At 55.9% G+C, this 57671-nt stretch carries 50 protein-coding genes, 2 tRNA genes and 1 rRNA gene (1 of these 53 running past the window's edge); 23 read left to right on the forward strand and 30 right to left on the reverse strand.

All coding sequences use genetic code 11. The features are described 5' to 3' along the window. The first annotated feature begins 3 nt into the window (after positions 1-3). The 3 genes from rrf to KW829_RS22290 all read left to right on the forward strand — a co-directional run bounded on the left by rrf (position 4) and on the right by KW829_RS22290 (position 381). Positions 4-119, forward strand: a 5S ribosomal RNA gene (gene rrf / locus KW829_RS22280). 56 nt (positions 120-175) lie between these two features. Continuing rightward, positions 176-252, forward strand: a tRNA-Asp gene (locus tag KW829_RS22285). Positions 253-305: 53 nt separating this feature from the next. Then, positions 306-381 (forward strand) — tRNA-Trp (locus KW829_RS22290). A gap of 97 nt (positions 382-478) precedes the next feature. Here KW829_RS22290 and hdfR read toward each other — a convergent pair. After that, entirely contained in the window at positions 479-1300 is an 822-nt protein-coding gene (gene hdfR, locus KW829_RS22295; protein WP_089599716.1) for an HTH-type transcriptional regulator HdfR, read from the reverse strand. Positions 1301-1418: 118 nt separating this feature from the next. Here hdfR and KW829_RS22300 point away from each other — a divergent pair, with 118 nt between their 5' ends. Next, positions 1419-1757, forward strand: a complete 339-nt coding sequence (locus KW829_RS22300; RefSeq protein ID WP_008501577.1) for a DUF413 domain-containing protein — start codon at positions 1419-1421, stop codon at positions 1755-1757. Between the two features lie 29 nt (positions 1758-1786). On the opposite strand, the gene KW829_RS22305 is transcribed toward KW829_RS22300, so the two are convergent. After that, positions 1787-3307 carry a YifB family Mg chelatase-like AAA ATPase gene (locus KW829_RS22305; protein WP_218309108.1) on the reverse strand — a complete coding sequence of 507 codons (1521 nt, stop codon included), beginning with the start codon at positions 3305-3307 and terminating at the stop codon, positions 1787-1789. Between the two features lie 341 nt (positions 3308-3648). On the opposite strand from KW829_RS22305, the gene ilvL reads away from it, so the two are divergent. From ilvL to ilvA, 6 genes are all read left to right on the forward strand, one after another. Continuing rightward, positions 3649-3747, forward strand: coding sequence for an ilv operon leader peptide (gene ilvL / locus KW829_RS22310; RefSeq protein WP_001311244.1), 99 nt, complete (start codon positions 3649-3651; stop codon positions 3745-3747). Positions 3748-3886: 139 nt separating this feature from the next. Beyond that, positions 3887-5533 carry an acetolactate synthase 2 catalytic subunit gene (ilvG, locus tag KW829_RS22315; RefSeq protein WP_218309110.1) on the forward strand — a complete coding sequence of 549 codons (1647 nt, stop codon included), beginning with the start codon at positions 3887-3889 and terminating at the stop codon, positions 5531-5533. Further along, entirely contained in the window at positions 5530-5793 is a 264-nt protein-coding gene (gene ilvM / locus KW829_RS22320) for an acetolactate synthase 2 small subunit (RefSeq protein WP_006179206.1), read from the forward strand. The genes ilvG and ilvM overlap by 4 nt, the downstream gene beginning before the upstream one ends. An 18-nt stretch (positions 5794-5811) precedes the next feature. Next, positions 5812-6741: a branched-chain-amino-acid transaminase gene (ilvE, locus tag KW829_RS22325; RefSeq protein WP_014885677.1), complete on the forward strand. Its 930-nt coding sequence runs from the start codon at positions 5812-5814 to the stop codon at positions 6739-6741. 60 nt (positions 6742-6801) lie between these two features. Next, positions 6802-8652 (forward strand): dihydroxy-acid dehydratase, encoded by a 1851-nt coding sequence (gene ilvD, locus KW829_RS22330; protein WP_089599711.1) that lies wholly within the window; start codon positions 6802-6804, stop codon positions 8650-8652. A 2-nt stretch (positions 8653-8654) separates the two neighbouring features. After that, complete coding sequence (gene ilvA, locus KW829_RS22335) at positions 8655-10199, forward strand: threonine ammonia-lyase, biosynthetic (protein WP_010436672.1); 1545 nt, start codon at positions 8655-8657, stop codon at positions 10197-10199. 45 nt (positions 10200-10244) lie between these two features. Here the strand turns inward: ilvA and ilvY are convergent, their stop codons facing one another. Further along, on the reverse strand, positions 10245-11135 hold the full coding sequence (gene ilvY / locus KW829_RS22340) for an HTH-type transcriptional activator IlvY (protein WP_010436673.1): 891 nt from the start codon (positions 11133-11135) through the stop codon (positions 10245-10247). A gap of 152 nt (positions 11136-11287) precedes the next feature. Between ilvY and ilvC the strand changes: the two genes are divergently transcribed. Next, positions 11288-12763 (forward strand): ketol-acid reductoisomerase, encoded by a 1476-nt coding sequence (gene ilvC / locus KW829_RS22345; protein ID WP_218309111.1) that lies wholly within the window; start codon positions 11288-11290, stop codon positions 12761-12763. A 37-nt stretch (positions 12764-12800) separates the two neighbouring features. On the opposite strand, the gene trmL is transcribed toward ilvC, so the two are convergent. The 9 genes from trmL to KW829_RS22390 all read right to left on the reverse strand — a co-directional run bounded on the left by trmL (position 12801) and on the right by KW829_RS22390 (position 22890). Continuing rightward, positions 12801-13274 carry a tRNA (uridine(34)/cytosine(34)/5-carboxymethylaminomethyluridine(34)-2'-O)-methyltransferase TrmL gene (gene trmL, locus KW829_RS22350; protein ID WP_010436675.1) on the reverse strand — a complete coding sequence of 158 codons (474 nt, stop codon included), beginning with the start codon at positions 13272-13274 and terminating at the stop codon, positions 12801-12803. A gap of 45 nt (positions 13275-13319) precedes the next feature. Beyond that, a complete protein-coding gene (locus KW829_RS22355; RefSeq protein WP_100165402.1) occupies positions 13320-14660 on the reverse strand; it encodes an aromatic acid/H+ symport family MFS transporter in 1341 nt (446 codons plus the stop codon). 180 nt (positions 14661-14840) lie between these two features. Next, positions 14841-16028 carry an FMN-dependent L-lactate dehydrogenase LldD gene (gene lldD / locus KW829_RS22360; RefSeq protein ID WP_010436676.1) on the reverse strand — a complete coding sequence of 396 codons (1188 nt, stop codon included), beginning with the start codon at positions 16026-16028 and terminating at the stop codon, positions 14841-14843. Further along, on the reverse strand, positions 16025-16798 hold the full coding sequence (gene lldR / locus KW829_RS22365; RefSeq protein WP_010436677.1) for a transcriptional regulator LldR: 774 nt from the start codon (positions 16796-16798) through the stop codon (positions 16025-16027). The genes lldD and lldR overlap by 4 nt, the downstream gene beginning before the upstream one ends. Further along, complete coding sequence (lldP, locus tag KW829_RS22370; protein ID WP_010436678.1) at positions 16795-18450, reverse strand: L-lactate permease; 1656 nt, start codon at positions 18448-18450, stop codon at positions 16795-16797. The genes lldR and lldP overlap by 4 nt, the downstream gene beginning before the upstream one ends. Positions 18451-18729: 279 nt before the next feature. Beyond that, on the reverse strand, positions 18730-19092 hold the full coding sequence (locus tag KW829_RS22375; RefSeq protein ID WP_010436679.1) for a YibL family ribosome-associated protein: 363 nt from the start codon (positions 19090-19092) through the stop codon (positions 18730-18732). Between the two features lie 57 nt (positions 19093-19149). Then, positions 19150-19740, reverse strand: a complete 591-nt coding sequence (mtlR, locus tag KW829_RS22380) for a mannitol operon repressor MtlR (RefSeq protein ID WP_218309112.1) — start codon at positions 19738-19740, stop codon at positions 19150-19152. Continuing rightward, positions 19737-20885 carry a mannitol-1-phosphate 5-dehydrogenase gene (gene mtlD / locus KW829_RS22385; RefSeq protein ID WP_218309113.1) on the reverse strand — a complete coding sequence of 383 codons (1149 nt, stop codon included), beginning with the start codon at positions 20883-20885 and terminating at the stop codon, positions 19737-19739. Before mtlD ends, mtlR begins: the two co-directional genes overlap by 4 nt. 97 nt (positions 20886-20982) lie before the next feature. Beyond that, positions 20983-22890: a PTS mannitol transporter subunit IICBA gene (locus KW829_RS22390; protein ID WP_218309114.1), complete on the reverse strand. Its 1908-nt coding sequence runs from the start codon at positions 22888-22890 to the stop codon at positions 20983-20985. A gap of 661 nt (positions 22891-23551) precedes the next feature. Here KW829_RS22390 and KW829_RS22395 point away from each other — a divergent pair. The 5 genes from KW829_RS22395 to selB all read left to right on the forward strand — a co-directional run bounded on the left by KW829_RS22395 (position 23552) and on the right by selB (position 29070). Further along, positions 23552-23908, forward strand: a complete 357-nt coding sequence (locus KW829_RS22395) for a DUF3302 domain-containing protein (protein ID WP_010436687.1) — start codon at positions 23552-23554, stop codon at positions 23906-23908. A 2-nt stretch (positions 23909-23910) separates the two neighbouring features. Then, complete coding sequence (locus KW829_RS22400) at positions 23911-25047, forward strand: HlyD family secretion protein (RefSeq protein WP_089599703.1); 1137 nt, start codon at positions 23911-23913, stop codon at positions 25045-25047. A 91-nt stretch (positions 25048-25138) separates the two neighbouring features. Next, on the forward strand, positions 25139-25747 hold the full coding sequence (locus KW829_RS22405; protein WP_218309116.1) for a glutathione S-transferase: 609 nt from the start codon (positions 25139-25141) through the stop codon (positions 25745-25747). Positions 25748-25849: 102 nt separating this feature from the next. Beyond that, positions 25850-27235: an L-seryl-tRNA(Sec) selenium transferase gene (selA, locus tag KW829_RS22410; protein ID WP_218309117.1), complete on the forward strand. Its 1386-nt coding sequence runs from the start codon at positions 25850-25852 to the stop codon at positions 27233-27235. Further along, the gene (selB, locus tag KW829_RS22415) at positions 27232-29070 is read left to right on the forward strand and encodes a selenocysteine-specific translation elongation factor (protein WP_218309118.1); all 1839 of its coding nucleotides are present in this window, start codon (positions 27232-27234) and stop codon (positions 29068-29070) included. The genes selA and selB overlap by 4 nt, the downstream gene beginning before the upstream one ends. 3 nt (positions 29071-29073) lie before the next feature. Here the strand turns inward: selB and KW829_RS22420 are convergent, their stop codons facing one another. After that, positions 29074-29958, reverse strand: a complete 885-nt coding sequence (locus KW829_RS22420) for an ROK family protein (protein WP_042718576.1) — start codon at positions 29956-29958, stop codon at positions 29074-29076. 165 nt (positions 29959-30123) lie between these two features. Here KW829_RS22420 and KW829_RS22425 point away from each other — a divergent pair, with 165 nt between their 5' ends. Further along, positions 30124-31662, forward strand: coding sequence for an aldehyde dehydrogenase family protein (locus KW829_RS22425; protein ID WP_042716601.1), 1539 nt, complete (start codon positions 30124-30126; stop codon positions 31660-31662). Here the strand turns inward: KW829_RS22425 and KW829_RS22430 are convergent. Further along, complete coding sequence (locus tag KW829_RS22430; RefSeq protein WP_010436707.1) at positions 31659-32624, reverse strand: LysR family transcriptional regulator; 966 nt, start codon at positions 32622-32624, stop codon at positions 31659-31661. The genes KW829_RS22425 and KW829_RS22430 overlap by 4 nt on opposite strands. A 117-nt stretch (positions 32625-32741) precedes the next feature. Here KW829_RS22430 and KW829_RS22435 point away from each other — a divergent pair, with 117 nt between their 5' ends. Next, a complete protein-coding gene (locus KW829_RS22435) occupies positions 32742-33482 on the forward strand; it encodes a MipA/OmpV family protein (protein WP_218309120.1) in 741 nt (246 codons plus the stop codon). A gap of 107 nt (positions 33483-33589) precedes the next feature. Here KW829_RS22435 and KW829_RS22440 read toward each other — a convergent pair whose 3' ends face one another. Together KW829_RS22440 and KW829_RS22445 are read right to left on the reverse strand one after the other, a co-directional pair. Beyond that, on the reverse strand, positions 33590-35539 hold the full coding sequence (locus tag KW829_RS22440) for a glycoside hydrolase family 127 protein (RefSeq protein ID WP_218309121.1): 1950 nt from the start codon (positions 35537-35539) through the stop codon (positions 33590-33592). Between the two features lie 10 nt (positions 35540-35549). After that, positions 35550-36950 carry an MFS transporter gene (locus tag KW829_RS22445; RefSeq protein WP_218309123.1) on the reverse strand — a complete coding sequence of 467 codons (1401 nt, stop codon included), beginning with the start codon at positions 36948-36950 and terminating at the stop codon, positions 35550-35552. Between the two features lie 225 nt (positions 36951-37175). Here KW829_RS22445 and KW829_RS22450 point away from each other — a divergent pair, with 225 nt between their 5' ends. Continuing rightward, positions 37176-37994, forward strand: coding sequence for a helix-turn-helix domain-containing protein (locus tag KW829_RS22450; RefSeq protein WP_218309124.1), 819 nt, complete (start codon positions 37176-37178; stop codon positions 37992-37994). On the opposite strand, the gene araD is transcribed toward KW829_RS22450, so the two are convergent. The 8 genes from araD to yiaK are packed head-to-tail and all read right to left on the reverse strand — an operon-like array spanning position 37995 to position 45555. Beyond that, the gene (gene araD / locus KW829_RS22455) at positions 37995-38690 is read right to left on the reverse strand and encodes an L-ribulose-5-phosphate 4-epimerase (RefSeq protein ID WP_108418130.1); all 696 of its coding nucleotides are present in this window, start codon (positions 38688-38690) and stop codon (positions 37995-37997) included. Further along, positions 38684-39544, reverse strand: coding sequence for an L-ribulose-5-phosphate 3-epimerase (locus tag KW829_RS22460; protein ID WP_010436719.1), 861 nt, complete (start codon positions 39542-39544; stop codon positions 38684-38686). The genes araD and KW829_RS22460 overlap by 7 nt, the downstream gene beginning before the upstream one ends. A gap of 2 nt (positions 39545-39546) precedes the next feature. After that, a complete protein-coding gene (ulaD, locus tag KW829_RS22465) occupies positions 39547-40200 on the reverse strand; it encodes a 3-keto-L-gulonate-6-phosphate decarboxylase UlaD (RefSeq protein ID WP_218309126.1) in 654 nt (217 codons plus the stop codon). After that, on the reverse strand, positions 40197-41702 hold the full coding sequence (locus KW829_RS22470) for an FGGY-family carbohydrate kinase (RefSeq protein WP_218309127.1): 1506 nt from the start codon (positions 41700-41702) through the stop codon (positions 40197-40199). Before KW829_RS22470 ends, ulaD begins: the two co-directional genes overlap by 4 nt. A gap of 56 nt (positions 41703-41758) precedes the next feature. Further along, complete coding sequence (locus KW829_RS22475) at positions 41759-43078, reverse strand: MFS transporter (RefSeq protein WP_042716588.1); 1320 nt, start codon at positions 43076-43078, stop codon at positions 41759-41761. A gap of 47 nt (positions 43079-43125) precedes the next feature. Continuing rightward, the gene (locus KW829_RS22480; protein WP_172701680.1) at positions 43126-44052 is read right to left on the reverse strand and encodes a DUF4862 family protein; all 927 of its coding nucleotides are present in this window, start codon (positions 44050-44052) and stop codon (positions 43126-43128) included. A 26-nt stretch (positions 44053-44078) separates the two neighbouring features. Beyond that, positions 44079-44546, reverse strand: coding sequence for a YhcH/YjgK/YiaL family protein (locus KW829_RS22485; protein ID WP_172701679.1), 468 nt, complete (start codon positions 44544-44546; stop codon positions 44079-44081). A 10-nt stretch (positions 44547-44556) separates the two neighbouring features. After that, complete coding sequence (gene yiaK / locus KW829_RS22490; protein ID WP_172701678.1) at positions 44557-45555, reverse strand: 3-dehydro-L-gulonate 2-dehydrogenase; 999 nt, start codon at positions 45553-45555, stop codon at positions 44557-44559. A 225-nt stretch (positions 45556-45780) separates the two neighbouring features. On the opposite strand from yiaK, the gene yiaJ reads away from it, so the two are divergent. Next, a complete protein-coding gene (gene yiaJ / locus KW829_RS22495; protein WP_010436731.1) occupies positions 45781-46599 on the forward strand; it encodes an IclR family transcriptional regulator YiaJ in 819 nt (272 codons plus the stop codon). A gap of 3 nt (positions 46600-46602) precedes the next feature. Next, entirely contained in the window at positions 46603-47058 is a 456-nt protein-coding gene (locus tag KW829_RS22500) for a 4Fe-4S dicluster domain-containing protein (RefSeq protein WP_218309128.1), read from the forward strand. Between the two features lie 4 nt (positions 47059-47062). Here KW829_RS22500 and avtA read toward each other — a convergent pair whose 3' ends face one another. Next, positions 47063-48319 carry a valine--pyruvate transaminase gene (gene avtA / locus KW829_RS22505; RefSeq protein WP_010436737.1) on the reverse strand — a complete coding sequence of 419 codons (1257 nt, stop codon included), beginning with the start codon at positions 48317-48319 and terminating at the stop codon, positions 47063-47065. 189 nt (positions 48320-48508) lie between these two features. Further along, positions 48509-50539 (reverse strand): alpha-amylase, encoded by a 2031-nt coding sequence (locus KW829_RS22510; protein ID WP_218309129.1) that lies wholly within the window; start codon positions 50537-50539, stop codon positions 48509-48511. 314 nt (positions 50540-50853) lie between these two features. Here KW829_RS22510 and KW829_RS22515 point away from each other — a divergent pair, with 314 nt between their 5' ends. Further along, the gene (locus KW829_RS22515; protein ID WP_089599674.1) at positions 50854-51678 is read left to right on the forward strand and encodes a protein bax; all 825 of its coding nucleotides are present in this window, start codon (positions 50854-50856) and stop codon (positions 51676-51678) included. Positions 51679-51717: 39 nt separating this feature from the next. Here the strand turns inward: KW829_RS22515 and xylR are convergent, their stop codons facing one another. From xylR to xylF, 4 genes are all read right to left on the reverse strand, one after another. After that, positions 51718-52896 (reverse strand): D-xylose utilization transcriptional activator XylR, encoded by a 1179-nt coding sequence (xylR, locus tag KW829_RS22520; protein WP_218309130.1) that lies wholly within the window; start codon positions 52894-52896, stop codon positions 51718-51720. A gap of 34 nt (positions 52897-52930) precedes the next feature. After that, the gene (xylH, locus tag KW829_RS22525; protein WP_010436746.1) at positions 52931-54112 is read right to left on the reverse strand and encodes a xylose ABC transporter permease XylH; all 1182 of its coding nucleotides are present in this window, start codon (positions 54110-54112) and stop codon (positions 52931-52933) included. After that, entirely contained in the window at positions 54090-55631 is a 1542-nt protein-coding gene (locus tag KW829_RS22530; protein ID WP_010436748.1) for a xylose ABC transporter ATP-binding protein, read from the reverse strand. The genes xylH and KW829_RS22530 overlap by 23 nt, the downstream gene beginning before the upstream one ends. 71 nt (positions 55632-55702) lie before the next feature. After that, on the reverse strand, positions 55703-56695 hold the full coding sequence (gene xylF, locus KW829_RS22535) for a D-xylose ABC transporter substrate-binding protein (protein ID WP_042716575.1): 993 nt from the start codon (positions 56693-56695) through the stop codon (positions 55703-55705). A 370-nt stretch (positions 56696-57065) separates the two neighbouring features. Between xylF and xylA the strand changes: the two genes are divergently transcribed. Next, positions 57066-57671, forward strand: partial view of a xylose isomerase gene (gene xylA / locus KW829_RS22540; protein WP_089599718.1) — the start only. Its footprint extends 717 nt past the window's final position; 606 of the gene's 1323 nt are visible here — the first part of the coding sequence; its start codon is at positions 57066-57068; the stop codon falls past the right edge of the window.

The following is a 57671-nucleotide window of genomic DNA, read 5'->3' on the forward strand; positions in this document are numbered from 1 at the left end:
TTGCCTGGCGGCTTTAGCGCGGTGGTCCCACCTGACCCCATGCCGAACTCAGAAGTGAAACGCCGTAGCGCCGATGGTAGTGTGGGGTCTCCCCATGTGAGAGTAGGGAACTGCCAGGCATCAAATTAAGTAGTAAGCCGGTGCATTAATCCGGTGGTTACAAGCAGTCTTCGGTGGAGCGGTAGTTCAGTCGGTTAGAATACCTGCCTGTCACGCAGGGGGTCGCGGGTTCGAGTCCCGTCCGTTCCGCCACTTATTAAGACATCAAGCCTGCCTTTTAGGCAGGCTTGATGGTAAGAAACTTTAGGGGCGTAGCTCAGTTGGTAGAGCACCGGTCTCCAAAACCGGGTGTCGCGAGTTCGAGTCTCTCCGCCCCTGCCATATAGAATCCTTTGCTTCGGCAAAGGATTTTTTTTTGCCTGTAATACGACATACACCTCTTCTAATAAGAAGCCTGCATCTCTGCAGGCTTTTTGCGTTAGTCCATGATATTGATTTTTAGAAGATCTTTAATCTGCGACTGCTTATCGCTGTTCTGCAGCCAAATAGCATATAACGGTCTGGAAAGCGTCGTGGAATCTGCGACGGTATGCAGACCCGGTCTGCTGTCTGCCCAGCGAGTAGGTAGCCAGGTGCAGCCCTTTAATAAAGGCAACTGCTGGCAGGCAATCTCCGCAGAGCTTGTTGTTAACTGGGGGACATCATCGCTGGCAATCAACCCAGACTCATGTTGCTGAAAATCCGGGCCCCATTCCAGACGCAGATAACTCAGATCGGCTTTCATCATTGACGGCTCAGACGCATAAAGCGCAAGACCAAACTGCCCTACGATCTGGCTGCTAAATTCGTCCATCTTGGGGGCTTCGGTCGTGATCAGAAGATCAAGTTGGCGCTCATGGAGTTGCTTAACAAGCGACTGACGTTGCGCAATTCTGGCCTCAAATTGCAGATGCCCGTGTGAATGATACAACCGGCTCAACCATTGACTGAGCATGCATTCCCACAGGGATGCGCTGGCACCAATCGAGAATTCATTGTGTCTTGAGGTATGCGCAACCTCTTTACGCGCCGCTTGCCAGGTGTTCATCAATGTCTCCGCATACGGAAGCAGTTTTTCACCGGCAGGCGTGAGGCGGATATTGTTGCGATGGCGGGTAAAAAGATTCACACCCAGTTGATTTTCCAGCTGTCGAATACGAAAACTGACTGCTGACTGCGTCAGGTAAAGGGCTTCAGCGGCTCGCCCGAAGTGACGCGTTCTGCTCACTTCAAGGAAAGTTTTTAGCAATTCCGTATCCACATCTTTCTCCACAAAATTATTTGTCGTTATGATTTAAATGTTTTGTTTTACACTCTGTCAAGCGTAACTAATACTCCGCGCCATAAATAGCTCGGCCAAAGAATTAGGAGCGTGTAGGATGGCGGAAAGCTTTACGACGACTAATCGTTTTTTCGACAATAAACATTATCCGCGCGGGTTCTCTCGTCACGGCGATTTCACCATCAAAGAAGCTCAACTGCTTGAGCGCCATGGTTATGCCTTTAACGAGCTGGATCTGGGTAAGCGTGAACCTGCTACCGAAGACGAAAAACAGTTTGTTTCTGTGTGCCGTGGTGAGCGTGAGCCGCAGTCTGAAGCAGAACGTGTATGGATCAAGTATATGGCACGCATTAAGCGTCCAAAGCGCTTCCATACGCTGTCTGGCGGTAAGCCGCAGATGGAAGGTGCAGAAGACTACACCGAGTCTGACGACTAAGATGGTGAGAAGGGGCTACGGCCCCTTTTTTATGCCAGCAACTTCTGCAGATGCAGCAGCAAACGGTCAATAGCGCGATAGCTCAGCGCTTCCTGCAAATGTTTCCTTTCAATGTCAGTACAGCCCTCCACATCAGCAATGGTTCTGGCCACTTTCAACAGACGCTGCCACGCACGTATGGACAGCCCAAATCGCGTCAACGTCTCTTCCAGCCACCCCGCATCCTCACCGTTAAGTGAACAAAACTGTCGGATCCCGGCATTATCCAGCCGCGCATTCAGTCTGTTCTGACGAGCATACTGTCGCGCCTGCGCCGCGATAACCCGCTCGCGAACATTTGCAGAGCATTCACTCTGTATACCCGTCTGCCTGAGTATGCCAGGCGGTGGAAGCGGGATTTCCAGTGATAAATCGAAACGATCGAGGAACGGGCCGGACAGCTTTCCCAGATAGCGCAGCGTCTGCTCTGGCGTGCAGCGGTTATGATTCCCCTGATAGTGTCCCGTGGGGCTGGGGTTCATCGCCGCGACGAGCTGAAACCTGGCGGGATAGCTTATTTTGGCACGCGTGCGTGAGATATGTATTTCGCCGGATTCAATGGGTTCCCTCAGTGCATCCAGCACGCGGCGCTCAAATTCAGGCAGCTCATCGAGAAACAGAATGCCATTGTGCGCCAGTGAGATCTCACCCGGCCCCGGAATAGACCCACCGCCGACCATTGCCGTCAGTGAAGCGCTATGATGCGGGGAACGAAAAGGACGTCGACGCCACTGTTTTTGCAGCGACGTAGAACCGATCAGGCTATATATCGCGGCGCTTTCCAGCGCTTCATGATTATTAAGCGGTGGGAGCAACCCACTCAACCTGCTCGCCAGCATGGTTTTACCCGTACCCGGTGGGCCAATCAGCAGAAGATTGTGTCCACCCGCTGCCGTGATCTCCAGCGCCCGTTTCCCTTGCTCCTGTCCCATAATCTCGCTGAGATCCTCTGGTACATCCGTTACCTCATCGTCACACTCCTCCGGTTCGGACAGCTCATGTCGCCCTTCCAGCCAGGCACACACTTCCTGAAGATGCCCCGCTATAAGGCATCCCTTTTCTGCAATAAGACTCACCTCTGATGCATTTTCATTGGCGACAATGATTTGCCGCCCTGCACGGATTGCCTCCAGCGCTCCGGATATTGCACCGGGAACGCCTCTTAACGTGCCTGTGAGCGCGAGTTCGCCCACGAACTCGTACGAGCCTAGCCTGGTTGTATTAAGCTGCTCAGAGGCCGCGAGAAGCGCAATCGCGATAGGTAAATCGTATCGTCCCCCCTCTTTAGGTAGATCGGCGGGGGCAAGGTTGATGGTAATCTTCTTCGCGGGGAAGGTATAACCGCTATTTATTATTGCGCTGCGAACGCGATCCCTCGCCTCTTTAACCGTCGTTTCCGGTAGCCCGACAAGCGTGAGTCCCGGTAGCCCATTACTCAAATGAACCTCTACGGAAATCAGCGGTGCCTTCACCCCGAGAGCCGCACGCGTATAAACAACTGACAGTGACATTTGCACTACCTCCTGGTGTGACTATGCCAGCGCATGTATTGTCTTTTTAGCGGCATTTTGTGAATTTACGGCACTTGTTCAGGTATTTTCACGCCGCATTCATACCATTGCATAATCATGGAAGCCTTCCCGCAGAACGTAAAAAACCGCATTTCGACGCTGTAGTCCGCCGTAAAAAAATGAAAAATATTCATTTTCTATTTTCCTCATATAAAACAACGATTTTAAGAAATATGATTTGCTGGCTAATCAAGTGAGCCATAAATAAATCTTGTGTTTGTTTTGAATTCTGTGATAACTCTTTAGGTATTCCTTCGAACAAGATGCAGAAAGAACTGAAAATGACAGCCCTTCTACGAGTGATTAGCCTGGTCGTGATTAGCGTGGTGGTGATTATTATCCCACCGTGCGGGGCTGCACTTGGACGAGGAAAGGCTTAGAAATCAAGCCTTAACGAACTAAGACCCCCGCACCGAAAGGTCCGGGGGTTTTTTTATGACTAAAAAACGTAAACGAGGAGCAGAGCATGACGACTAGCACAAAATTCTGTTTCTCCAGTTTTATGACGGGGAACTAACTATGAATGGGGCACAATGGGTTGTACATGCGTTGCGCGCGCAGGGAGTGGAAACCGTATTCGGTTATCCGGGTGGCGCAATTATGCCGATTTACGATGCACTGTATGACGGCGGCGTGGAACACCTGTTGTGCCGACACGAGCAGGGTGCAGCGATGGCGGCCATTGGTTACGCTCGTGCCACGGGCAAAACCGGTGTCTGCATGGCCACTTCAGGCCCAGGCGCAACTAACTTAATCACCGGTCTGGCGGATGCCCTGCTGGATTCCGTTCCCATTGTCGCCATCACCGGCCAGGTGGCGTCTCCGTTCATCGGTACCGATGCTTTCCAGGAAGTCGACGTCCTTGGTTTATCGCTGGCCTGCACCAAACACAGCTTCCTCGTCCAGTCTCTGGAAGAGCTGCCGCGCGTAATGGCAGAAGCGTTCGAAGTGGCAAGCTCCGGTCGTCCTGGCCCGGTTCTGGTCGATATCCCGAAAGATATCCAGGTGGCACCTGGCGATCTGGAACCCCACTTCTCTACTGTTGAAAGCGACAATGCGTTTCCGGAGGCGGAAGTTGAAGAGGCCCGTCAGATGCTGGCGCAGGCGAAACAGCCGATGTTGTACATCGGCGGTGGCGTCGGCATGGCGCAGGCCGTTCCAGCCCTGCGCGAATTTATCGCAACAACGCAGATGCCAGCGACCTGCACGTTGAAAGGTCTGGGTGCCGTAGACGCGAACTACCCATACTATCTGGGCATGCTGGGGATGCACGGCACCAAAGCGGCAAACCTGGCGGTGCAGGAGTGCGATCTGCTCATCGCCGTAGGCGCCCGTTTTGACGACCGCGTCACTGGCAAGCTGAATACCTTTGCGCCGAACGCCAACGTCATCCATATGGATATCGACCCGGCGGAGATGAACAAGCTGCGTCAGGCGCACGTCGCGCTGCAGGGCGATCTCAACGCGCTGTTACCGGCACTGCAGCAGCCGCTGGATATCAACGCGTGGCGTCAGCACACCGCAGACATGCGCGCCGAGCACGCCTGGCGTTACGACCATCCCGGCGAGGCCATCTACGCACCGCTGCTGTTGAAGCAGCTGTCCGACCGTAAACCGGCTGACAGCATCGTCACAACCGACGTAGGCCAGCACCAGATGTGGTCCGCGCAGCACATGACCTACACCCGCCCGGAAAACTTCATCACCTCCAGCGGGTTAGGGACAATGGGCTTCGGTCTGCCAGCAGCCGTTGGCGCGCAGGTTGCCCGCCCGAACGATACCGTTATCTGTATCTCCGGTGACGGCTCCTTCATGATGAACGTTCAGGAGCTCGGCACCGTTAAGCGTAAGCAGTTGCCGCTGAAAATCGTCTTGCTCGACAACCAGCGTTTAGGGATGGTTCGCCAGTGGCAGCAGCTGTTCTTCCAGGAGCGTTACAGCGAAACGACTCTCACCGATAACCCCGATTTCCTCACCCTGGCCAGCGCCTTTGGAATCCCTGGCCAGCACATCACCCGTAAAGATCAGGTTGAAGCGGCGCTCGACACCATGCTGAACAGCGATGGGCCTTACCTGCTTCATGTCTCAATCGACGAACTCGAGAACGTCTGGCCGTTGGTACCGCCTGGTGCCAGTAACTCACAAATGATGGAGAAATTATCATGATGCAGCATCAGGTCGCCGTACAGGCTCGCTTCAACCCGGAAACCTTAGAGCGCGTTTTGCGCGTGGTGCGTCATCGTGGTTTTCAGATTTGCTCTATGAATATGGAAACGGCCACAGACGCCCAGAACATCAGTATCGAATTAACCGTTGCCAGCCCGCGGTCGGTCGACTTACTGTTTAGCCAATTATCAAAACTGGTAGACGTTGCCCATGTTGCCATCTGCCAGAGCACAACCACATCACAACAAATCCGCGCTTAAGCGTGACAGGACGAAAAAATGACGACAAAAAAAGCTGATTACATTTGGTTCAACGGTGAGATGGTTCGCTGGGAGGACGCGAAGGTCCACGTGATGTCCCACGCGCTGCACTACGGTACCTCCGTGTTTGAAGGCATCCGTTGCTACGACTCTCACAAAGGACCAGTGGTGTTCCGCCATCGCGAACATATGCAGCGTCTGCATGACTCAGCCAAAATTTATCGTTTCCCGGTTTCTCAAAGCGTTGATGAGCTGATGGAAGCCTGTCGCGAGGTGATCCGTAAAAACAACCTGACCAGCGCCTATATTCGTCCGCTGGTCTTCGTGGGCGACGTCGGCATGGGCGTGAACCCGCCAGCCGGTTACAACACCGATGTGATCATTGCCGCGTTCCCATGGGGTGCCTACCTGGGTGCTGAAGCCCTGGAGCAGGGGATCGACGCAATGGTCTCTTCCTGGAACCGCGTGGCGCCAAACACCATCCCGACAGCCGCGAAAGCGGGCGGCAACTACCTTTCTTCTCTGCTGGTCGGTAGCGAAGCGCGCCGCCACGGCTATCAGGAAGGCATTGCCCTGGACGTGAACGGCTACATCTCTGAAGGCGCGGGTGAAAACCTGTTTGAAGTAAAAGACGGCATCCTGTTCACGCCGCCGTTCACCTCGTCCGCGCTGCCGGGCATCACCCGTGACGCCATCATCAAACTGGCGAAAGATCTGGGTATCGAAGTGCGCGAGCAGGTGCTGTCCCGCGAATCCCTGTATCTGGCCGATGAAGTGTTCATGTCCGGTACCGCGGCTGAAATCACGCCGGTGCGCAGCGTAGACGGTATCCAGGTGGGCGAAGGCCGCTGTGGCCCGGTCACCAAACGTATTCAGCAAGCGTTCTTTGGCCTCTTCACCGGCGAAACAGAAGATAAATACGGCTGGTTGGATCAGGTTAATCACTAAGTATAAATTTGGGACGGCACGCACCGTCCCATTAAATAGTCAGACGGGAGTAAATAAAGCATGCCTAAGTATCGTTCAGCCACCACCACCCACGGTCGTAATATGGCGGGTGCCCGCGCACTGTGGCGCGCTACCGGAATGACGGACGCCGATTTCGGCAAGCCGATTATCGCCGTGGTGAACTCCTTCACCCAGTTCGTACCGGGCCACGTGCACCTGCGCGATCTCGGCAAGCTGGTTGCCGAGCAAATCGAAGCCTCCGGCGGCGTGGCGAAAGAGTTCAACACCATTGCGGTGGATGACGGTATCGCGATGGGGCACGGGGGCATGCTCTATTCACTGCCATCGCGCGAGCTGATCGCCGACTCGGTTGAGTACATGGTTAACGCCCACTGCGCCGATGCGATGGTCTGCATCTCCAACTGCGACAAAATCACCCCGGGGATGCTGATGGCCTCCCTGCGCCTGAATATTCCGGTGATCTTCGTCTCCGGCGGTCCAATGGAAGCGGGGAAAACCAAGCTCTCCGACAAAATCATCAAGCTCGACCTGGTCGATGCGATGATCCAGGGCGCGGACCCGAAAGTCTCTGACGAGCAGAGCGACCAGGTTGAGCGCTCTGCGTGTCCGACCTGCGGTTCCTGTTCCGGTATGTTTACCGCCAACTCCATGAACTGCCTGACCGAAGCGCTGGGTCTTTCTCAGCCGGGTAACGGCTCGCTGCTGGCGACCCACGCCGACCGCAAACAGCTGTTCCTTAACGCCGGTAAGCGCATCGTTGAATTGACTAAACGCTACTACGAGCAGGACGATGCCAGCGCGCTGCCGCGCAACATCGCCAGCAAAGCCGCGTTTGAGAACGCCATGACGCTGGATATCGCCATGGGCGGTTCCACCAACACCGTTCTGCACCTGCTGGCCGCCGCGCAGGAAGCCGAAATCGACTTCACCATGAGCGATATCGATAAGCTGTCCCGTAAAGTGCCGCAGCTGTGTAAAGTCGCGCCGAGTACCCAGAAATATCATATGGAAGACGTACACCGCGCGGGCGGCGTGCTGGGCATTCTGGGCGAGCTGGATCGTGCGGGCCTGATGAACCGTGAAGTGAAAAACGTGCTCGGCCTTACGCTGCCGGAGTCGCTGGACCAGTACGACGTGATGCTGACCAAAGACGACGCGGTGAAAAAAATGTTCCGCGCGGGTCCTGCCGGTATTCGCACCACCCAGGCATTCTCCCAGGACTGTCGCTGGGACACCCTGGACGATGACCGCGCCGAAGGTTGTATCCGCTCGCTGGAGCATGCCTACAGCAAAGACGGCGGCCTGGCCGTGCTGTACGGTAACTTTGCCGAAAACGGCTGCATCGTGAAAACCGCAGGCGTGGACGACAGCATCCTGAAATTTACCGGTCCGGCGAAAGTGTACGAAAGTCAGGATGAAGCAGTAGACGCTATCCTCGGCGGCAAAGTGGTGGCAGGCGACGTGGTCGTCATTCGCTACGAAGGGCCGAAAGGCGGTCCGGGCATGCAGGAGATGCTCTACCCAACCACCTTCCTGAAATCCATGGGGCTCGGTAAAGCCTGCGCGCTGATCACCGACGGGCGTTTCTCCGGCGGCACCTCCGGCCTCTCCATCGGCCACGTTTCCCCGGAAGCGGCAAGCGGCGGCAACATTGCGATCATCGAAGACGGCGATCTTATCGAAATCGACATTCCGAATCGCGGCATTCAGCTCAAGCTGAGCGATCAGGAAATTGCGGCCCGTCGTGAAGCGCAGGAAGCGCGCGGCGACAAAGCCTGGACGCCGAAAGACCGCCAGCGCGAAGTCTCCTTCGCCCTGCGCGCCTACGCGAGCCTTGCCACCAGTGCAGATAAAGGCGCGGTGCGCGATAAATCTAAACTTGGGGGCTAATGATGGCCGAGTCACAACCCTTATCCGCCGCCCCCGAGGGGGCGGAATATCTGAGAGCGGTGCTACGCGCGCCGGTCTATGAAGCCGTGCAGGTCACGCCCCTGCAGAAAATGGAAAAACTCTCTTCGCGCCTCGACAACGTCATTCTGGTGAAGCGCGAAGACCGTCAGCCGGTGCACAGCTTCAAGCTGCGCGGCGCCTACGCGATGATGGCCGGGCTGACCGACGAGCAGAAAGCGCGCGGCGTGATTACCGCCTCGGCGGGCAACCACGCCCAGGGCGTTGCGTTCTCGTCTGCCCGTCTGGGGCTGAAAGCGCTGATCGTGATGCCGGTCGCTACCGCAGACATCAAAGTCGATGCGGTCCGCGGTTTTGGCGGTGAAGTGCTGCTCCACGGGGCTAACTTCGACGAAGCAAAAGCCAAAGCGATTGAGCTGGCGCAGCAGCAGGGTTTCACCTGGGTGCCGCCGTTCGACCACCCGATGGTGATTGCCGGGCAGGGCACGCTGGCGCTTGAGCTGCTGCAGCAGGATGCCCATCTCGACCGCGTGTTTGTGCCGGTCGGCGGCGGTGGCCTGGCTGCGGGCGTCGCGGTGCTGATCAAACAGCTGATGCCGCAGATCAAAGTCATCGCCGTTGAAGCGGAAGACTCTGCCTGCCTTAAGGCGGCGCTGGATGCGGGTCATCCGGTAGACCTGCCGCGCGTCGGGCTGTTTGCCGAGGGCGTGGCGGTGAAGCGCATTGGGGATGAAACCTTCCGCCTGTGCCAGGAATATCTCGACGACATCATCACGGTCGATAGCGACGCCATCTGCGCGGCGATGAAAGATCTGTTCGAGGATGTCCGTGCGGTGGCGGAACCTTCCGGCGCGCTGGCGCTGGCGGGCATGAAAAAATACATCGCGCAGCACAATATTCGCGGCGAGCGGCTGGCGCACGTGCTGTCTGGTGCAAACGTGAACTTCCACGGCCTGCGCTACGTTTCCGAGCGCTGTGAGCTGGGCGAACAGCGTGAAGCGCTGCTGGCGGTGACCATTCCGGAAGAGAAGGGCAGCTTCCTGAAGTTCTGCCAGCTGCTGGGCGGCCGTTCGGTGACGGAGTTTAACTACCGTTTTGCCGATGCCAAAGACGCCTGCATTTTTGTCGGCGTGCGTCTGAGCCGCGGCGTAGAGGAGCGCAAAGAGATCCTCAACCTGCTGCATGAGGGAGGCTACAGCGTGGTCGATCTCTCTGACGACGAGATGGCAAAGCTGCACGTGCGCTACATGGTCGGCGGGCGTCCATCGAAGCCGCTCAAGGAACGCCTGTTTAGCTTTGAGTTCCCGGAATCGCCGGGCGCGCTGCTCAAGTTCCTGCATACTCTTGGAACACACTGGAACATCTCTTTGTTCCACTACCGCAGCCACGGCACCGACTACGGCCGCGTGCTGGCGGCGTTCGAACTGGGCGAGCACGAGCCGGATTTCGAAACGCGGCTGAACGAGCTGGGCTACGAGTGTCACGACGAAACCCATAACCCGGCGTTCCGCTTCTTCCTCGCGGGCTAAGGGTTTAGCTGCGTGTGGGCCGGGTAAGCGCAGCGCCACCCGGCTTTAGTGGTTCGGCAATATCTTCCAGAACGCATCAATAAGCGGCTCATGCAGCCGCTTTTTTTGTGCGCACACGCCAAGCTCAAACGGCGTTTTCTCGTCGCTGCGCTCTAAAATCATCACGCGATTGCGCACCGGCTCCGGGCTGTTGTCCAGCACCACTTCCGGCAGCAGCGCCACGCCGCAGCCCAGCGCCACCATCGACACCATCGCCTCATGGCCGCCGACCGTGGCGTATATCGACGGGTTGCTGATCTTCTGACGGCGGAACCACAGCTCAATGCGGCGGCGAACCGGGCCCTGATCGGCCATGATAAACGGCACCGTGGACCAGTCCGGTTTTTCCACCGACACCTGATTACGCACCGGGCAGGGCAGCGCCGGGGCAATCAACACCACCGCCAGATTTTCCAGCATGGAGAACGCCACCGCGCCCGGCAGGGTTTCGGGTTTCCCGGCAATGGCGAGATCCGCTTCGCCCGTCACCACTTTTTCCATTGCGTCGGCGGCATCGCCGGTGGTGAGCTTAATTTCGACCGACGGATGCGCCGCGCGGAAGCGGTCGAGAATGGGCGGCAGATGGCTATAGGCGGCGGTCACGGAGCAGAAAATATGCAGCTCGCCGGAAAGCGACGGCCCTTGCTGGTCGATGGTGTGTCGCAGCTGCTGGTACTGCAACAAGGTCTGCTGGGCAAAGACGCGCAGTTCTTCACCGGCTTCCGTCAGCGTGACGGTGCGGTTATCGCGCACGAAAAGCGGCTGGCCGAGGTCTTCCTCAAGGCGCTGGATCTGGCGCGAAAGCGTGGAGGGGCTGACGTGCATCGCCCGGGCGCTGCGGCCAAAGTGACGGCTTTCCGCCAGGTGCAGGAACATTTTCAGATCGCGTAAATCCACCGATTCCACTCCCTCTTTTTACATTGCAAAAACTGCAACGTGACGTTGTGAATATATCAATTTCCGCAATAAATTTCCTGTTGTAATGTGGGTACATTCTCGCTGAAACGCGAACCGAACAATAAGACACACAACATCACGAGGTATCACCCATGGCTAACTACTTTAATACACTGAACTTGCGCCAGCAGCTGGCGCAGCTGGGCAAATGCCGCTTTATGGCGCGCGACGAATTTGCCGATGGCGCGAGCTACCTTCAGGGTAAAAAAGTGGTCATCGTCGGCTGTGGCGCGCAGGGTCTGAACCAGGGCCTGAACATGCGTGACTCCGGGCTGGATATCTCTTATGCCCTGCGTAAAGAAGCGATTGCCGAAAAGCGTGCTTCCTGGCGTAAAGCGACCGAAAACGGTTTCAAAGTGGGTACCTACGAAGAGCTGATCCCGCAGGCGGATCTGGTGGTTAACCTGACGCCAGACAAGCAGCACTCAGACGTTGTGCGTTCCGTACAGCCGCTGATGAAAGACGGCGCGGCGCTGGGTTACTCCCACGGCTTCAACATCGTTGAAGTGGGCGAGCAGATCCGTAAAGACATCACCGTAGTGATGGTGGCACCGAAGTGCCCGGGTACCGAAGTCCGTGAAGAGTACAAACGTGGCTTCGGCGTGCCGACCCTGATCGCGGTTCACCCGGAAAACGATCCGAAAGGCGAAGGCATGGCGATTGCCAAGGCATGGGCAGCGGCGACTGGCGGCCACCGTGCGGGCGTTCTGGAATCGTCTTTCGTTGCTGAAGTGAAATCTGACCTGATGGGCGAGCAGACCATTCTGTGCGGCATGCTGCAGGCCGGTTCTCTGCTGTGCTTCGACAAGCTGGTGGAAGAAGGCACCGACCCGTCCTACGCGGAAAAACTGATTCAGTTCGGCTGGGAAACCATCACCGAAGCGCTGAAGCAGGGCGGCATTACGCTGATGATGGACCGTCTGTCCAACCCGGCAAAACTGCGTGCTTACGCGCTGTCTGAACAGCTGAAAACCATCATGGCACCGCTGTTCCAGAAACACATGGATGACATCATCTCCGGCGAATTCTCTTCCGGCATGATGGCGGACTGGGCGAACGACGATAAAAACCTGCTGACCTGGCGCGAAGAGACCGGTAAAACCGCGTTTGAAAACGCTGCACAGTTCGACGGCAAAATCAGCGAGCAGGAGTACTTCGATAAAGGCGTACTGATGATCGCGATGGTGAAAGCAGGCGTTGAGCTGGCATTCGAAACCATGGTGGACTCCGGCATCATCGAAGAGTCTGCGTACTATGAATCACTGCACGAGCTGCCGCTGATCGCGAACACCATCGCCCGTAAGCGCCTGTATGAAATGAACGTGGTTATCTCTGATACCGCAGAATACGGTAACTACCTGTTCTCTTACGCCTGTGTACCGCTGCTGAAAGAGTTTATGACCACTCTGCAGGCAGGCGATCTGGGCAAAGCGATTCCAGAAGGTGCGGTTGACAACGCGCAGCTGCGTGACGTAAACGACGCGATCCGCAGCCACGAAATCGAGAAAGTGGGCCAGAAACTGCGCGGCTACATGACCGATATGAAGCGTATCGCGGTAGCAGGCTAAATCGACGAATCGGGTGGCGAAAGCCACCCGACATGTTTCAGCTACGCAGTACTGCGCCGGGGTATCCCAGCTGGCGCCACGCCTCATACACCACCACCGACACCGCATTCGACAGATTCATGCTGCGGCTGTCCGGCATCATCGGAATACGAATTTTTTGCTCGGCTGGCAAGGCATCAAGAATGGTGGCTGGCAGGCCGCGCGTTTCCGGGCCAAACATCAGATAATCCCCGTCCTGATAGCTCACCGCGCTGTGCGCTGGGGTGCCTTTGGTAGTCAGGGCGAACATGCGCTGCGGTTTTTCGGCTTCCAGAAACGTGGCGTAATCGTGATGGCGAACGACGGCAGTAAATTCATGGTAATCCAGCCCCGCGCGACGCAGGCGCTTGTCGTCCCACGTGAAGCCCATCGGCTCAATGATATGCAGGCGAAAACCGGTGTTGGCGCACAGTCGGATGATGTTGCCGGTATTGGGTGGTATTTCTGGTTCGAATAAAACGATGTTAAGCATGCTGCCCCCTTAATTGCGGGGGCAGAATAGCAGAAAAGAGCGGGACTATGCGACGCTGGGTTCCTGCGCGCGGCAGCGCAGCATTTTGTAGCAGGTTGCCGCAGCGGCCACCAGGGCGGGCACGCTGAGGATCATTAAAATACTGTCTGCCTGCCACTGCATGGAAAGAAGCTGGGCGCTGGTCATGGTTCCCGCCACGCCGCCAAAGCGGCCGATCCCCTGCATCCAGGCGATACCCGTGGCGCGGCACTCGGTAGGATAAAAGGTGGCCGCCAGGGTTTGCATTCCTGACTGTGCGCCATTCATTGCGATACCCATCAGGAAAATTAACCCGCCAAACAGAACGATATGGTTATGCTCAATGCCCAGCAAAAGAATGAGGCCCATTGTCAGCACGAAGCCGCCCGCGACTACCTTGTGCGCTTCCCAGCGGTCCATCATCCAGCCCGCAAGCAGAATGCCTGCGGTACCGCCGAAGGTGAACAGCGAGGTGAGCCAGGCCGATTCCGCCAGTGCATAGCCCATGCCCTGCATCAGCGTCGGCATCCAGCTCAGCAGGACGTAGTAAATAACCAGTCCCATAAAGTAGGTCACCCACAGCATCAGGGTGCCGGGTAACCAGGGTTGAGAGAAAAGCTGCGCTACGCTCCCTTTCTTAGAGACGACCTTCTCTTCCGCGAGGAAAAAGCCCGTGACGCCATCCAGCGTGCTGCGCGCGAACCGGCTAGCGATGCGGCGAATCTGCATGACGTCTTTCCCGCGCTGCACCAGAAACTTCACCGACTCCGGTAAAAGCAGCGCCAGCAGCAGCGTTAAAATGAGCGGCGCAATCGCACCGGTCAGCAGCACGCTTCGCCAGCCATGGTGAGGAATAAGCCAGGAAGAGATCGCGCCGCCGCCTGCCGCACCCAGAGGAAAGCCGCAGTACATGGTATTAATGGCCATGGCGCGGCAGCGCTGAGGGGCAAACTCGGAGATCAGCGTGATGGCGTTAGGCATCGCGGCGCCGAGCCCCAGGCCTGTCAGAAAACGCCATAGCGTCAGGGTATTCAGGCTTTGTGCCCAGGCCGTGCCCAGACTCGCCAGGCCGAAGAACAGACACGAAAAGACCAGCACGCGTTTGCGTCCCACTCTGTCGGACACCGGGCCAGCAATAAGCGCCCCCAGCGACAGCCCCAGCAGCGCCGCACTCAGTACCGGCCCCAGATCCTGTTTATGTATTCCCCATTCGGCCGACAGCGTCGGCGCAATGTAACCCATCGCGGCGGTATCGAAACCATCGATCGCCAGAACCAGAAAGCCCAGCACAATCAGAAGCCAGTGAAACCCTGAAAAGCGACTTTCATCGATCACCTGCTGAATATCCACCCGACCTGAATACGTCATACGATCCCCTCTGAAGTGATGTTGTTTTTGTGCTCTTGTATTTGCTTGTCTATACAATTGCGGAGGGGCGGGTTGTGTCAAATTTTCTTATCTAATATGTTAACTGGGTGTTATTTTCGACAAAAAAAGCGCCCGAGGGGGGAATCGGGCGCGTGAAAAACAAAGGTTAACAGGAGAAGTTCAGGCCGCGTTTCCTTGAGAAAGCGGCGCCAGCGCAGCAGGCAGTTTACTGAGTTCTTGCACCAGCGAATCCTTGCTAATTTCGCTAATCGTCTTCGCACCGGTCAGCGTCATCGCCACCTTCATCTCTTTCTCGATCAGGTTCAGCAGGTTCGCCACGCCCGCCTGACCGCTGGTGGCCAGCGCGTACAGGTATGCACGACCCAGCAGCACGCTGTCTGCCCCCAGGGCAATCATGCGCACCACGTCCAGCCCGTTGCGAATGCCGCTGTCGGCCAGAATCGCGATGTCCCCTTTCACCGCATCGGCGATGGCGGGCAGCGCGCGGGCAGAAGAGAGCACGCCGTCGAGCTGGCGTCCGCCGTGGTTAGAGACCACGATCCCGTCCGCGCCGAAGCGCACCGCGTCGCGGGCATCTTCCGGGTCAAGGATCCCTTTGATCACCATCGGGCCGTCCCAGAATTCGCGGATCCACTCCAGGTCTTTCCACGAGATGGACGGATCGAAGTTATTTGCCAGCCAGCCGATGTAATCTTCCAGTCCGGTTGGTTTGCCGAGATAGGTCGAAATATTTCCCAGATCGTGTGGACGTCCGTTCAGACCCACATCCCACGCCCACTGCGGGTGGGTGACGGCCTGCCAGTAGCGGCGCAGCGCGGCGTTTGGGCCGCTCATGCCGGAGTGCGCATCACGGTAGCGCGCGCCAGGCGTCGGCATATCGACGGTAAAGACCAGCGTGGAGCAACCCGCCGCTTTCGCGCGCTCCAGCGCGTTACGCATAAAGCCGCGATCGCGCAGGACGTACAGCTGGAACCACATCGGGCGCTTGATGGTCGGGGCGACCTCTTCAATCGGGCAGACGGACACGGTGGAAAGCGTAAACGGAATGCCTTTAGCATCCGCCGCGGCGGCGGCCTGCACTTCGCCACGTCGGGCGTACATACCGCACAGGCCTACGGGCGCGAGCGCCACCGGCATGGAAAGCGTCTCGTTGAATAGCCTTGTCTCAAGGCTCAGGTCAGACATATTTTTCAGCACGCGCTGGCGCAGGGCCACTTCTGACAGATCTTCCACGTTGCGGCGCAGGGTATATTCGGCATACGCCCCGCCGTCGATGTAGTGGAACAGGAAAGGGGGCAAAATGCGCTGCGCCGCGGCGCGATAGTCACTGGCTGCTGAAATAATCATGCTTTGTTCTCCCTGGAAATATCGTTGTCGCCAGGCAGACGGGTAATGCGCGCCTGTCGGGCCTGATCTTCATCGAATCGTTTAATGGTGGTGTGCACGAAGCCGAGATGCGCCATCATCGCCTTGCGCGCGGCCTCGGCATCGCCCGCCAGAATGGCGTTGAGCACCGCCTCGTGCTGTTCGGTTAGCTGAGCGAAAACCGGCGGGACCAGATACATACGCTGGCGGCTCTGCTTTACGGAGGACTGCAGCAGGTCGAAGAAGCCGCGCATGGTCTGCAGCAGAACCACGTTGTGCGACGCCTCGGCAATCGCCAGGTGAAACCGCACGTCCGCCTGCGAGGCGATGTCCGGATCGCTGCTTTGCGTGGCTTCGAAACAGGCTTTGAGCTTCTCTTTGTCGGCCTCGGTTGCCCGCATTGCCGCGTGCCACGCGGTGCTGGTTTCGATGGCGTGACGCGCTTCAAGGATGTCAAAGCTGTAGTCCGGGTCGTTTTCCATCAGCGTTTTCAGCGGCTGGACGATATTTTGCTCGGACCAGTCATCATGCTGCCAGCGCACGAAAGTACCGCCGCCGCGACGGCTCAGCAGTACCCCTTCGTTAACCAGCGTCGCCAGCGCCTCGCGCAGTGAATTGCGCGACACGCCAAGCTGGGCGGCAAGCTGGCGTTCGGCGGGCAATTTCATGCCCGCTTCCAGATGTTGTTCTTCAATCAGCGCCCGCACGCGAGTGGCAATCTCGTCGGAGAGGCGTCTGGGCATCACTATCATGGAATCATCCAGGTTAAGACATAGGCCTGCAGCGTGGTAATAACGCCCACCATGCAGGTAAATATCAGGCTGTGTTTCACGGTAAAGCGGAACAGATCCGACTCTTTACCCACCAGTCCCACCGCGGCACAGGCAATGGCGATGGACTGCGGGGAAATCATCTTCCCGGTCACGCCGCCGGTGGTGTTAGCGGCGACCAGCAGCACGTCCGACACGCCAATCTGCTGCGCTGCCGTCGCCTGCAGGGCGGCAAACAGGGCGTTTGATGAGGTATCGGAACCGGTCAGGAACACGCCCAGCCAGCCGAGGAACGGCGAGAAGAAGGTAAACGCGTGGCCGGTATGCGCCAGGGCTAACGCCAGCGTCGACGACAGGCCGGAGTAGTTCGAGATAAACGCGAACGCCAGCACCATGCCGATGGAGTAGATCGGCAGCATCAGCTCTTTAATCGTCGCCGCAAAGGTCTGCACTGCGGCGGCAGGCTTCATGCGCAGCCACACCACGGAAAGGATAGCGGCAAACAGAATGGCCGTGCCGGTAGCGGAGAACCAGTCAAATTTGAATACCGCCGCGTACGGCGTGGCGTCGTGCACCACCGGCGGCATACGCGCGACCATCTTGTCGAGGAATGGCACGGAGATGTTAATCACCATGTCGTACAGCGCGCCACCAGGCGCGAACAGCGCTTTAAACGGTGGAACGCTCCACAGCGTCACGGTGGCGGTCAGGAACAGGAACGGTGACCAGGCGCGGACGATCTGCCCGGCCGTATAGCCCGTGCGGGCCAGAGTCTGATCCACATGTGAGGCACCCATATCGGCAAAGCGGAAGATGCGCACTGGCTGCCAGCGTTTCAGGAACAGCGTCAGACAGACCAGCGACACCAGGGAAGAGATAATGTCCGGCAGCTCAGGGCCGAGGAAGTTGGAGCTGAGATACTGGGCAATCGCGAACGAACCGCCCGCCACCATCACCGCGGGCCAGGTCTCTTTCACGCCGCGCCAGCCGTCCATAATCGCCATGATCCAGAACAGCACGATGATGGTCAGGAACGGCAGCTGGCGGCCCACCATCTGGCCGATCTCAAAGCTGTCCAGCCCGGTCACTTGTCCCGCCACCAGAATCGGGATCCCCATCGCGCCGAAGGCTACCGGCGCGGTGTTCACAATCAGGCACAGGCCCGCGGCATAAAGCGGGTTAAAGCCCAGACCCACCAGCAGCGCCGCGGTGATCGCCACCGGTGCGCCAAATCCTGCCGCCCCTTCCAGAAATGCTCCGAAGGAGAAGCCGACGATCAGCATCTGCAAACGCTGGTCCGGCGTGATGGAGAGAATAGACGAGCGAATGATGTCGAACTGCCCGGTTTTTACCGAGATTTTGTAGACAAAGACGGCGGCGATGATGATCCACGCAATCGGCCACAGTCCGTAGAAGAAGCCATAGACGACGGACGCCAGCGCGCGATCGACCGGCATTTTGTAGAAGAACAACGCCACCATCAGGGCGATGGCAACGGTATACGTCGCGGCGAGGTAGCCCTTCAGCTTGAGTTTAATCAGCGCAAAGAAGAAGAACAGGATCGGAAGCGATGCGATCAGGCTCGACAGCCAGATGTTTCCGGCCGGATCGTAGTTTTGTTGCCAGAGGCTCATGCAGGTCTCCTGGGGACCACACAGTTAGCGTTGCGGGTGAGTCTCCGCTCATCTCTGCGTCACAGTCTGTGTAAAAGTGGTCCTGCCAATGTTGTGTTGTAGGGTTAATGACAACAAATGGTTAACCAGATGTTATGGCCAGGCAATGAGTTTGTGAGTGAAAATAATGGAATTGTGAACCAGGGAAGGAAGAAAAGAGGAATTGGTTGGGCCAATTTGAAGCGGGGTGGGGTCTGATGCCCTCACCCCGGCCCTCTCCCACAGGGAGAGGGAGAATTATCAGAACGCGGTCTTACAAAAACCCGTCATCTCTTTCAGGCCCATTTCGCGGCCAAGCTCGGTCATCGGGTGCACCACCACCAGGCCACGGACGCTTTTTTTCAGCTTGCCCATGTCGGCCTGCTCTTTTTTGGTGATCGCACGGCGGTGCGGCATGTTCATCAGCTTTTGCGCTTCTTTGCTCAGCTTCTGGCCTTTCACTTCGCGCAGACGCTCGATTTCTGTTTCCAGCGTGGCAGCTTCTTTCTCCAGCTCGGCGTACTTCTCAGCGGAATCAACCAGGGAAAGGCCAGCCATCTGGTGACGGATGAGATCCAGACGGTCGCTCAGGCGTTTAATTTCGTTCTTTTCGACTTCTTTCATGACAAATGACTCTAAATCGGGGGAATTTACAGGAAGGATACACCAATGTGCGCAGGCTTACTTCTGAAACGCTTTTTTTAAGCTGATTCGGGAAATCAGCTCAGTCAGGGAAAGTACCATGGTGGAACGGACAACCTGTTGATAACGCAGCTTTTGCATCGCGTACAGCTCAGGGTCGCTGTTATCAAAATGGGGCGCAGGGGGCAATGCGGTGACGCAGTGTAATTCGCTGAAAGGCCCAAGAATTTCATCATCAGTAAAGGTGTACTCATTACCGTCATGATTTAACTCTTCGCGTAATGCCATCAGCAATTCAGCGTCTTCATACTCTGGCCTGCTTAGCACGCCAAGGCCGTAAATCAGCTTCAGACGCACTGAAAGATCGCCCAGCGGTCCGTCTCCGTCCAGTAACGGTTCTACAGCATATTTTACCGCGTAGTCGTCTTTGCGAAACACCTGAAGCACCAGGATATTGACCGCCTCAGTTAACAGCTCGACGGCGGCAATCAGGAAACTTCGTACGGTTTTGCCAGCATTCAGACGCTCAAGCACACGGTTTTCAAAGGCCTGGGTTTGTTCCATTATTGCCTGCATATCTGACAATCTGTTATTCGGGCGCAGGCTAACCTGCGCCGGACTCTGTATCATTTGGTTGCGTTATATGCGCTCACCGCCTCCGCCACCACGTCGCTGTTGGCGTCCAGACCGGAAATCTGCGCCAGCGCAGCCTGCGCGCCGTTGTCATCAATCAGCTGAGCCAGCTCAATCGCCTGCGGATCCTGCTCGCTGCGGTAGTGCATTGCGGCCGCGATCCCTTTCACCAGGTTAGCGTGTGGCAGGCCGTATTCCAGCGTGCCCAGCAGCGGCTTAATCAGGCGATCGCCCGCGCTCAGTTTACGCAGCGGCTGACGACCCACGCGCTCAACGTCATCTTTCAGATACGGGTTTTCAAAACGACCGAGGATTTTCTGGATGTATGCTGCGTGTTTATCAGCATCAAAACCGTAGCGTTTGATCAGCACCGCGCCGCTCTCTTCCATTGCCCCTTTCACCACCGCGCGGATCTTCTCATCGAGGATCGCGTCACGAATGGTCTGATGACCGGCCAATTTTCCGAGGTACGCGGTTATAGCATGACCCGTGTTCAGCGTGAAGAGTTTACGTTCGACAAATGCCATCAGGTTATCAGTTAATTCCATCCCCGGGATGGTAGGCAGGGTGCCTTTAAACTGGGTTTTATCGACGATCCACTCGCTGAAGGTTTCAACGGTCACTTCCAGCGGGTCGTTGGTTGCAGATTCTGATGGCGGTACGATACGGTCAACGGCGGAGTCGACAAAGCCGACGTGCGCTTCAACCCATGCTTTGTCTTCGTCAGCGACAGCCGCCAGAACGTGGCCTTTCAGCTGCGTGGTGCCGCGCACCATGTTTTCGCAGGCGATGATGTTCAGCGGAGCGTCGTTGCCCTGTGCTTTACGCTTCGCCAGACCTTTTGCCACCGCAGGCGCGATACGCTCAAGCACCACCGGACCTACTGCAGTGGTGACCAGATCAACGCTGGCAATCAAGTCGATAACGTCGTCGCCAATGCTGCTTACCGCATTCACGCCCGACACGGTTTCAACCTGCTCGTTTTCACCCACTACGTGGACCTGATAGCTATGACGGGCATTCAGGGCATCCAGGACCAACTGATTCACATCGGCAAACGTCAGCGTAATGCCCGCGTCTGCCAGCAGTTTGCCGATAAAACCACGGCCAATGTTACCTGCGCCAAAATGTAATGCTTTCATAGTATTAACCTTCATTAATGTTTTTACCCGAGAGGGCTGGGGTGAGGCTTTTCCCTCACCCTAACCCTCTCCCAAAGGGAGAGGGAATAGTTGGAACTTACTTGTTCAGCAGTGCCAGAACTTCTTCAACGCTTTCAGTCTGTGCCAGGCGCTCGATAACAGACTCATCGTCCAGCGCGTTGGTCAGGCTGGTAATCACCTGAATGTGCTCGTTGTTGCGTGCGGCAATACCAATCACCAGACGGGCGATGTCATCTTCTTCTTCGCCGAAGCGCACGCCGTCAGGGTACTGACAGAACACCACGCCCGTTTTCAGCACGCGGTCTTTTGCTTCAACCGTACCATGCGGAACCGCGATGGATTCACCCAGGTAGGTTGGGGTCAGTTTTTCACGTTCCAGCATTGCGTCAACGTATTCTGGCTGAACGTAGCCGCCTTTTACCAGCTGCTCACCGGCAAAGCGAATCGCTTCTTCTTTGTTGGTCGCGGTACGATCGAGGAAGATGTTTTCCGCGCCCAGTTTGAACAGGTGAGCATTGCTCTCGTCGAAGCTGTCCTGCAGGCTGCTACGCACTTTGACTTCATTGTCTTCGTGACGCTGGGCCGCAACCAGACGCTCTGTCAGGCTGGTGTACAGGCCGCTGTCGAGGAAGTTAGTCAGCGAAATGTGCTGCGCCTGAGGCACCTGACGCATGGCGCGTTCGGTCAGATCGCGGTGCGTGATCACCAGGTCAACGTCCGGCGGCAGGCTGTTAATCGCGCTGTTAGTGACAGAGATATTGGTCAGACCCGCATCCTGTACTTTCTTACGCAGCACGCCTGCACCCATTGCGCTGGAACCCATACCGGCGTCACAGGCAACGATGATTTTACGCACGTGACTCAGGTCGTTAGAAACATCGCCAGCGGCCAGCGGGGTAGCGCCTTTGGATTCCGCTTTCATGTCGTGCATACGACGGGTTGCCGCTTCGATATCGTCGTCTTCTTTCACTTTGCTGGTTTTCAGCAGGATAGACGCCACCACGAAGGAGACCGCCATCGCCGCACAGATCGCCGCGATGTTAGCGAAGTAAGCCCCTTTTGGCGTCATCGCCAGTACCGCCAGGATAGAGCCCGGAGACGCTGGAGAAACCAGACCACCGCCCAGCACGCTCAGCGTGAACACACCCGTCATACCGCCGAGGATAACGGCCAGGATCAGACGTGGGTTCATCAGCACGTACGGGAAGTAAATTTCGTGGATACCGCCCAGGAAGTGAATGATAGCCGCGCCGCCCGCAGACTGCTTAGCGCTGCCGCGACCAAAGAACATGTACGCCAGCAGAACGCCCATACCCGGACCCGGGTTCGCTTCAATCAGGAAGAAGATGGACTTGCCGAGGTCATGGGACTGCTGAATACCCAGCGGCGAGAAGATGCCGTGGTTAATGGCGTTGTTGAGGAACAGGATTTTCGCCGGTTCAACGAAGATAGACGCCAGCGGCAGCATGTCGTGCGCAACCATGAAGTTAACGCCTGCTGCCAGAATTTTGGACAGCACTTCAACCGCGGGGCCAATGCCCATGAACGCCAGAATCGCGAGGATCATCCCGATGATGCCCGCAGAGAAGTTGTTCACCAGCATTTCGAAGCCGGATTTGATCTTGCCATCAACCCAGACGTCGAATTTCTTAATCGCCCAGCCGCCCAGAGGACCGGCAATCATGGCGCCGAGGAACATCGGCATATCCGCACCGACGATAACACCCATGGTTGTGATGGCACCCACGACGCCACCACGGTCACCGCCGACCAGACGACCACCGGTGAAACCGATGAGCAGCGGCAGCAGATAGGTAATCATTGGACCAACAAGCTTCGCCAGCGTTTCGTTAGGCAACCACCCTGTCGGAATGAACAATGCAGTGATGATACCCCACGCGATAAACGCGCCGATGTTTGGCATCACCATGTTGCTGAGGAAACGACCAAAGCTTTGAACTTTGATCTTGAAATCGGATGACATAAAACACCCCTTCTTATGTTTACGCTTAGGCTTGCGGCCCGAGGTTTATCGTTAATGTGCGGCGGCAGAGGTAGCCGGGCCCTGTTCTGATGCTGTGAAATCTGGCACTGAATCGTTCAACTGTCCAGACAGCGAAAATTTGTGTGATCTCAGTCACGTAAATGTAGGGGGTGGGGCGAATAATGAAGTGATCTCCATCACAAAAACAGTGTGTAAAATAAATACAACGCGTAGAAAAGAAGCAAAACCACCCCTATTTTGTGATTGATGCCACATTTGGTCGCCACGTGTTTGTTTCTGAGATGTGACTGGATTCACAAAATATTTTTATGCAGATTTGTCTGCATGTGATCCCTGGCAAACTTTGCTTTTCCATTCGACGCCAGGATGAAAGCAAGCAACACGGAAAGCTAAAAAACCACTTTTAAGTTGTGGTATGGCGAAAAAGGAAAAGGTAGATTACGCTCATAATGTAAGGTTAAGTATATTATTATTCAGGATATATTTTGACACGCTTATAAACTTGCATGGAGATATTATAAAAACCGATACTCCCCGCCTTTGAAATAACAAGCATTGCTCTTTTGTTTAAAAATAAACTAATTAGGCCGCGCACTGTTTTATTAATTTAATGAGTTGACGTTGTTTAAGTGAGGAGAATATGTTTCTCAACTATTTTGCGCTGGGTGTATTGATTTTTGTGTTCCTGGTTCTGTTTTACGGAATCATCGCTATTCATGACATCCCTTATAATATGGCGAAAAAACGTAACCATCCCCATGCCGATGCTATCCATACGGCGGGGTGGATAAGCCTGTTTACGCTCCATGCCATCTGGCCGTTTTTATGGATATGGGCCACGTTGTATCGGGAAGATCGCGGCTGGGGTATGCAGAACCATATCTCAAAACCGGATGAGGTGCCGGGTATGGATGCTCTGACCCAACGCGTAGCCGAACTCGAGCAAAAACTGGCCGCAGTGCAACCCGCTGCCGATAAAAATACGCTGGAGCGCTGATCATGGATTTGTTGATTATTCTGACCTATGTGGCCTTTGCATGGGCCATCTTTAAAATATTTCGTATTCCGGTCAACCAATGGACGCTCGCTACCGCAACCCTGGGTGGGGTATTTATTGTCGCGGGCCTTATCTTATTAATGAACTATAACCACCCGTATACCTTTACGGCGCAAAAAGCGGTTATTTCCATTCCGATCACGCCGCAGGTGACGGGAATAGTCACGGAAGTGACCGATAAAAATAACCAGCTTATTAAAAAAGGCGAAGTGTTATTTAAACTGGATCCGGGCCGCTATCAGGCACGCGTCGACAGGCTCAAGGCAGACCTGGTGACCGCCACGCACAATATCGACAATCTGAAAGCACAGCTCTCGGAAGCGGTCGCTAATACGACACGCGTGTCTGCTGAACGCGATCGTCTGTTTAAAGATTATCAGCGCTACCTGAAAGGCAGTCAGGCGAAGGTGAATCCGTTCTCTGAAAGCGATATCGACAACGCGCGTCAGAACTACCTGGCACAGGATGCGATGGTGAAAGGCTCCGTTGCCGAACAAACGCAGATTCAAAGCCAGTTAGACAGCATGGTAAATGGCGAACAGTCGCAAATTGCTTCTCTTCGCGCGCAGCTGGCGGAAGCCACCTATAACCTCGATCAGACCGTGGTGCGTGCGCCAAGCAATGGGTATATCACCCAGGTGCTGATCCGTCCGGGTACGTACGCCGCCGCGCTGCCGCTGCGTCCGGTAATGGTCTTCATTCCTGAACAGAAACGCCAAATCGTGGCGCAGTTCCGCCAGAACTCGTTACTGCGTTTGAAACCGGGCGACGAAGCGGAAGTGGTGTTTAACGCACTGCCGGGCCAGGTGTTCACCGGTAAACTTACCAGCGTCCTGCCGGTGGTGCCGGGAGGGACGTATCAGGCGCAGGGCGCGCTGCAGGCGCTGACGGTCGTACCGGGCACCGATGGCGTGCAGGCGCTTATCGAACTGGAGCCAAACGCGGACGTTGATGCGCTGCCTGATGGTATCTACGCCCAAGTGGCGGTCTATTCCGACCACTTCGCCCATGTCTCGGTGATGCGTAAGGTCCTGTTACGTATGACCAGCTGGATGCACTACCTCTACCTCGATCACTAATCTCTCCCGAGGCAGGAATGCGATAAGCATACCTGCCTTTTTTCGCTGCTTGATCCATACTGACCTCTTTGTGAGCATTCAGGAGCAGGCAATGAAACTCATCGGCAGCTATACCAGTCCCTTCGTGCGTAAAATCTCGATTCTCCTTCTGGAGAAAGGGATTGAATTTGAATTCGTCAATGAACAGCCCTACAGCGCCGAAAATGGCGTTGCGCAGTACAATCCGTTGGGCAAAGTCCCTGCACTGGTGACCGATGAGGGTGAGTGCTGGTTTGATTCGCCGATAATTGCGGAATACGTCGAACAACTCGGCGTTGCGCCAGCCATGCTGCCGGCCGATCCAAAAGCGGCGCTGGCCATGAAGCAAATCGAAGCACTGGCAGATGGCATCATGGATGCGGCGTTAACCTCCGTGCGGGAGCTGGCACGGCCTGTCGCCCAGCAGTCGGAAACGGAGCTGCTGCGCCAGCGTGAAAAAATCAACCGCAGCCTGGACATGTGCGAGCAGCTCATTCGGGAAGGAAAAATTCAGGTCGATAGCGTGGATTTGGCAACCATTGCCATCGTCTGTGCTATTGGTTATCTCAACTTCCGCCACGTTTCCCCGGGATGGTGCGTCAACCGTCCATTGCTTGTTAAGCTCACGGAAACGCTTTGTCAGCGCGAGAGCTTTGCCCGTACCGAACCGCCAAAGGCTTGACGCGGGATATAACACTTCCCGCCAGGAGGCGGTACAATCCCGCCACATGTTAACTCCCTCTCCCGTCGGGAGGGGGGAAGATATTTACTCGCCGGGCGCATTATGACTACTCATCATTCTCTCTACAGCCAAATTCCTGCCACCGATCGTCTGCTTCGCGAACCGCGTATTCAAACCGCTCTGGAACAGTTCGGTCATACCGCGACGGTCGACATGCTACGCCAGCTTCAGGACGAAGCCCGACGCCATATTCAGGCTGAAAATGCGCTGCCCGGCTGGTGTGAGCAGTGGGGTGAGGAAGCGCAGAGAAGGCTGGGAGAGAAAACGCAAAGCGCGTTACGTCCGGTCATCAACCTGACGGGGACCGTGCTGCATACCAACCTGGGGCGCGCGCAACAGGCTGAAGAGGCGGTCGCGGCGGTGGTGCAGGCTATGCGCTGGCCGGTGACGCTGGAGTACGATCTGGACGGCGCGGGGCGCGGTCACCGCGACCGGGCGCTGGCGGAGCTGCTATGCCAACTGACCGGGGCGGAAGATGCTTGCATTGTAAACAACAACGCGGCAGCGGTACTGCTGATGCTGGCGGCGACCGCCAACGGCAAAGAGGTGGTGGTTTCCCGCGGCGAGCTGGTGGAGATTGGCGGAGCGTTTCGCATTCCGGACGTGATGCGCCAGGCGGGCTGTACGCTGCATGAAGTCGGCACGACCAACCGCACGCATGCGAAAGACTACCGCGCGGCGGTGAATGAAAATACCGCGCTGCTGATGAAGGTCCACACCAGCAATTACCACATAGAAGGCTTTACCAAAACCGTTGATGAAGCGGAGCTGGCGGCGATGGGGCGCGAGCTGAATGTTCCGGTGATTGCCGATCTCGGCAGCGGTTCGCTGGTGGATTTAAGCCAGTACGGTCTGCCAAAAGAGCCCATGCCGCAGCAGATGATTGCCGCTGGCGTGAGCCTGGTGAGCTTCTCCGGCGATAAACTGCTGGGCGGGCCGCAGGCGGGGATTATCGTCGGCAAGCGCGAGCTGATAGCCCAGCTGCAGCAACATCCGCTGAAGCGCGCGTTACGCGCCGATAAAATGACGCTCGCCGCGCTCGAAGCGACCCTGCGGCTCTACCTGCACCCGGAGAAGCTGGCCGAGCGCCTGCCTACGCTGCGCCTGCTGGGCCGTGACACCGCCTCGATTCGCGCGCAGGCTGAATTGCTGTTGCCGCAGGTTGCGCCGCATTACCCCGATTTTGCCGTGCGTATTGAGCCCTGTCAGTCGCAGATTGGCAGCGGATCGCTACCGGTAGACCGGCTGCCGAGCGAAGCGCTGACCTTCACGCCGCGTGATGGACGCGGTAGCCACCTTGAGGCGCTGTCGGCGCGCTGGCGTGCGCTGCCAACGCCCGTGATTGGTCGTATTTACGATGGCCGAATGTGGCTGGATTTACGCTGTCTTGAAGATGAAGCGCGATTTCTGGAGATGCTGTTGAAATGATTATTGCCACCGCCGGTCACGTCGACCACGGAAAAACTACGCTGTTGCAGGCCATTACCGGCATTAACGCCGATCGCCTGCCGGAAGAGAAAAAGCGCGGCATGACCATCGATCTGGGTTATGCCTACTGGCCTCAGCCCGATGGACGCGTGCTGGGATTCATTGATGTACCGGGACATGAAAAATTTCTCTCCAACATGCTCGCAGGGGTGGGGGGGATTGACCATGCCCTGCTGGTGGTTGCCTGCGATGATGGCGTGATGGCGCAAACGCGTGAACATCTTGCGATCCTGCAGCTGACGGGCAACCCGCAGTTAACCGTCGCACTCACGAAAGCCGATCGCGTAGATGAGGCGCGCCTGAATGAGGTGCGCGATGAAGTACAGGCGACCCTGCGTGAATATGGTTTTGCTGATGCACCGCTGTTTGTCACCGTGGCGACAGAAGGGCGTGGTATTGACGAACTTCGCGATCGTTTGCAGCAGCTTACGTCACGTGAGCATCCCAGCCATCACCGCTTCCGTCTGGCTATCGACCGGGCCTTTACCGTAAAAGGTGCGGGACTGGTGGTGACCGGCACCGCGCTGAGCGGTGAAGTAAACGTAGGTGATACGCTCTGGCTGACGGGAGTGAATAAACCGATGCGCGTGCGTGGGTTACATGCGCAAAATCAACCCACGGAGCATGCCCATGCCGGCCAGCGTATTGCGCTGAACATCGCAGGGGATGCGGAAAAAGATGCCATCAACCGTGGTGACTGGCTGCTGGCTGACGCCCCGCCTGAGCCCTCCGGACGGGTCATTGTTTCTCTCCAGACCCATGCGCCGCTGACCCAATGGCAGCCGCTGCATATACACCATGCAGCCAGCCATATCACCGGGCGCGTATCATTGCTGGAAAACGATCTCGCCGAGCTGGTGTTCGATGCGCCGCTCTGGCTTGCGGATAACGACCGCCTGGTGCTGCGCGATATCTCGGCGCGGGAGACGTTGGCCGGGGCGCGCGTGGTGACGCTCAATCCGCCACGTCGTGGCAAGCGTAAGCCAGAGTACCTGCAGTGGCTGGCGGCACTGGCGCAGGCCAGCGATGACAAGGCCGCACTGCGGATCCATCTGGAGCGTGGTGCGGTGAATCTCGCTGATTTTGCCTGGGCGCGCCAGCTGAGCGCTGAAGGGTTGCGCCAGTTAACCCGGGAGCCTGGCTTTATTCAGGCCGGTAACAACATGCTGAACGCGCCGGTTGCCGCAAACTGGCAGCGTAAGATACTGAGTACGCTCGCTATCTACCATGAACAGCATCAGGATGAACCCGGTCCGGGACGTGAACGTCTGCGACGCATGGCATTGCCGATGGAAGACGATGCGCTGGTGCTGCTGCTGATTGAAAACATGCGGGAAAGCGGGGTGATTAAAAGCCATCACGGCTGGCTGCATTTGCCGGATCACAAGGCGGGTTTTACCGCCGAGCAAGAGGCGGTCTGGCAAAAAACGGCACCGCTGTTTGGCGATGAACCCTGGTGGGTCCGCGATCTCGCGCGTGAAACCCATACCGACGAGCAGCTGATGCGGCAGGTATTGCGTCATGCCGCACAGCAGGGTCTGATTGTGGCGATCGTTAAAGATCGTTATTACCGTAACGATCGGATCGTGGCATTCGCGAATCTGATCCGCGAGTTGGATCAGGCTCGCGGATCAACCTGTGCGGCAGATTTCCGTGACCAGCTGAACGTGGGTCGCAAGCTGGCGATTCAGATCCTGGAATATTTCAACCGTATTGGGTTTACGCGTCGTCGGGGTAATGACCATCTGCTTCGCGACGCGCAGCTGTTCCCTTAAGCGTTACGCATGACGAGCGAGTTTCTGCTTCGCCAGCCATACCGCGCCCAGTCGTCCTGCCTGGTTACCCAGTTCACAGGGCAGAATGGGCACCTTAAGCGCCTCCCACTCCTCGAATCGCTGTAGGTACTTATCGAGCAGGAGATAAATTTTTTCCTGCTCGCTTATCCCGCCGCCAATCAGCACTGCCTGGGGATCGAACATCGAGATCACGCTGTAAACCCCGCGCGACAGAAAATGCGCCCAGGCTTCAATGGCTTCGCGCAGATGCACGTCACTTTCCATTCGTTTAAACAGCTCTTCCCCGTGGGGCATTTCGTCTTCCGACAGCGCCAGCGCACGGCTGCAGGCTTTCATCAGGCCACTGGCAGAGGCCACCTCATGCATCGGTTCGCCCTTGTCCCCTACGGGCAGCACGCCAAATTCACCCGCACGGTAATGCGACCCGCGATAGAGATCGCCTTCCATCACAATCCCGCCGCCAATGCCCGTGCCGATGGTGATGCAGACGAAATGTTCGTAGTCCTTACCTGCGCCCTGCCAGCGTTCGCCCAGTGCCGCACAGTTAGCGTCATTTTCCACGGTAACGGGAAGATCGGTCAGCCCGGCAAACAGCTCGCACAGGTTTTCACCATCAAGATACTCAAGTGCCCCCGCTTTTGCCGCTTCGCCGGTATGGTGGTTAATATGGCCGGGAAAACTGACGCCAATGCCGACAATGTCATTTTCCTTCCGGTACTCTTCGACAACGCTTTTCCATTTCTCTTTGAATGTGTTTGTATCCTCAGGGGTGTCGTACTCATCGGACGTGAGTTCCTTGCCGTTTTCATCAATCACGCCGTGTTTGATGTGGGTTCCACCCACGTCAAAGCCGATAAATAGCTGCATCGCATCGTTCCTCATGAGCCCTTGAGCTGTTAAGTATGGCTCAGCGGCAGAAACGAAACGTAAAGTACGGTAATCCGTGATACGCCTCGTAAACCCGTCACCGGTTGGCGAGAAAATCGCCAGCGGGAGCTACCCTTGTTGTACACCAACAGCAAGGAGACGGTCATGACAAACAATCCTCCCTCATCACGTATCCAGCCTGGCGAGTATGGTTTTCCCCTCAAGCTGAAGCCCCGTTATGACAACTTTATTGGCGGCGACTGGGTGGCCCCCGTCGACGGTGAATACTATTCCAACCTCACGCCCGTCACTGGCCAGCCGCTGTGCGAGATAGCCAGCTCCGGCAAGCGCGATATCGACCTGGCGCTGGATGCAGCGCACAGAGCTAAAGATAAATGGGGGCAGACTTCCGTTCAGGACAGAGCCGCGATGTTGTTCAAAATCGCCGACCGGATGGAGCAGAATCTGGAGCTGTTAGCCACGGCTGAAACCTGGGACAACGGCAAACCGATCCGTGAAACCATGGCGGCAGATGTGCCGCTGGCGATTGACCATTTCCGTTATTTTGCCTCCTGTATTCGTGCCCAGGAGGGGGGAATAAGTGAAGTTGATAAAGACACCGTGGCGTACCATTTCCACGAGCCGCTGGGTGTGGTGGGGCAAATCATCCCGTGGAACTTCCCGCTGCTGATGGCGAGCTGGAAAATGGCACCCGCGCTGGCGGCCGGGAACTGCATCGTGCTCAAACCGGCGCGTTTAACCCCGTTGTCGGTGCTACTGTTGATGGAGGTGATTGGAGACCTGCTGCCGCCAGGCGTCATTAACGTCGTCAACGGCGCCGGGGGCGAGATTGGGGAATATCTCGCCACCTCAAAACGCATCGCTAAGGTGGCGTTTACCGGGTCGACGGAAGTGGGCCAGCAAATCATGCAGTATGCGACCCAGAACATCATCCCGGTGACGCTGGAGTTGGGCGGAAAATCCCCGAACATCTTCTTCGCTGACGTTATGGATGAAGAGGACGCGTTCTTTGATAAAGCGCTGGAAGGATTTGCGCTGTTTGCCTTCAACCAGGGGGAAGTGTGCACCTGTCCAAGCCGCGCGCTGGTGCAGGAGTCCATTTATGAGCGCTTTATGGAGCGGGCAATCCGTCGCGTGGAGTCGATTCGTAGCGGTAACCCGCTCGATAACGTCACGCAGATGGGCGCGCAGGTGTCGCACGGGCAGCTGGAAACCATTCTTAATTACATAGATATAGGTAAGAAAGAGGGCGCAGAGATCCTGACCGGTGGCCGCCGTAAGGTGCTGGGGGGGGATCTGCAGGAGGGTTACTACCTTGAACCGACAATCCTGTCCGGTCAAAACAACATGCGCGTCTTCCAGGAGGAAATTTTCGGACCTGTGCTGGCCGTAACAACCTTCAAAACCATGGAGGAGGCGCTGGAGATTGCTAACGATACGCCGTATGGCCTGGGGGCGGGCGTCTGGAGCCGTAACGGAAATCTGGCTTACAAAATGGGGCGCGGTATTCAGGCCGGACGCGTTTGGACCAACTGCTATCACGCCTATCCGGCGCATGCGGCATTTGGTGGTTACAAGCAGTCGGGTATTGGGCGAGAAACCCACAAAATGATGCTGGAACATTACCAGCAGACTAAATGTCTGCTGGTCAGCTATTCCGATAAACCGCTGGGCCTGTTTTAGGTACCTAAATCAGGCCGTCCCTGGACGGCCTGGTTGATTTGCTGGCGCAGGCAGTTCAGTACACCGTCCAGAACATATTGTACGCGCCAGGGTTGATATTCGCGCTTGCGGAATATTGCTGTCAGATCGAGCCACCACTCTTCCTGATGTGGGAAACAGGGGACCAGCATGCCATGCGTCAGTTCTTTTTTTAGACTTTCTTTTGGCGCGAAGACAATACCAAGATTATTTCGAGCCAGTTCAAGTGCCGTCTGCGTATTATCACAAATATAATTCCCGGTCACTTTATAGTCTTGCGCCTCTTCACTGCCGTGTACGCGGAAACGCCAGATGTTGGCATCATCTACTAACATGGAGTCTATTAATATACACGAATGATTTATTAAGTCTTCCGGCCCTTTAATGGGGTGTTTAGTTAAATACTCTTTGCTGGCAAATGCGGTGACGGAATATTTTGTCAGCACGCTGGCGACCAGGTTTTCATCTTTTGGCTGGGCGTAAGTAATGAGAATGTCGCAATCGTCTGGAAACGTCACACCGTCGGAAAACTCGTTCCGATCGAGGTTATAGGTTTTTAACGACAGGCGAATATCACCAATCTCTTCTATCTTATGGATCACATGACGCGCCAGATAGGTCACGATACCTGTCGGGGCGTAAATCGTCACTTTGCCGCGTTTTTCATGTTTATAATCGGCAATAAAATTAATGAGTTGGCTATTTTTATCCAGTGTGGCATTCACATAAGGCAGCAACGCCTCACCGAATTGCGTCAGCGCCAGCTGGCGTGTCGTACGTTCAAACACCTTGAGTCCAACGCGGGTTTCAAAATCGGACAAATATTTGCTGACATTGGCCTGTGCCATCCCCAGCAGGGCAGCGGCATCGCCAATACTGTGGGTGGCGGCGATGACGGAAATAATTTTTAATTCACGCGGTTTCAACTGCAAGCTATTCATCATGCACGCCCATCTATATGATTTTATATATAGTATTATATAAACGGCAGCGTTGCTTTGGCAAATTTGTAACCATTATTATGCGCCTCGCTTGTTCGGCGTTTAAATGGATTACATAGAATGACTGTTAAATATAATTTACTCATCGCTGCCGCATTATTTTCGACATCATCGGTAATGGCTGGCGACTTTTCACTAGGGGCGGGGGCGGTATTTAACGAGTCGCCTTACAAAGGGTATAACGAAAATACCACCGCTGTACCGTTAATTAGCTACGAAGGCGATAAGTTCTATGTGCGTCAAACCACGGGAGGATGGATCCTGTGGAAAGACAGTAAGAATGAATTCAGCCTGACCGCATCCTGGATGCCGCTGCATTTCGACCCGGATGACAATGACGATCATCAGATGAAGCATCTTGATGAGCGTAAAGCTTCGGCATTCCTCGGCGGCGCGTACTACCGCCATGAAAAATGGGGTTCCCTGAAATTTGCCGTTTCCGGTGACGCGATGGATGAAAGCGGCGGCGTGGTGGGTGAAATTTCTTACTTCCGCCCAATCCGCATGGAACGCCTGACGCTGACGCCTTCTGTGGGCATTTTCTACAGCGATGAAAGCTATAACGACTACTACTACGGCGTGTCTGGCAGCGAGTCTCGCCGCTCAGGTCTGGATGAATACACCGCAGGCGACACCTGGACGCCATACGTTGGCCTGGCGGCAAAATATCAATTAACCCAGAACCTGTACCTGAATGCCAGCGCGGTCTACACCGTGTTGCCTGACGACGTGAAGAACAGTCCGATGATTGACCGCGACGACAGCTTCGCGCTGATGACCGGCCTGACCTGGCGTTTCTGATAACCTAAAGCCGGGTGGCGGCTCTGCCTTACCCGGCCTACATAGGGCATGGAGGCAGATCGTAGGCCCGGTAAGCGCAGCGCCACCGGGCAGCTAACCGCAGTTAATTATGCTTCATCCACCCATATCCGCATTTCCCCTTCTCCCCGGTTAGCCCAGCTAAACCAGGGAATAAAGGTCAGCATCTGGGGCTGACGTTGTACCGGCGAGCGATCGTACTGCCACAGCGCATCTGTATCCTTCACGTGACACCCAATCCCCTCTGCCTGTATCAGCATCTTGTGCGCGAAAATCCCTTTCCCTTCAAAGACTCTGAATTCGCTGTTTTCAGGCAGAGAAAGGTGATGAAGATTGGCACCGTTATCGGCCTCTTCCAGGCAGTAAACCAGCGGTCCGCGCTGCAGGGCGACTTTCCCCGCCTGCTGGCGGACCTGTGGGTTGCCATACACCCGGCGAACCGGCATAGGTAACGTTAGCGTAATGACGTCACCCTCCTGCCAGCTGCGGGTCAGATAAAGGTATCCACGGGAGATCTCGCCCGTTACCGCTTCACCATTTAATAAAACGTCAGGCGTGGCGCACCAGTCCGGCAGCCGCAGGGCGAGCGTATGCGTGACGGGAGCAGTCGAGGTAATGTCGATTTTTACCTGTTCATGCCACGGATAGTTACCGCTAATTCGCAGCGCCAGGGTTTCGTCGCCAACCGGTATGGCGACATCGTTGCCCACGTAAAGGTTAATAAAAAGCGTATCCTGGCGGACGGTATAAATGTAGTGCCCCAGCGAGGTCAGCACGCGGGCGATATTCGGCGGGCAACAGGCGCAGCCAAACCAGCGCTGGCGGACGGGTTTCACGTGATCGAAAATATGGTTGAACGCCAGCGTTTTCGGGTGCACTTCCAGCGGATTCACATAAAAGAAATGCTTACCGTCCAGCGCCATTCCGCCCAGTACCGTGTTGTATAACGCGCGCTCCATCACGTCGGCGTAGTGGCCGTCGGCCTCCATCTCCAGCATCCTGCGGGCAAACATCATCAGGCCGATGGAGGCACAGCTTTCGGCATACACCGTATCGTTGGGGAGATCGTAATCGCTGCTGAATGCCTCGCCGCTGCTTTGCGAGCCGATTCCACCGGTAATGTACAGCTGGCGCTGCGCCATATTTTTCCACAGCCGCAGACAGTCCTGCCGTTTACCCTCGTCATGGCTCAGGCGCGCCAGATGCGCCATGCCCGCCATCAGGTAGACAAAACGCACCGCGTGGCCGATGGCCGTTTGTTGTTCAGAAAGCGGCTGATGCGCCTGGCTGTAGGCTTTGTCCTTGACCATCCAGGCAGGGCCATAGGTGTTCCAGTATGATGTTCTGCCGCGTTTCTCGTATTCGATATCATAAAAGTGAGGCTGCACACCGCGTTGTTCGATGAAATATTTCACCAGCGTGAGATAGCGGGGCTCCTGCGTGATGTCGTAAAGCCTCATCAGCGCCAGCTCGATTTCCGGGTGGCCCGGATAACCGTGTAGCTGGTTTTCGCCGGGGCCAAACACGCTGTCAATATGGTCCGCTAGCCTGCAGACAACATCCAGCAGATGGCGTTTCCCTGTGCCCTGGAAGTACGCCACGCCCGCTTCAATCATATGCCCGGCGCAGTACAGCTCGTGGCATTCGGCCAGATTCGTCCAGCGCTCGTTGGGCGCTTTCACCGTAAAGTACGTGTTGAGATAGCCATCGTCACATTGCGCCGCCGCGACCAGCGCAATCACCTCGTCGGCGGTTTTTTCCAGTTCAGCATCCGGTTTCTGGCACAGCGACCACGCCACGGCTTCGAGCCATTTCGCGACGTCGCTGTCCTGAAATACCATGCCGTAGAAATCGCCTTGCTCCAGGCCCGCCGCAATGCGGAAGTTGGTGATGGCGTGGCTGGGTTCGGCTTCCGTCACGCGGTCGTTTAGCGCATCCCACTGGTAGGGGATCACCACCTCACGCACCAGCCGTTGATACTGTCCGAGAAACGGGTCGTTAATTTTCAGTTTATGCAGGTCGGCTTCCATAATGGACATCGTGTTCTCCTCAGGAGGGTATGTGACGCTGGCGCAGGTCGGTTGCAATGCGCGACATCATAGGGTTGTTGAGTCTGCACCCGCGGATAGAGACGGCCAGCAGCAGATGAAAAAGGGCAGGCAGCAGCGTCTCCATGGCGGTGATGCCCTGCAGTGAAGCAGGCGTCTGATTGCCCGCGCCTGGCTGGTAGGCGACAGTGATAAACACCAGGCTGATGATCCCGGCGCTGGACGCCCACGCAAGCTTGATGAAAAATAGGTTGAAGGCGAAGTTCATCCCCGACGAACGCACGCCGGTTTTCCACTCGCCGTAGTCGTCGGCAAACGCCATCAGCGAGAAGTGCAGCGGCAGGGTAAACCCGAGGATGACGCCGTTGCTCAAAATGACGATCAGCCAGAGGGTCTGATACGCCGGGCCGCCTGGCAGGAACCACATTCCCACCGCGAGCGCGGCGAGGACCAGGTTGGTGTAGTAGTAGAGTTTGACGGTATCAATACGGCGCGACAGCGGGCTGACGATCACCGCGCCCAGAATGGCGGCAAAGGTCACCATGGTGAAAAACAGCGAGGTATACGTGGTACTGCCCTGCAGCACGTAGGTGATGAAGTACATATACCCGCCGCCTCGAATATTGAAGACATTGATCAGCAGGAACGACATCACCAGCATCAGCAGCAGCTGATCGTTTTTACGCAAACCGGCCAGATGCTCACGTAGGGTGAATTTGCCCATCAGCGCCAGCGGGACGCGCTCGCGTACCCAGAAGAAGCAGCACAGGAACATCACCACGGCGACAGCGCACAGCACCCCAACGCCAAGCTGGTAACCTTTTGCGGCATTGCCCTGGCCCAGCTCCGCGACCAGCCACGGCAGACCGACCGAGACCAGGAAGCCCGCAACGCCGCAGAGTACAAAGCGCCATGACTGGCAGGAGATCACCTCATTGTGACGGGTCGTCATGGTGTTGATCAGCGCGCAGTAGGGAACGTTGATGGCGGTATAGCCAACGGACAGCAGCAGATAGGTGCCGAATGCCCACGCGATTTTCACGCCCATGCTGGCTTCCGGAACGGTGAACGTCAGTACGCCGATTATTCCGATCGGGAAGGCGACCCACAGCTGCCACGGACGAAAACGTCCCCAGCGGCTTTGCGTGCGGTCGGCAATAATGCCCATCACCGGATCGGAAATGGCGTCAAATACGCGCAAGGCAATAAAGAGCGTGCCAACGAGCGCAGGCGTCAGACCAAAAATATCGGTATAGAAGAAGGTCAGAAAATTCATGATCAGGCAGGTAATCACCGTACCGCCCGCATCACCCAGGCCGTAGCCAATTTTTTCGCGGACGGACAAGTGGCTATCTGTTGCCCCTTGTGTCACGTCTGATTCTGTAATCGGTGTGGAAGTCATGAAGTAACTCCTCAGTAATCGAATTTATTATCGTATTTGTGCAAGGTACTCATTTATTCTGCACCGAACGGAAAGGCCAACAAGGTAAGGGAAAAGTATAAAAAGATGACGATTCCGACCTGATGATAAAAATGTGATTCCGATCGGACAGTTATTCGAATATTGATTAATAATCAAAGCGTAAGTTGAATATCAACGGCAATAAAAGCGGAATGGTGAATATCCATGCTTGAATTATCCATAGCGCTTCCGATTAAGGTCCAAAATGGTGGGTTATTTATCTCCCGGGGCGTGGGCCGCCATCCTGCGCGAAAATTAACATCATGGGAGATTATATTTGTCGAAAAAGGGACATTAACGATTCAGGAGGAACAGCGTATTTTTGAGGTTCACGCGGGAGAAAGTTTACTTCTCTGGCCGGGCCGTCGGCATGTCGGCGTGGAGGATTTCCCGGCTGACCTGCGCTTTTACTGGCTCCATTTCGAGGTTGAAACGCAAGATGCAACGTTACCCAATGCTGCCCCTCTGGCAATAGAACAGCACTGTCGCGTAAGGGATGCACAATATGTCATTGCGCTATTTCGGCAGTTTCTCAGCGAGCAGGAGAAATTACAGCGAAGCGTGGCGCTGGAGATGATTTTATTACTTATTTTGCAACAAGTATCCCATTCTTCAGGCTATGAGGACAGTGCAGATGAAGCCGGTGCGGCGATGGCGTGGAAGGCGAAGCAGCTTATTCGCACGCAGTTTCATTTACCGCTTTCTACGTCGCAGCTGGCAAAAGCATTACACTGCAATGCCGATTATCTCGGGCGCGTATTTCGCCGGACTTTCCATTTAACCCTGACGGAGGCGATACATCGCCAGCGCGTCAGGGCAGCGGAAAAGCTGTTGCTGGATGGCTCTGCCTCCCTCACCGAAGTGGCAACCCGCTGCGGCTTTAATGACGTGGGCTATTTTCGGCAGATATTTTCAAAACATACGGGATTAACCCCCGCCGTCTGGAAACGGCGGTACTGTAAAGAGCATATCAATTCCGGCTGATCACTGGCCGTAATAGGCATTCGCCCCGTGCTTGCGCAGATAATGTTTATCCAGCAATTCCTGCTGCATAACCGGTAACTGCGGCGCAAGCTGGCGAGAGAACAGGCCCATATAGGCGCACTCTTCCAGTACCACGGCATTGTGTACCGCATCGGCGGCATCTTTACCCCAGGCGAACGGACCATGGGAGTGCACCAATACTGCCGGGATCTGCATCGGACTTAAGTCGCGCTCCTCAAAGGTATTAATGATCACTTCACCCGTCTGGTATTCGTACTCGCCCGCGATTTCAGCCGTGGTCATCCGTCGCGTGCAGGGGATCGCCCCGTAGAAATAGTCTGCGTGCGTTGTGCCCCACGCCGGTAAATCCTGGCCCGCCTGCGACCAGATGGTAGCGTGGCGGGAGTGGGTATGCACGATGCCGCCAATCTCCGGGTAACGGCGGTACAGCGCGAGGTGGGTCGGCGTGTCTGAAGAGGGCTTTTTGCTGCCTTCAACCACCTGGCCGGTGGCGATATTCACCACCACCATATCCTCCGCCGTCATAACGTCGTACTCCACGCCGGACGGCTTGATCACCATCAGGCCGCTTTCGCGATCCACCGCGCTGACGTTGCCCCAGGTGAAGGTCACCAGCTGGTGGGCGGGCAGCGCCAGGTTTGCCGCCAGCACCTCGGCTTTGAGTTGTTCTAACATGTCATGCCTCCTTCCTGCATACGGGCTTCAATCCAGCGGCGCGCCTGGATGATTTCCAGCACCGGCTCTTTTGCTTTTTCAGTCCACATTTCAATCAGAAACGCGCCGCGATAGTTCAGCTTATTCAGCGTGTTAAACACGCCAACGAAATCGACGCAGCCTTCTCCAAACGGCACGTCGCGGAACTGTCCGGGACTTTGTGCGGTGACGGGCTGGGTGTCTTTCAGGTGAATTGCCGCAATGCGGTCAATGCCCAGCGTCAGCTCGGCGGTGACGTCGTTGCCCCACGCGCTCAGGTTGCCGACATCCGGGTAAACGCTGAACCACGGCGAGGCGAGCATGTCGTCCCACTTTTTCCACTTGCTGATGGAGTTCATAAACGCGGTGTCCATGATCTCCACCGCCAGCATCACCTGCGCGGCAGCGGCTTGCTCGACGGCCCACGCCAGCCCTTCGGCAAAGCGCTGCTGCGTGCCTTCATCATGCTCTTCGTAATAAACGTCATAACCCGCGAGCTGGATGGTGCGAATGCCTAAGTCACGCGCCAGCCTGATGGCTTTGGTCATGATCTCGCGGGCGCGTTGGCGCACGGTTTCATCCCGGCTGCCAAAGGGAAAACGGCGGTGGGCAGAAAGACACATCGACGGGATCGCCACGCCGGTTTCAAGCATTGCTTCAACCAGCGAAGCGCGCTGCGTGGTGCTCCACTCGAGGCGTGACAAACGCTCGTCGGTCTCGTCGACTGACATCTCAACAAAATCGAACCCGCAGCTTTTCGCCAGCACCAGGCGTTCCGGCCAGGAGAGATCTTTCGACAGCGCTTTTTCGTAAATACCTAACGGATGTTGACGCATGGTTACGCTCCCCAGATGTCGCGGATTTGCGAATGGAATGCCTGTGCCACCTGCGGCGGATTCGCGGCGCCTGCCAGCGCGCGTCCGGCAATAAACGCTTTTACGTTGATCTGCTTAAATAGCGGCAGGTCGGCAGGGGTAATACCGCCGGTAATCGAAAGCTGCAAACCGATGTCGGAGAGCGCTTTCATTTTCGCGAGATCCGCTTCGCCCCACTGCTGACCGCTGGCCTGCGCGTCGCGCCCGCGGTGGTAGATAGCCTGCTTCACGCCAACGCGATGCCACGCGCGCGCGTCGTCCAGCGTCCAGTTGCCAAACAGCTCCATCTGGATTTCTCCCCCGCAGCGCAGTGCGACCTCGTGGCCTCGCTCAACGGTTGCCAGCGGGGCGGCGCAGATGATGGTCATCCAGTTCGCGCCCGCGCCAAACGCCTGCTCAGCCAGCGTTTCTCCGGCATCGGCGACTTTCCAGTCCGCCACGATGATTTTATCCGGGCACTGTTTGCGCAGGGCGCGTACGGCGCTCAGCCCTTCGCTCAGGCACAAAATGGTGCCCGCTTCGACGATATCAACGTGATCTGAAAGCGCCGCGACGTCGCGCTGGGCGGCCTGAAGTGAGGTATGGTCGAGCGCCAGCTGCAGTAATGGTCGGCTCATAGGTCGTACTCCTTAATACGGGCGTGATAGTCCTGAAGTGCTGAAATCAGTAACTGGTAACGGTGATATTTGCGCTGGTAGGCCGCATGGGCGCGCATGTCGGGTTCAATCACCCGAATGTCGTGTTTGAGGGTGCGCTGCGCAGCGTGGAAATCGGGGTAGACGCCGGTGCCTACCAGCGCCGCCAGCGCCGCGCCGGAGCAGCCGGTCTCTTCCACCTGCGGCAGCTCAATCGCCAGCCCGCTGACGTCGGCGAGCATTTGCATCCACACGTCCGAATGGGTCGGGCCACCCGTGACGCGCAGCGCCTGCACCTGGGTAAAGCGCTCAAGCATGCGGTTGAGGTGGGTCATGTGGCTGAACACCACGCCCTCGTAAACGGCCTGCAGAAGATGCGCACGGGTATGCAGCGCCTGCATGCCGTAAAAACCACTGGTCATCTCCAGCCCGGCGTTGCTGCCGTAGAGGAACGGCAGGAAGAACACCTCGCTTTCCGCTTTCGGCAGGCTGGCGACGGCATGGTTGATCTCATCGAATGACATGTCGCCCCATTGGGCAGTGAGCCACTCAAGATTGCCGGATGATGTCGGGCTGGCTTCATGAACGATGTACTGCTGCGGGTGGACGTAACGGCCATACACATAGGGGAACGGCTCGTTATCGCGAAGCGCATTGGCGATCCCGCTGGTGACGGCCCAGGTACCCATGACGGCATTCAGCGTGTGTTCGTCGTGCAGCCCGGCGCAGATCGCGGTGGAAACCACATCAAACAGTCCACCAACGACGGGCGTGCCCGCCGCGAGACCGGTAAGCGCGGCTGCCTGAGGGGTGATTTCCCCGCAAATTTCTGCTGAACCGACAATCGGCGGCAGGGCGCCGTCAATTTCGCTGATACCGAGCCAGCGCGTGAGCTGGGGATCGTACTGCCCGGTATTCATGTTGTAGAGGTTGGACTCGGAGATGTTGCTCTCCTCGCAGCCCTTCACGCCGGTCAGACACCAGCGTAGATAGTCGTGCGCCATCATCACGCAGCCTATCTGCTGATACCGCTGCGGCTCGTTCTCTTTCACCCAGCGCAGGAGTGAGGCCGGGTGCCCTGTCCACTGGGTCTGGCGCGTATGCGGATAGAGCTTTTCGGGAATGCCGTCCTGCTGCCAGCGCTGCACGATCTCCAGCGCCCGGCGGTCTGAGGAGAGCATGGCGTTGCCCAGCGGTTGGTCTTGTTTATCGAGCAGAAACAGTCCTTTGCCCTGAGCAGAAATGCCGACGCCTTTGATCTGCTCTCCGTCGATGCCTGAATGTTTGAGCAGCGTGGCGACGGTAATGTAGCAGTGCTGCCAGAGCTGGGGCATATCCCGCTCCGCGTAACCTGCGCGCGGGCTGAGCGTGGCAACGGAGCGGCGCTCGATGCAGATTTCCTTGCCCTGGCTGTTGTATAAACCGGCTTTCAGATAAGTACCGCCACAATCGATACCCAGCCAGAAGGGCTCTTTTTCACTCATCTTTGACTCTCTCGTCTTGCTCCCTCTCCCCGTGGGAGAGGGCTGGGGTGAGGGCATCAGGCCGCACGCTTGTGCGGATTCACCGTGGGATTAGGCTCTGCACCGGCATCGCATTTTGCCGGTAACAGCAGGGCCAGCAGCGACGCTAGCGCCAGAGAAACCGCCAGGCAGTAAACGCCCGCGTCTTTGCTGTACAGGGTGATCAGCACCCCAACCGCATACGGGCCGCAGAAGCCACCGAGGTTGCCCAGGGCGTTGATCACGCCGCGCGCGCCGCCCGCCATCTCTGCGCTGAACAGACGCGCCGGGATGGTCCAGAACACGCCCGCTGCGGATTGCAGGAAGAACCCGCAGCCCACCAGTGCGGAATACGCCAGCCAGGTACTCTCTTTCAGCGCCACGGAGAGGAACATGCAGAGCGCAAAGCCAATCAGCGGCAGGGAGACAAACAGCTTGCGCTTGCCGGTGCGGTCAGAAAGCGTTGAGAACAGGAACATCCCCGCAATGGCCCCGATGTAAGGCAGGATGGCGAGCATACCCACCTGACCGATGCTGGTGTGCGTCAGCTCTTTCAGGATGGTCGGCAGCCAGAGCGTGTAGCCGTAAATTCCGGTCTGATAAAAGAAGTTCAGCGCGATCAACTGCCACATGGTTTTGTCGGAAAGCACTGCGCCGAGTGACGCGTTTTTCACCTCTTTTCCGGCGATGGCCTGCTGTTCAGCCGCCAGCGTTTGCACCAGATAGTTTTTCTCTGCTTCTGAAATCCAGCGGGCTTCCTGCGGTCGGTCGTAAACGGTGAACGCCCACAGCACCAGCACAACGACGGACATCAAACCTTCAATGATGAACAGCCAGCGCCAGTCGAGCGCGGTGATGATCCAGCCCGAAAGCGGGGCGGTGATAATCCCGGCGATGGGGACAAACATAATCACAATGGCATTGGCGCGACCGCGTTCGGCATCCGGGAACCAGTTGCTGATCATGGTGAGCACGACAGGCAGCATCCCGCCTTCCGCCACGCCGAGTAAGAAGCGCAGCACCAGCAGCTGATACTGATTCGTCACCAGGCCCGTGAGCACAGAGATCACCGCCCAGGCAACCAGCGACCAGCCGATAAACTTCTTGCCGCTGCCGTGGACGGCAATCTTGCCGCCGGGAACCTGCAGGAACAGATAGCCGATAAAGAAGATCCCACCTGCCAGGCCCGCCATAGTGGCGGTAATACCTAGCTCTTCATCCATACCGCCGGGCATGGCAAAGGCGATATTTACGCGATCCATATACGAAATGATGCAGGCGATAAGAATAGGAGGAATGATTCTTAGCCAGCGCTGGCGCGGAATGTCCGCTTGTAGAGTATTCGAGTAAGTGTTCATATTTACTGTCTCAGTCAATGTAACCGGAATAGGGATATTTTTTATTGTTATTGCGTTGCTTTATTCATTTCGCTAATACCGTCGCGCAAAATAGCGATGCGATGGCTGACGTCAGCATTAGCATTTATTTCCAGTAATTTAATACCGGAGAATTTCAACGTTGCGGCGCTCGCCGCAGTAAAGAGTGATTTTGCGTGTTCAGTAGACATCAAACTGTCGGCGCAGAATGAAGAAAACGGCGCGTGCAGATCCTGCCATTCACCGTATTCCCCGCGGGTAGTCGTGCCCGAAAACATCAGTGCACCCAGCTTTCCGGCACGGAGTGCGGCCTGAACATGCTCAAGCGGGAGCGTCGTATTACGGCCTTCGATAGCCGAGCGCGCCCAGTTGATACAGACGCTGATATCGGTGTCTTTCACCACCTCCAGCACCTGCGCTAAAGGCAAGAAGCCCTTGCGCGGTGCCGGGCCGGTCATGGCATCGCAGTGTTCCAGTACCAGATCGCAGTTCCAGTCCCAGCCCGCGATTTCCTGGATCGAGCGGGAAAACGCCTCGGTAGCCTGCTCGACGGAAGCATTGCCCGCCTGTGGGGCCGCCTGCATCTCCAGAGCAATCACTTTGCCTGGAAAACGGACGTTCACGGCGTTAACTTTCTTGTGCAGATGCCGGTAAAAGTCTACGCATGCTTTACGCTGCGCTTCGTCGGCTGAGGCCAGGCCAAACGCACCGTTTGTGCCGCGGCGGCGCATGGTTTCCATGACTGCTGTGACGACGATTTGCCAGTCGCCCGGCGTATGGCGGAACAGCCATTCATCACCAAACGGATGGAGATGTTCAAGGCACGGCTGTTCCAGCCCGCGAATGTTTGGCGTGTCGGAAAGTTCCCGCCAGAATGTTTGTTCTTCTTGTTCCCCTTTTTGGTGAAACGAGGGTGCGCAGGGGTACGCACCAATAATAAAACTGGTATTGGTCATTTCGCGTTCCTGTATATATCAGAAAATTAATCTAATTCGCTGACTGCCACTTTCACCACAATTTTACGGATTGCGGCTTCCTTGTTCTTAATACAGGCAGGACGGTGCACATCCTGCGGGAAAAATATGGCATAGCTGCCGGGTGTCATTTCGATAAAGGATTCATTTTCGCTGTTGTGATAAAAAATAATATCCCGCTGTTCCAGTAATGATTCGCTTATTTCGTTATTACCGGTATCAATGGCAATACCGATTTTTTCTTCACCCCATGCTAAAAACTGAATATCCAGATAGCGGCGGTGCACTTCCGGGCGGTTCTCGTGCGGCTCCTTTGTCGTCAGGTCGAGAACCTGGGCAAAAATAGTGCGACCTTCAATTTCCACCACACCTGGCGGCAGGGTGGTGAAATCCGTAGCGCGCAAAAAATGAAGCGCTTTTTCAATCGCCCGCGGCAGACGGCACGGATTGGGCTGGGAAATATGTCCGAATATCATGGTCCACTCCTTACAGAGACTGGATTTTCGCCCACACGCTGTCGTCGATGGTGATGCCGTCGCGGCGGTTCTCTTCCAGCAGGCGTGTGAATTCATGGCCCGGAAGGCGGACGGCAACGTTTTCATCAGACCGCTGCGCGGTGGTGATGAAATCCATAATGCGCTGCAGCTTCGCATCGCGGGTTGGGCCGTCGATCAGGCGATCAACCTCGATGGCGATAAAGATCTGCGACACGCCATACTCGTCGCTGTTGTCCTGGGTCACTTCCGCGACGGAGGAGCCGTTGGAGAGCAGGGTGGCGATCATGTCGAGTACGATGGATAAGCCAGACCCTTTCCAGTAGCCCATCGGCAGAATGCGGCGGTTTTTCTCAATCACGCCTGGCTCTCGGGTGAGATTACCCTCGTCGTCAAAGCCACCATCGACCGGCAGCTCGCGCCCGGCCAGGCGATTCACCTCCAGCATGCCGTAGGAGAACATCGACATCGACATATCGACCATGGTGATTGGGTTAGAGGGAATAGCCACGATCAGCGGGTTGGTGCCGATGCAGCACTCTTTTGATCCCCATGCGGGCATGACGGCAATAGAGTTGGTCCAGCATATGCCGATATAGCCCTTCTCCGCCGCCTGCCAGCCGTAGCTGCCGCCGCGCATCCAGTGGTTCGCATTACGCAGTGCCACCAGACCAATACCGTGGTCGGACGCCAGCTCGGTGGCGCGATCCATCATCTTTTTCGCCGTCAGGTTGCCGATAGAGCGCTGGGCATCCCACTGTTCGATGGCACCCAGCGTCATCACCCGTTTTGGCTGAGCGTCGGGAATGATATCGCCTGCATCAAGCTGCTGAATGAAACGCGGAAAACGGTTAACGCCGTGCGAATAAACGCCGGATTCCGTGGTGCGGGCGAACATCTCGGCACAGGCGTCTGCGGTTTCCGCTTTCACGCCGCGATCGAGCAGAACCCGATTGAACGCCGCTTTTAACTCTTCAAAGGTCACTTTCATCCCTGTTCTCCTGTTCTTTTTCGGGGCAAGTGCGAGTGCTTTTTTATCGCTAAATTTCACTATGCGAAATCTGATTTCAAATATAGCGATCAAATTTTGCCAGATCAACGACATTCATGTTTTTCAAAATCGATTAAAATCAATTGGTTGTGTTTTTTCTGTTGAGATCGTGAACTGAACCACACTTTGCGCTACCATCAGGGCGCGACAAAAAGGAGCCATTTGATGAGCACGAAAGAGAGCGAAATGACGCAAGAAAAAGAGAGGCCAGCAGGTAGCCAGAGCTTGTTTCGCGGCCTGATGCTGATTGAGATCCTCAGCAACTATCCGAACGGGTGTCCGCTTGCGCACTTATCTGAACTGGCGGGGCTGAATAAGAGCACCGTGCACCGCTTGCTGCAGGGGCTACAGTCGTGCGGGTACGTGACCCCGGCACCCGCGGCGGGCAGCTATCGCCTGACCACCAAATTTATCGCCGTCGGGCAAAAGGCCCTGTCGTCGCTGAATATCATTCACGTGGCCGCTCCGCACCTTGAGGCGCTGAACATTGCCACCGGCGAAACGGTGAACTTCTCCAGCCGTGAGGACGACCACGCGATCCTGATTTATAAGCTCGAACCGACAACCGGTATGCTGCGCACGCGTGCCTATATCGGCCAGCATATGCCGCTCTACTGCTCCGCAATGGGCAAAATCTACATGGCGTTTGGTCATCAGGATTACGTGGCAAGCTACTGGGAAAGCCATCAGGAACAGATCCAACCCTTGACCCGCAACACCATTACCGAGCTGAGTGCGATGTATGATGAGCTGGCGGAAATTCGCGATCGCAGCATGGCGATGGATAAAGAAGAGAACGAGCTGGGGGTTTCCTGCATTGCCGTGCCGGTCTTTGATATCCACGGGCGCGTGCCGTATGCGATCTCCATTTCGCTGTCGACGTCGCGCATGAAGCAGGTGGGTGAGAAAAACTTGCTCAAGCCGCTGCGCGAAACGGCAGAGGCTATCTCAAAAGAACTGGGTTTTAACGTGCGCGAGGCGTAGCAGATGAACCGATTTATCATGGCGGATTCGGAAAAATGCATTGGGTGCCGCACTTGCGAAGTGGCCTGTGCGGTTTCGCATCAGGAATTCGTCATCGCAAATGATTTCATGCCCCGCATTCGGGTGGTGAAAGGGGATTCTTATACCACCGCGGTCGGGTGTCATCAGTGCGAGGATGCGCCCTGTGCAAATGTGTGTCCAACCGGGGCAATCCGACGCTCAGCCGGAGCCTGGCTCGTTGAGCAGGCGCGCTGCATCGGGTGCAAAAGCTGTATGGTGGCGTGCCCGTTCGGGGCGATGCAGGTACAGAGGGTGGGGGATCATGCGCAGGCGCTGAAATGTGATTTATGCGCGCATCGCGAGGGCGGACCTGCCTGCGTTGAGGCTTGCCCGACCCACGCGTTAAGCTGTGTCGATCCCGCCAGATTACGCACCGAACGGTTGCATCATCTGGCGTAAGAACTTACTGACCGTTTTCGCGCCAGGCGTTCTCAATCTCTTCCGCGAGAATTTTCACACCCGCTTCGATTTTTTCCGGATCAGGCACATAGTTCATGCGCATGCACTGGTGCGTGTGCGGCCACGGTTTATCCAGCCCCGGGAAGAAGTAATCGCCCGGCACCATCAGCACACCACGCTTTTTCAGTCGCTGGTAGAGAAGTTCCGTCGTAATCGGCAGATCCTTGAACCACAGCCAGAGGAAAATTGCCCCTTCTGGTTTGTGGATCAGGCAGCGTTCTTCCGGCAAATAGCGGCGAAGTATCGCGATCGTATCCTGAACGCGCTGGTAATAGAATGGCTTAATCACGTCATTCGACAGGCGCAGCAGGTCGTTGCGCTTAATCATTTCGCACATCATCGCCGGGCCGATGCCGCCGGGTGAAAGGCTGATAATGCCGTTCATGTTGGTAATGGCGGTGATGATTTTTTCATTGGCAATGATGATGCCGCAGCGGCTGCCCGGCAGGCCCAGTTTAGACAGGCTCATGCACAGAACGATGTTTGGGTTCCACAGCGGGCGGGCTTCGCTGAAGATTATCCCCGGGAACGGCACGCCGTAGGCGTTATCGATCACCAAAGGGATGCCGTGCTGATTGGCCAGCGCGTCCAGTTTCATCAGCTCGTCATCGGTAATCACGTTGCCCGTTGGGTTGGTAGGACGTGATACGCAGATCATGCCCGTCTCTTCACCAATATGCAGGTGTTCAAAATCGACGTGATATTTGAACTGGCCTTCTGGCAGCAGTTCGATGTTCGGGCGCGCGGAGACAAACAGGTCTTCTTCGAGGCCGGAATCGGCATAGCCGATATACTCCGGTGCCAGCGGGAACAGCACTTTTTTGGTCGTGCCGTCGGCGCGACGTCCTGCGAACAGGTTAAACAAGTAGAAAAACGCGCTCTGGCTGCCGTTTGTCAGTGCAATATTCTGTGGCTCAATATCCCAACCCAGCTCTTCACGCAGCATATCGGCGAGGAGTTTCAGCAGTTCGGTTTTACCCTGAGGGCCGTCATAGTTGCAAAGTGCATCGGTTGCTTTGCCGCTTTCCAGCATCTGAGCGAGCAGGCTCTGGAAATAGGTAGTCATCTCCGGGATTTGAGCCGGGTTTCCGCCGCCGAGCATGATGGCGCCCGGTGTGCGCAGCCCGTCGTTGAGGTCCTCCATCAGGCGGGTAATGCCTGAATGGCGGGTAAATTTGTCGCCGAAAAGTGAAAACGTCATAGCAGGTGTTCTGTCGGGCTTATGATGAAAGGGAGTAACCATAACGCTAGCACCGTGCTGGTGCAAATCAGGTGATGTGGTCGGATTTGTTGTTTTATAGGGTAAGTTTGGATTTGTGTAGTGAATCGTTCTGGTTTGTTTCCCCCTAACCCTCTCCCCTGTGGGGAGAGGGTTAGGGGAAGGGGCCGTTTATTGATTACCCGCCCATACCACCATCACTTTATCGCCCTTGTGCTCGCGCACGAAGCCGTAGCCTTCCTTCAGTGACAGCGTGGTTTGCTTGCCTTCACCAATCGCCGGGTGACGGGCGCGGAACTGACCCAGAGTTTGCCAGTGAGCGACGGTTAAGGCCTGTTTGCCCGTCACGTCCTGCCAGTTCATGTCCGAGCGTGTGCCCTGAAGCGGGTCGGAGCCTGTTGGGCCGAACGGACGTTCAGATTCATCGCCGTAGTAAATTTGCACGCTGCCCGGCGCCAGCATTAGCAGCTCCGCCGCGCGCTGGCCTCCTTCGCGGAACAGTCGCGTATCGTGTGACGAGAGATAGCTCAGCACATTGAAGCTTTGCAGTTTCTCCGCCATCTGCTGCCACGTCATATCGATATCAGCCAGACAGTCCACCGCTTTCGCCGCCTGCTCCTGATAGTCAAAGTTGATCATTGCGTCGAAACCGTGGCGGTAATAATCGCTCTGCATCACGCCGTGGCCCCATGCTTCGCCGGTCATCCAGAAGGGCGCATTGTCGAGTTTTTTATCTGGGTTGGCCGCTTTCCACGCTGCCAGTGCCTGGCCTGCCTGATCTTTCAGCTGCTGCCATGCGTCGAGTTCAACGTGCTTTGCGGTATCAACCCGGAAGCCGTCGATACCGTAGTCACGAACCCACTGGCTGAGCCAGTGGGTCAGGTAATCCCGCGGCGTGAAATTCGTCATCGCTTTCGCGCCGGTGTCGGGCTTGTGTTGATAGAAGTTCGGCAAACCTGACGGGGTCGTCGATTCCGTTTTCAGATCCGGCAGGAAGGCCAGCGACATGGTCAAATCGTCGAAGCCCGGGTTGTCGTAATCACCAATGTCGGTGCGGATCCATTTCTTGCCCCACCATTTTTCCCATGCGGCTTTGTCGCTAAAGTTGATGTAGTCGTTAAAGCTGTGCCAGCTTTGGCCCGCGCCGGGTTTCCAGTCCGTCCAGCGTTCACCCAGCGTTTTCTTCAGCTCATCACCCTGCAGATACAGCGCGCCAAACTGGTACTCCTGCATGTCTGCAAGGGTCGCGTAGCCAACGTGGTTCATGACGATATCAAACAGAATACGGATACCGCGCTTGTGCGCTTCGTCAACAAGCTGGCGCAGGTCATCTTCGGTGCCCATGTTGGCATCGAGCTTCGTCCAGTCCTGCGTGTAGTAACCGTGATAGGCGTAGTGAGGGAAATCACCTTTGGTTCCGCCGCCCACCCAGCCGTGGATTTGCTCCAGCGGGGAGCTTATCCACAGCGCGTTGACGCCCAATTGCTGCAGGTAGTCGAGCTTGCCGGTAAGCCCCTTGAGATCGCCGCCGTGGAAGGTGCCGATCTCCTGCATGCCGTCTTTATGACGGCCATAGCTGTTGTCGTTGCTCGGGTCGCCATTCACAAAGCGGTCGGTCAGCACGAAATAGACGGTGGCGTTTTGCCAACTGAAGGGCGCGGGCTTGTCGGTTTCGGCACGCTCAAGCAGCAGCAGGCCGTTGCTGTTGGCGGCAGGCTGTAGGGTGATTTTGCCGTTCTGCACCGTCGCCGTCTGTTTGCTGTAGAAATCACGCACCACCGTGCCTTCAGGGAAGGTACTGCTTACCTCCAGCGTCAAAGGTTTGCCGTCCCACGTTGGACACTGACGGGCGACATTCGCGACAGGTTGCTCCGTTGTACTCTGAATAGTCAGCATCAGTGTTGGCGTCCCGGAGCGGGTATCGACACGCATCTGATAATCACCGTCACGGAATAGCCGCCACTGGGGCGGTGTGCCCTCACAGTGCTTGAGCGACAGCATCTCATTGAGTTTTATGGAGCCCGTAGGCTGCCAGCACGTGTTGTCAAAACTCACTGTTAAAGGACGGGTACCCTTCGCGAGCTTTGCCTGGCTGGTGAAGACCCCGGTTCCTTCCGCGCGAAATGCGCTAAATCCCGGCGATGACCAGTCTGCATGTGCGAGTGCGGGTAACATCAGGAGAGCCAGTGCGGTGCGTTTCATTCCATTTTCCTGTCGCGGCTTTTTTGACCAGTGTGCCACCGGGTACTGAGGAAAAACTCCTCCTCCGACGGTTTCTGCCAGGAGGACGCGAAGGGATGAGTGATCCCGCGCAAAATTAGGCAGTTATCTGCGATATCGCACACATTTTTTCAGAATTGATGCTTTAGTGAGCATGTTTCAGGTGACATAGTTTCGGATTTGGACTATTTCTATACGTGCTCTGGAAGACTATTTTTGATATGATTTGAGATTCCGCTCTCAAATTTGTGAAAAAAATAAGGTGTTGGGATGATTACATCCGACCAGGAGACCTAATGATATCGACTCCCATTCGACGATATGGGGCTGCGATACTCATGTTACTCACCATGGCATTTTCGGGTGAGGTGCTTGCGAAGACGCACACGGATACAACGAGTAAGAAAGCCCACGTAATAAAGACGACAAGTAGTAAGGTTAGCAGTAAACAAGAGTATTCTCGCAATAGTGCAAAGAGTAGTTCACTTCCTGATTTGCGAAAATACCCTTCCGGAACACCAAGAAAAAAAGCGTTTCTCCGGACGGTAATGCCTTACATCACGAGTCAAAATGCCGCGATTACTGCGGATCGTAACTGGCTGATCTCAAAACAGTACGATAGCCGCTGGTCGCCGTCTGAGCGCACGCGCCTGAAAGAGATTTCAAAACGCTACAAGGTGAAATGGAATGGCAACACGCGTCGTGTGCCGTGGAATTCACTTCTGGAGCGTGTAGACATCATTCCGGGCAGCATGGTGGCAACGATGGCCGCCGCTGAAAGCGGTTGGGGTACCTCGAAGCTGGCGCGCAATAACAACAATCTTTTCGGCATGAAATGCGTGAAAGGGCGTTGTAACAATGCTCCCGGTAAAGTGAAAGGCTACTCGCAGTTTGAATCGGTCAAAGATTCCGTGAATGCCTATGTCGTGAATCTGAACACGCATCCGGCCTACTCTTCGTTCCGTAAGTCTCGCGCCCAGCTGCGGAAAGCGGATCAGGAAGTGACGGCCAGTACGATGATCCACAAGCTGAAAGGTTATTCCACCCAGGGGCAGCGCTATAACAACTATCTGTTTGCGATGTACCAGGATAACCAGCGCTTAATTGCCGCGCATATGTAATTCCCAAAAAACGCCTTCCTTCGGAAGGCGTTTTGCTTTTTAGATCATCACTTCGCTATACCGCTCCCGGTACTCCTTCGGCGTGGTCTCATACTCCTTTCTGAAAACCGAGTAGAAATACTGCAGCGACGGGTAGCCGCACATTTGTGAAATTTCATTGATGGAAAGCGACGTGGAGATCAGCAGGCTGCGCGCTTTCTCCAGTTTTTCCGCATGAATAACGGCGTGAATAGTTTCACCCACTTCCTCTTTAAAGCGTTTTTCCAGGTTTGAGCGAGAAATGCCGACCGAATCCAGCACCTGATCCACCTTAATGCCTTTGCAGGCGTGGTTGCGAATGTAGTGCATTGCCTGAATAACGGCCGGGTCGCTTAAGGAACGATAATCGGTTGAGCGGCGTTCGACGACACGCACAGGCGGAACCAGCAGGCGCTGAAGCGGCAAGGCTTCGTTGTCCAGCAGGCGGTGCAGGAGCTTCGCGGCCTGATAGCCCATTTGACGGGTTCCCTGCGCGACAGAGGAGAGCGCCACGCGAGACAAATAGCGGGTTAACTCTTCGTTATCGATACCAATTACGCACAGCTTTTCAGGCACCGGAATATGCAAATGTTCGCAGACCTGCAGCACGTGGCGCGCACGAGCATCTGTTACCGCAATAATCCCTGTCTGGGGCGGCAGCGTTTGCAGCCAGTCCGCCAGGCGGTTTTGCGCGTGTTGCCAGTTTTCCGGTGCGGTTTCCAGCCCCTGATACACCACACCACGATATTTCTCCTTTGCGACCAGTTGGCAGAACGCATGCTCGCGCTCTACCGCCCACCGTTTGCCGCTTGAAGAGGGCAACCCGTAAAACGCAAAGCGATGCACGCCTTTCTCTTTTAAATGGAGAAAAGCGGCCTCGACCAGCGCATGGTTATCGGTTGCGATGTAGTGGACTGGTGGATAGTGATCGGGCGAATGATACGAGCCGCCGACGCCCACAATGGGAACGACGACGTCTCTTAGCAATTGCTCAATGACGGGATCGTCATAGTCAGCGATAACGCCATCGCCCAGCCAGTCTTTGATGTTCTCCAGACGGGTGCGGAAATCTTCTTCAATGAAAATATCCCACTCGGATTGCGACGCCTGCAAATATTCACCAACCCCTTCAACCACCTGACGGTCGTAGGCTTTGTTGGCATTGAATAACAACGTAATGCGGTGACGCTTTTCAAACATGGCTCACTTTCCCAAATAAGTAACAATACTGTTCTCAGGCACGTCGCTTGGTTGCAGAGTCCATCCAGACTGCCAGCAAAAGAATCGCTCCCTTCACGATATACTGCCAAAACGTTGGGACGTCCATCATGCTCATCCCGTTATCCAGCGAAGCCATAATAAATGCGCCCATCACCGCACCTGCCACGCTGCCGACACCGCCTGCGAGACTGGTCCCGCCGATGACACACGCAGCGATGGCATCCAACTCGGCAATGTTTCCTGCCGACGGTGAACCGGCCCCCAGACGTGAGCTGAGGATCAGCCCTGCAATCGCCACCATCAGGCCGTTGATGGCAAAGACAGCGAGTTTGGTGCGTTCGACGTTGATCCCTGACAGACGTGCCGCCTCAAGATTACCGCCAATGGCATAAATACGACGACCAAACGCAGTGCGCGTCGCCATAAACATGCCGCCCAGCAGCAGGAGCGCCAGCAGCAGAACGGGCGTCGGGACACCGCGGTAATCGTTCAGCAGCCAGATGGCACCCAGCACAATCACGGCGGTGAGCGCCTGACGACCGACCACGGAGGTCGATGCCGGAGAAGCCAGCCCCAGCGCCTGACGGCGCATACGGCCGCGCCACTGCCATGCGATGAAGGCCATCATGCCCACCACGCCGATCGTAAAACCGATGCCATCAGAGAGGTAGCTCTGCCCAATTTGCGACATAGACGCGCTGGTGGGAGAGACGGTGGTACCGTTGGTGATGCCAATCAGAATCCCACGGAAGGCCAGCATCCCGGCCAGGGTGACGATGAATGACGGCACCTTACGGTAGGCAACCCACCACCCGTTCCACGCCCCCAGTACCAGACCCAGCGCCAGCGTCACGACAATGGTGAGCGGCAGCGGCCAGCCGAGCCAGACATCAAATATCGCCGCCACGCCGCCGAGCAGGCCCATCATCGACCCGACCGACAGGTCAATCTCCGCTGAGATAATCACAAACACCATGCCCACGGCCAGAATGCCGGTGATGGCAGTCTGGCGCAGAAGGTTAGAGATATTACGAGCACTCAAATAGGAGCCATCGGTCATCCAGGTAAAGAACAGCATGATGGCGATAATCGCCGCGATCATCACGAAGACCTGCAGGTTTAGCGCTTTCAGCCCCGCGAACGCGCCGGGTGTCGGCACAGCGACTTTGATATCAGACGGATTGCTTTTCGACATGACGTTCGCTCCTTAAGGCGGCTTCCATCACCTGTTCTTGCGTCAGGTTCTGGTTAATCAGATTGGCTTTCAGTTTCCCCTCGTGCATAACCAACACGCGGTCGCTCAGGCCGAGCACTTCAGGTAATTCAGATGAGATGACAATGACGGCAATGCCTTGCTGCACAAGCTGATTAATTAGCTTGTAGATTTCATACTTCGCGCCGATATCAATCCCGCGAGTCGGTTCATCCAGGATTAAAATTCGCGGGTTGAGAAGCAGGCAGCGCGCCAGAATCGCCTTTTGCTGGTTCCCCCCGCTGAGGCGTCCAATGGCCAGTTCCGGGGAGGAGGTTTTGACCTTGAGCCTGGCGAGTGACTGAAGAATACACTGCTGCTCGGCAGCGTCGTCCAGGCTCGTCAGGGCGCCAGAGAACTGGTTTAGCGCCGCCAGCGTGATGTTTTTCCCGACCGCCATTACCGGCACGATGCCGTCTTTTTTGCGATCTTCTGGCACCATAGCAATGCCATGGGCAATCGCCTGCTGGCAGTTGTCGATTTTTACCGGCTGACCATCGATGTAAATGCTGCCTTCCCAGCGTCCGGGCCACACGCCAAACAGGCACTGCACGGCTTCGGTTCGACCTGCGCCCACTAAACCCGCAATGCCAAGGATTTCACCGCGGTGAAGGGAAAAGGAGACGTCGTTAACTCGCCTGATATGGCGATTCACGGGATGCCATGCAGTGAGATTTTCCACGCGCAGGATTTCGTCTCCCACAGCGTGGGGTTCGTTCGGATAGAGCGCAGTGAGTTCGCGCCCTACCATCATGGTGATGATGTCATCTTCACTCATGCCCTCCGCTTCACGCGTGCCGATGTGTTGCCCGTCGCGGATCACGCAGATGGTGTCCGAAATGGCTTTCACCTCATTAAGCTTGTGCGAAATATAGATGCAGGCGATACCGTGGTTTTGCAGATCGCGGATGATATTGAGCAGAACAGCGGTTTCCTGTTCAGTGAGCGAGGCCGTTGGCTCATCGAGGATCAGCAGTCTTACCTGCTTGTTCAGGGCTTTGGCGATTTCGACCAACTGCTGCTGCCCCAGGCCAAGATCCCCCACGCGGGTATCCGGTGAAATGCTGAGGCTCACCTGCGCCAGCAGCTTTTCACAGCGCAGCGTCATGGTGTCGTAATCCAGTACGCCGTGACGTGAGATTTCAGCCCCCAGGAAGATATTTTCCAGCACGGTGAGGTGCTTCACCAGTGCCAGTTCCTGATGAATAATGGCGATACCTTTACGTTCCGTATCGCGAATGTGTGTGGCCTGAATGACCTCACCAGCAAAGACGATTTCACCCTCATAGCTGCCATGTGGATAGATCCCGCACAGCACTTTCATCAGCGTCGACTTGCCTGAACCGTTTTCACCGCACAGCGAGACCACTTCGCCAGGGTTTAGCCGCAGGCTCACGTTATCGACCGCTTTCACCGCGCCAAAGGCTTTGGTGATGCTCTTCATTTCTAGTAAATAAGACATAACTGCTCCACGTGACCTGAGGGAGAACAGGACAGACCGGTGCGCCCCTGCCGGGCAGGGGCAGCGCGGGATTACAGTTCACTCTTCTTGTGGAAACCGTCTTTAATGACAGTGGCGTCAATATTCTCTTTATTGACTTCAATCGGGGTGAGCAGACGGGCCGGAACATCTTTGAGTCCGTTGTTTAACGTCGCGTCAGATTTAGGCTGTTGACCCTGACCCAGCTCAACGGCAATTTCAGCCGCCGTATTCGCAAGTTCGGTGATGGGCTTGTAAACCGTCATGGTTTGGGTGCCAGCAATGATGCGTTTTACCCCGGCGAGATCGGCATCCTGTCCGGAGATAGCGACTTTGCCAGCCAGCCCCTGGGCGCTCAGGGCCTGAATCGCGCCGCCAGCGGTGGCATCGTTAGAGGCCACGACTGCATCAATTTTGTTGTTGTTGGCCGTCAGCGCGTTTTCCATGATTTTTAGCGCGTTTTCAGGGAGCCAACCATCAGCCCACTGATCGCCAACCACTTTAATTTTCCCGTTGTCGATGTACGGTTTAAGGACTTTCATTTGCCCTTCGCGGAACAGTTTGGCGTTGTTATCCACTGGCGAACCACCCATCAGGAAATAATTCCCTTGAGGCACTTTATCGACCAGGCTTTTGGCTTGTAATTCACCCACTTTTTCGTTGTCGAACGAAATATAATAATCAATGTCTGCGTTATTAATCATGCGGTCATAGGCCAATACTTTTATGCCTTCTTGTTTGGCTTCTTTCACCACGTTACTTAATACCTGGCCGTTATACGGGATAATGACCAGGACATCGACGCCACGGTTGATCATATTCTCAATTTGCGACATTTGCGTTTCTTCGTTGCCGTTAGCCGACTGAACAAACACGCTTGCGCCGAGAGATTCTGCTTTTTTTACAAAAATATCGCGATCTTTTTGCCAGCGCTCCAGGCGCAGGTCGTCAATGGCCATGCCGATTTTCACCTCTTTGGCATGCCCGGCAAAGCTTGCAAGCAGGAGAGTAGTACAGAGTGTAAGGGACAGGTTCTTTATCTTCATAATTATTAGGCCTTTTTGTAGGGGATGTGTCGCTGAGATAAAAGAAACATTCACTGCTGAGACGCAGCAAATTTTTAACGTGGAAAGGCCCGCTGGCAATTACAGATTTTTATCTTCTCATTATGATATTTGGTTTATTTCTGAATTTATGACCGCGATCGGATTTTAAAATACGTAACTTATTAATTACATTTGATTCTGGAATCTGCACCGAAAAATAGTTTGTCTGCGCATTATTTTGCGAGCCAGCGCACAGTTGTGCATTCTCTCAATAGCAGTGTGAAATAACGTAATTGAGCAAGCCGGAATGTGTATTCACTATTACTCCTGTATCTACGACTCGCCGCATACCCTGATTATGGAGCTCAATATGCAAGCTTATTTCGACCAACTCGATCGCGTTCGTTACGAAGGCACGAAAACGACCAATCCTTTAGCATTTCGTCACTACAACCCGGACGAGCTGGTGCTGGGTAAGCGCATGGAAGATCATCTGCGCTTTGCCGCCTGTTACTGGCATACGTTCTGCTGGAATGGTGCCGATATGTTCGGTGTGGGTTCTTTTGACCGTCCATGGCAACAGCCTGGCGAAGCCATCGAACTGGCGAAGCGTAAAGCGGATGTCGCGTTTGAATTCTTCCACAAGCTGAACGTGCCGTACTACTGCTTCCACGATGTGGATGTCTCTCCGGAAGGCGCGTCGCTGAAAGAGTATCTGAACAACTTCGCGCAGATGGTGGACGTGCTGGCGGCAAAACAGCAGCAGAGCGGCGTGAAGCTGCTGTGGGGCACGGCAAACTGCTTTACTAACCCTCGCTATGGCGCGGGCGCGGCAACGAATCCGGATCCCGAAGTGTTCAGTTGGGCGGCCACACAGGTGGTGACGGCGATGAACGCCACGCATCAGTTGGGCGGCGAGAACTATGTGCTGTGGGGCGGCCGTGAAGGGTACGAAACCCTGCTGAACACCGATCTG

The sequence above is a fragment of the Enterobacter sp. ENT02 genome (assembly GCF_019219165.1).
In the GTDB taxonomy this organism is placed as follows: Bacteria; Pseudomonadota; Gammaproteobacteria; order Enterobacterales; family Enterobacteriaceae; genus Enterobacter; species Enterobacter mori.

Coding starts and splice junctions, on each gene's coding strand:
- KW829_RS22300 (WP_008501577.1), top strand. CDS start 1,419: ATGGCGGAAAGCTTTACGACGACTAATCGTTTTTTCGACAATAAACAT.
- KW829_RS22305 (WP_218309108.1), bottom strand. CDS start 3,307: ATGTCACTGTCAGTTGTTTATACGCGTGCGGCTCTCGGGGTGAAGGCA.
- ilvL (WP_001311244.1), top strand. CDS start 3,649: ATGACAGCCCTTCTACGAGTGATTAGCCTGGTCGTGATTAGCGTGGTG.
- ilvG (WP_218309110.1), top strand. CDS start 3,887: ATGAATGGGGCACAATGGGTTGTACATGCGTTGCGCGCGCAGGGAGTG.
- ilvM (WP_006179206.1), top strand. CDS start 5,530: ATGATGCAGCATCAGGTCGCCGTACAGGCTCGCTTCAACCCGGAAACC.
- ilvE (WP_014885677.1), top strand. CDS start 5,812: ATGACGACAAAAAAAGCTGATTACATTTGGTTCAACGGTGAGATGGTT.
- ilvD (WP_089599711.1), top strand. CDS start 6,802: ATGCCTAAGTATCGTTCAGCCACCACCACCCACGGTCGTAATATGGCG.
- ilvA (WP_010436672.1), top strand. CDS start 8,655: ATGGCCGAGTCACAACCCTTATCCGCCGCCCCCGAGGGGGCGGAATAT.
- ilvC (WP_218309111.1), top strand. CDS start 11,288: ATGGCTAACTACTTTAATACACTGAACTTGCGCCAGCAGCTGGCGCAG.
- trmL (WP_010436675.1), bottom strand. CDS start 13,274: ATGCTTAACATCGTTTTATTCGAACCAGAAATACCACCCAATACCGGC.
- KW829_RS22355 (WP_100165402.1), bottom strand. CDS start 14,660: ATGACGTATTCAGGTCGGGTGGATATTCAGCAGGTGATCGATGAAAGT.
- lldD (WP_010436676.1), bottom strand. CDS start 16,028: ATGATTATTTCAGCAGCCAGTGACTATCGCGCCGCGGCGCAGCGCATT.
- lldR (WP_010436677.1), bottom strand. CDS start 16,798: ATGATAGTGATGCCCAGACGCCTCTCCGACGAGATTGCCACTCGCGTG.
- lldP (WP_010436678.1), bottom strand. CDS start 18,450: ATGAGCCTCTGGCAACAAAACTACGATCCGGCCGGAAACATCTGGCTG.
- KW829_RS22375 (WP_010436679.1), bottom strand. CDS start 19,092: ATGAAAGAAGTCGAAAAGAACGAAATTAAACGCCTGAGCGACCGTCTG.
- mtlR (WP_218309112.1), bottom strand. CDS start 19,740: ATGATACAGAGTCCGGCGCAGGTTAGCCTGCGCCCGAATAACAGATTG.
- mtlD (WP_218309113.1), bottom strand. CDS start 20,885: ATGAAAGCATTACATTTTGGCGCAGGTAACATTGGCCGTGGTTTTATC.
- KW829_RS22390 (WP_218309114.1), bottom strand. CDS start 22,890: ATGTCATCCGATTTCAAGATCAAAGTTCAAAGCTTTGGTCGTTTCCTC.
- KW829_RS22395 (WP_010436687.1), top strand. CDS start 23,552: ATGTTTCTCAACTATTTTGCGCTGGGTGTATTGATTTTTGTGTTCCTG.
- KW829_RS22400 (WP_089599703.1), top strand. CDS start 23,911: ATGGATTTGTTGATTATTCTGACCTATGTGGCCTTTGCATGGGCCATC.
- KW829_RS22405 (WP_218309116.1), top strand. CDS start 25,139: ATGAAACTCATCGGCAGCTATACCAGTCCCTTCGTGCGTAAAATCTCG.
- selA (WP_218309117.1), top strand. CDS start 25,850: ATGACTACTCATCATTCTCTCTACAGCCAAATTCCTGCCACCGATCGT.
- selB (WP_218309118.1), top strand. CDS start 27,232: ATGATTATTGCCACCGCCGGTCACGTCGACCACGGAAAAACTACGCTG.
- KW829_RS22420 (WP_042718576.1), bottom strand. CDS start 29,958: ATGCAGCTATTTATCGGCTTTGACGTGGGTGGAACCCACATCAAACAC.
- KW829_RS22425 (WP_042716601.1), top strand. CDS start 30,124: ATGACAAACAATCCTCCCTCATCACGTATCCAGCCTGGCGAGTATGGT.
- KW829_RS22430 (WP_010436707.1), bottom strand. CDS start 32,624: ATGATGAATAGCTTGCAGTTGAAACCGCGTGAATTAAAAATTATTTCC.
- KW829_RS22435 (WP_218309120.1), top strand. CDS start 32,742: ATGACTGTTAAATATAATTTACTCATCGCTGCCGCATTATTTTCGACA.
- KW829_RS22440 (WP_218309121.1), bottom strand. CDS start 35,539: ATGTCCATTATGGAAGCCGACCTGCATAAACTGAAAATTAACGACCCG.
- KW829_RS22445 (WP_218309123.1), bottom strand. CDS start 36,950: ATGACTTCCACACCGATTACAGAATCAGACGTGACACAAGGGGCAACA.
- KW829_RS22450 (WP_218309124.1), top strand. CDS start 37,176: ATGCTTGAATTATCCATAGCGCTTCCGATTAAGGTCCAAAATGGTGGG.
- araD (WP_108418130.1), bottom strand. CDS start 38,690: ATGTTAGAACAACTCAAAGCCGAGGTGCTGGCGGCAAACCTGGCGCTG.
- KW829_RS22460 (WP_010436719.1), bottom strand. CDS start 39,544: ATGCGTCAACATCCGTTAGGTATTTACGAAAAAGCGCTGTCGAAAGAT.
- ulaD (WP_218309126.1), bottom strand. CDS start 40,200: ATGAGCCGACCATTACTGCAGCTGGCGCTCGACCATACCTCACTTCAG.
- KW829_RS22470 (WP_218309127.1), bottom strand. CDS start 41,702: ATGAGTGAAAAAGAGCCCTTCTGGCTGGGTATCGATTGTGGCGGTACT.
- KW829_RS22475 (WP_042716588.1), bottom strand. CDS start 43,078: ATGAACACTTACTCGAATACTCTACAAGCGGACATTCCGCGCCAGCGC.
- KW829_RS22480 (WP_172701680.1), bottom strand. CDS start 44,052: ATGACCAATACCAGTTTTATTATTGGTGCGTACCCCTGCGCACCCTCG.
- KW829_RS22485 (WP_172701679.1), bottom strand. CDS start 44,546: ATGATATTCGGACATATTTCCCAGCCCAATCCGTGCCGTCTGCCGCGG.
- yiaK (WP_172701678.1), bottom strand. CDS start 45,555: ATGAAAGTGACCTTTGAAGAGTTAAAAGCGGCGTTCAATCGGGTTCTG.
- yiaJ (WP_010436731.1), top strand. CDS start 45,781: ATGAGCACGAAAGAGAGCGAAATGACGCAAGAAAAAGAGAGGCCAGCA.
- KW829_RS22500 (WP_218309128.1), top strand. CDS start 46,603: ATGAACCGATTTATCATGGCGGATTCGGAAAAATGCATTGGGTGCCGC.
- avtA (WP_010436737.1), bottom strand. CDS start 48,319: ATGACGTTTTCACTTTTCGGCGACAAATTTACCCGCCATTCAGGCATT.
- KW829_RS22510 (WP_218309129.1), bottom strand. CDS start 50,539: ATGAAACGCACCGCACTGGCTCTCCTGATGTTACCCGCACTCGCACAT.
- KW829_RS22515 (WP_089599674.1), top strand. CDS start 50,854: ATGATATCGACTCCCATTCGACGATATGGGGCTGCGATACTCATGTTA.
- xylR (WP_218309130.1), bottom strand. CDS start 52,896: ATGTTTGAAAAGCGTCACCGCATTACGTTGTTATTCAATGCCAACAAA.
- xylH (WP_010436746.1), bottom strand. CDS start 54,112: ATGTCGAAAAGCAATCCGTCTGATATCAAAGTCGCTGTGCCGACACCC.
- KW829_RS22530 (WP_010436748.1), bottom strand. CDS start 55,631: ATGTCTTATTTACTAGAAATGAAGAGCATCACCAAAGCCTTTGGCGCG.
- xylF (WP_042716575.1), bottom strand. CDS start 56,695: ATGAAGATAAAGAACCTGTCCCTTACACTCTGTACTACTCTCCTGCTT.